Annotated in this window: 41 protein-coding genes, 1 tRNA gene and 6 pseudogenes; 21 read left to right on the top strand and 27 right to left on the bottom strand. The window is 42.4% G+C overall.

Features of this window, described 5'->3' with window-relative positions; genetic code table 11:
- Positions 1-108 precede the first annotated feature (108 nt).
- From MA_RS15015 to MA_RS27245, 4 genes and pseudogenes are all read left to right on the top strand, one after another.
- Positions 109-1587 (top strand): aldehyde dehydrogenase family protein, encoded by a 1479-nt coding sequence (locus MA_RS15015; protein WP_048065546.1) that lies wholly within the window; start codon positions 109-111, stop codon positions 1585-1587.
- Position 1588: 1 nt separating this feature from the next.
- Positions 1589-3022 carry an aminotransferase class III-fold pyridoxal phosphate-dependent enzyme gene (locus MA_RS15010; protein WP_011022811.1) on the top strand — a complete coding sequence of 478 codons (1434 nt, stop codon included), beginning with the start codon at positions 1589-1591 and terminating at the stop codon, positions 3020-3022.
- 375 nt (positions 3023-3397) lie between these two features.
- Positions 3398-4689 (top strand): annotated as a pseudogene (locus tag MA_RS15005) (IS4 family transposase).
- Positions 4690-5714: 1025 nt separating this feature from the next.
- Positions 5715-5885 (top strand): hypothetical protein, encoded by a 171-nt coding sequence (locus MA_RS27245; protein ID WP_157860265.1) that lies wholly within the window; start codon positions 5715-5717, stop codon positions 5883-5885.
- 21 nt (positions 5886-5906) lie between these two features.
- Here MA_RS27245 and MA_RS15000 read toward each other — a convergent pair whose 3' ends face one another.
- Positions 5907-6404: a hypothetical protein gene (locus MA_RS15000; protein WP_048065545.1), complete on the bottom strand. Its 498-nt coding sequence runs from the start codon at positions 6402-6404 to the stop codon at positions 5907-5909.
- Between the two features lie 677 nt (positions 6405-7081).
- On the opposite strand from MA_RS15000, the gene MA_RS14995 reads away from it, so the two are divergent.
- On the top strand, positions 7082-7270 hold the full coding sequence (locus MA_RS14995) for a DUF2795 domain-containing protein (RefSeq protein ID WP_048065544.1): 189 nt from the start codon (positions 7082-7084) through the stop codon (positions 7268-7270).
- A 428-nt stretch (positions 7271-7698) separates the two neighbouring features.
- Here the strand turns inward: MA_RS14995 and MA_RS14990 are convergent, their stop codons facing one another.
- Entirely contained in the window at positions 7699-8034 is a 336-nt protein-coding gene (locus MA_RS14990) for a hypothetical protein (protein ID WP_011022807.1), read from the bottom strand.
- A gap of 31 nt (positions 8035-8065) precedes the next feature.
- Complete coding sequence (locus MA_RS14985; RefSeq protein WP_011022806.1) at positions 8066-8626, bottom strand: toll/interleukin-1 receptor domain-containing protein; 561 nt, start codon at positions 8624-8626, stop codon at positions 8066-8068.
- 749 nt (positions 8627-9375) lie between these two features.
- Here MA_RS14985 and MA_RS14980 point away from each other — a divergent pair.
- Positions 9376-9933, top strand: a complete 558-nt coding sequence (locus tag MA_RS14980; protein WP_226990618.1) for an META domain-containing protein — start codon at positions 9376-9378, stop codon at positions 9931-9933.
- Positions 9934-10039: 106 nt separating this feature from the next.
- On the opposite strand, the gene MA_RS14975 is transcribed toward MA_RS14980, so the two are convergent.
- Positions 10040-10411, bottom strand: coding sequence for a DUF5316 family protein (locus MA_RS14975; protein WP_011022804.1), 372 nt, complete (start codon positions 10409-10411; stop codon positions 10040-10042).
- 288 nt (positions 10412-10699) lie between these two features.
- Between MA_RS14975 and MA_RS14970 the strand changes: the two genes are divergently transcribed.
- The 4 genes from MA_RS14970 to MA_RS14950 all read left to right on the top strand — a co-directional run bounded on the left by MA_RS14970 (position 10700) and on the right by MA_RS14950 (position 14307).
- Positions 10700-11482: a sulfide-dependent adenosine diphosphate thiazole synthase gene (locus tag MA_RS14970; RefSeq protein ID WP_011022803.1), complete on the top strand. Its 783-nt coding sequence runs from the start codon at positions 10700-10702 to the stop codon at positions 11480-11482.
- Positions 11483-11697: 215 nt separating this feature from the next.
- Positions 11698-11770 (top strand) — tRNA-His (locus MA_RS14960).
- A 218-nt stretch (positions 11771-11988) separates the two neighbouring features.
- Positions 11989-13719 carry a radical SAM protein gene (locus MA_RS14955; RefSeq protein WP_011022802.1) on the top strand — a complete coding sequence of 577 codons (1731 nt, stop codon included), beginning with the start codon at positions 11989-11991 and terminating at the stop codon, positions 13717-13719.
- A gap of 348 nt (positions 13720-14067) precedes the next feature.
- On the top strand, positions 14068-14307 hold the full coding sequence (locus MA_RS14950; RefSeq protein ID WP_157860264.1) for a hypothetical protein: 240 nt from the start codon (positions 14068-14070) through the stop codon (positions 14305-14307).
- Positions 14308-14400: 93 nt separating this feature from the next.
- Here the strand turns inward: MA_RS14950 and MA_RS28820 are convergent, their stop codons facing one another.
- From MA_RS28820 to MA_RS14940, 4 genes and pseudogenes are all read right to left on the bottom strand, one after another.
- Positions 14401-14997 carry a cation transporting ATPase C-terminal domain-containing protein gene (locus tag MA_RS28820; protein ID WP_052279182.1) on the bottom strand — a complete coding sequence of 199 codons (597 nt, stop codon included), beginning with the start codon at positions 14995-14997 and terminating at the stop codon, positions 14401-14403.
- Between the two features lie 56 nt (positions 14998-15053).
- Positions 15054-15437: pseudogene (locus tag MA_RS28815) on the bottom strand (hypothetical protein).
- A gap of 207 nt (positions 15438-15644) precedes the next feature.
- Complete coding sequence (locus tag MA_RS28810) at positions 15645-15821, bottom strand: cation-transporting P-type ATPase (protein WP_248698110.1); 177 nt, start codon at positions 15819-15821, stop codon at positions 15645-15647.
- Positions 15822-15934: 113 nt separating this feature from the next.
- Positions 15935-17068: a hypothetical protein gene (locus tag MA_RS14940; protein ID WP_011022800.1), complete on the bottom strand. Its 1134-nt coding sequence runs from the start codon at positions 17066-17068 to the stop codon at positions 15935-15937.
- Between the two features lie 224 nt (positions 17069-17292).
- Here MA_RS14940 and MA_RS14935 point away from each other — a divergent pair, with 224 nt between their 5' ends.
- Both MA_RS14935 and MA_RS14930 read left to right on the top strand, forming a co-directional pair.
- Entirely contained in the window at positions 17293-18507 is a 1215-nt protein-coding gene (locus MA_RS14935; RefSeq protein WP_342636673.1) for an AI-2E family transporter, read from the top strand.
- Between the two features lie 907 nt (positions 18508-19414).
- Complete coding sequence (locus tag MA_RS14930; protein ID WP_048065542.1) at positions 19415-19597, top strand: hypothetical protein; 183 nt, start codon at positions 19415-19417, stop codon at positions 19595-19597.
- 1081 nt (positions 19598-20678) lie between these two features.
- Here MA_RS14930 and MA_RS14920 read toward each other — a convergent pair.
- From MA_RS14920 to MA_RS14875, 11 genes are all read right to left on the bottom strand, one after another.
- Positions 20679-23261: a vWA domain-containing protein gene (locus tag MA_RS14920; protein WP_011022797.1), complete on the bottom strand. Its 2583-nt coding sequence runs from the start codon at positions 23259-23261 to the stop codon at positions 20679-20681.
- Positions 23258-25141: a vWA domain-containing protein gene (locus MA_RS14915; protein WP_048066418.1), complete on the bottom strand. Its 1884-nt coding sequence runs from the start codon at positions 25139-25141 to the stop codon at positions 23258-23260. The genes MA_RS14920 and MA_RS14915 overlap by 4 nt, the downstream gene beginning before the upstream one ends.
- Before the next feature lie 8 nt (positions 25142-25149).
- A complete protein-coding gene (locus tag MA_RS14910) occupies positions 25150-26031 on the bottom strand; it encodes a DUF58 domain-containing protein (RefSeq protein ID WP_048066417.1) in 882 nt (293 codons plus the stop codon).
- Positions 26032-26070: 39 nt separating this feature from the next.
- Complete coding sequence (locus tag MA_RS14905) at positions 26071-27072, bottom strand: AAA family ATPase (protein ID WP_048065541.1); 1002 nt, start codon at positions 27070-27072, stop codon at positions 26071-26073.
- A gap of 168 nt (positions 27073-27240) precedes the next feature.
- A complete protein-coding gene (locus tag MA_RS14900) occupies positions 27241-28119 on the bottom strand; it encodes a hypothetical protein (RefSeq protein ID WP_011022793.1) in 879 nt (292 codons plus the stop codon).
- 877 nt (positions 28120-28996) lie between these two features.
- Positions 28997-29731: an ABC transporter ATP-binding protein gene (locus MA_RS14895; RefSeq protein ID WP_083755943.1), complete on the bottom strand. Its 735-nt coding sequence runs from the start codon at positions 29729-29731 to the stop codon at positions 28997-28999.
- Positions 29732-29746: 15 nt separating this feature from the next.
- Positions 29747-30952: an ABC transporter permease gene (locus MA_RS14890; protein WP_011022791.1), complete on the bottom strand. Its 1206-nt coding sequence runs from the start codon at positions 30950-30952 to the stop codon at positions 29747-29749.
- Between the two features lie 53 nt (positions 30953-31005).
- Positions 31006-32280 (bottom strand): COG1361 S-layer family protein, encoded by a 1275-nt coding sequence (locus MA_RS14885; protein ID WP_048065539.1) that lies wholly within the window; start codon positions 32278-32280, stop codon positions 31006-31008.
- A gap of 205 nt (positions 32281-32485) precedes the next feature.
- Positions 32486-33895 (bottom strand): alanine/glycine:cation symporter family protein, encoded by a 1410-nt coding sequence (locus MA_RS14880; RefSeq protein ID WP_011022789.1) that lies wholly within the window; start codon positions 33893-33895, stop codon positions 32486-32488.
- Positions 33867-33989: a hypothetical protein gene (locus MA_RS29465; protein WP_282678814.1), complete on the bottom strand. Its 123-nt coding sequence runs from the start codon at positions 33987-33989 to the stop codon at positions 33867-33869. Before MA_RS29465 ends, MA_RS14880 begins: the two co-directional genes overlap by 29 nt.
- 4 nt (positions 33990-33993) lie before the next feature.
- Complete coding sequence (locus MA_RS14875; protein WP_011020628.1) at positions 33994-34911, bottom strand: IS481-like element ISMac4 family transposase; 918 nt, start codon at positions 34909-34911, stop codon at positions 33994-33996.
- 77 nt (positions 34912-34988) lie between these two features.
- On the opposite strand from MA_RS14875, the gene MA_RS14870 reads away from it, so the two are divergent.
- Positions 34989-35804, top strand: a complete 816-nt coding sequence (locus MA_RS14870) for an IS5-like element ISMac15 family transposase (RefSeq protein WP_048065538.1) — start codon at positions 34989-34991, stop codon at positions 35802-35804.
- Between the two features lie 122 nt (positions 35805-35926).
- On the opposite strand, the gene MA_RS14865 is transcribed toward MA_RS14870, so the two are convergent.
- The 6 genes and pseudogenes from MA_RS14865 to MA_RS14840 all read right to left on the bottom strand — a co-directional run.
- Positions 35927-36946: a glycosidase gene (locus tag MA_RS14865; RefSeq protein WP_048065537.1), complete on the bottom strand. Its 1020-nt coding sequence runs from the start codon at positions 36944-36946 to the stop codon at positions 35927-35929.
- A 30-nt stretch (positions 36947-36976) separates the two neighbouring features.
- Positions 36977-39409, bottom strand: a complete 2433-nt coding sequence (locus tag MA_RS14860) for a plasma-membrane proton-efflux P-type ATPase (RefSeq protein ID WP_048065536.1) — start codon at positions 39407-39409, stop codon at positions 36977-36979.
- Positions 39410-39876: 467 nt separating this feature from the next.
- Entirely contained in the window at positions 39877-40836 is a 960-nt protein-coding gene (locus MA_RS14850) for a glycosidase (protein WP_011022783.1), read from the bottom strand.
- Positions 40837-41065: 229 nt separating this feature from the next.
- Entirely contained in the window at positions 41066-41158 is a 93-nt protein-coding gene (locus MA_RS29670) for an amylo-alpha-1,6-glucosidase (protein ID WP_342636668.1), read from the bottom strand.
- Between the two features lie 6 nt (positions 41159-41164).
- Positions 41165-41497, bottom strand: a complete 333-nt coding sequence (locus tag MA_RS14845) for a glycogen debranching enzyme N-terminal domain-containing protein (RefSeq protein WP_048065534.1) — start codon at positions 41495-41497, stop codon at positions 41165-41167.
- A gap of 958 nt (positions 41498-42455) precedes the next feature.
- Positions 42456-43559, bottom strand: a pseudogene (locus MA_RS14840) (ISNCY-like element ISMac19 family transposase); the annotation flags it as partial.
- 317 nt (positions 43560-43876) lie between these two features.
- On the opposite strand from MA_RS14840, the gene MA_RS14830 reads away from it, so the two are divergent.
- Positions 43877-44773 carry a Nif3-like dinuclear metal center hexameric protein gene (locus MA_RS14830; protein WP_011022780.1) on the top strand — a complete coding sequence of 299 codons (897 nt, stop codon included), beginning with the start codon at positions 43877-43879 and terminating at the stop codon, positions 44771-44773.
- Positions 44774-45215: 442 nt separating this feature from the next.
- Here MA_RS14830 and MA_RS14820 read toward each other — a convergent pair whose 3' ends face one another.
- Positions 45216-46031: an HD domain-containing protein gene (locus MA_RS14820; RefSeq protein WP_048065531.1), complete on the bottom strand. Its 816-nt coding sequence runs from the start codon at positions 46029-46031 to the stop codon at positions 45216-45218.
- Positions 46032-46644: 613 nt separating this feature from the next.
- On the opposite strand from MA_RS14820, the gene MA_RS14815 reads away from it, so the two are divergent.
- Both MA_RS14815 and MA_RS14810 read left to right on the top strand, forming a co-directional pair.
- Positions 46645-50010, top strand: a complete 3366-nt coding sequence (locus tag MA_RS14815) for a tetratricopeptide repeat protein (protein WP_011022778.1) — start codon at positions 46645-46647, stop codon at positions 50008-50010.
- 484 nt (positions 50011-50494) lie between these two features.
- Complete coding sequence (locus MA_RS14810) at positions 50495-51238, top strand: hypothetical protein (RefSeq protein WP_011022777.1); 744 nt, start codon at positions 50495-50497, stop codon at positions 51236-51238.
- Positions 51239-51270: 32 nt separating this feature from the next.
- Here the strand turns inward: MA_RS14810 and MA_RS14805 are convergent, their stop codons facing one another.
- Positions 51271-51762 carry a hypothetical protein gene (locus tag MA_RS14805; protein WP_226990616.1) on the bottom strand — a complete coding sequence of 164 codons (492 nt, stop codon included), beginning with the start codon at positions 51760-51762 and terminating at the stop codon, positions 51271-51273.
- A 216-nt stretch (positions 51763-51978) separates the two neighbouring features.
- Here MA_RS14805 and MA_RS14800 point away from each other — a divergent pair.
- The 5 genes and pseudogenes from MA_RS14800 to MA_RS14780 all read left to right on the top strand — a co-directional run.
- Positions 51979-52794, top strand: a pseudogene (locus MA_RS14800) (IS1182-like element ISMac20 family transposase); the annotation flags it as partial.
- 281 nt (positions 52795-53075) lie between these two features.
- Positions 53076-54319 (top strand): annotated as a pseudogene (gene istA / locus MA_RS14795) (IS21-like element ISMac3 family transposase).
- The gene (istB, locus tag MA_RS14790) at positions 54316-55089 is read left to right on the top strand and encodes an IS21-like element ISMac3 family helper ATPase IstB (RefSeq protein ID WP_011020063.1); all 774 of its coding nucleotides are present in this window, start codon (positions 54316-54318) and stop codon (positions 55087-55089) included. The pseudogene istA and the gene istB overlap by 4 nt, the downstream one beginning before the upstream one ends.
- A gap of 97 nt (positions 55090-55186) precedes the next feature.
- Positions 55187-55873, top strand: a pseudogene (locus tag MA_RS14785) (transposase); the annotation flags it as partial.
- A gap of 911 nt (positions 55874-56784) precedes the next feature.
- Positions 56785-57003 (top strand): winged helix-turn-helix domain-containing protein, encoded by a 219-nt coding sequence (locus MA_RS14780; RefSeq protein WP_011022773.1) that lies wholly within the window; start codon positions 56785-56787, stop codon positions 57001-57003.
- The last annotated feature ends 668 nt before the right edge of the window (positions 57004-57671 follow it).

The following is a 57671-nucleotide window of genomic DNA, read 5'->3' as shown; positions in this document are numbered from 1 at the left end:
ATAGTCAGGCACAAATCAGTAGAACACTCTGAAAATATTTCAGTTCATCCGAAATCGTTTTTTGGATATCTATAAGTGGTATTATACTCATTGTTTCAGGGGGATTTTGTGGTTCAGGAGTATAAATTGCACATAGGTGGGGAGTCGAGAGACTCAGCAACCGGAGAAACTTTTGATAACATCAATCCGGCCACTCTTGAAAACCTTGCCACGGTACAGGTAGCCGGAAGCGAAGACGTTGACAGGGCAGTTGAGGCGGCAGAAGAGGGGTTCAGGGTATGGAGCGAAGTTCCGGCACCCAGAAGAGCTGAAGTGCTTTTCAGGACAGCTCGCATTTTACAGGAGAGAAAGGAAGATCTTGCCAGGCTCATGACGGAGGAAATGGGAAAGGTGCTGCCAGAAACAAGGGGAGATGTGCAGGAAGCGATAGATATTGCCATTTATGCCGCAGGGGAAGGCAGGCGGATGTTCGGAGAGACAACGACCTCCGAACTCAAGGATAAGTTCTGTATGACCGTGCTCAGGCCGATAGGAGTTGTGGGCATGATAACCCCCTGGAACTTTCCTCTTGCGATTCCCGGCTGGAAGATCATGCCGGCTCTTATAGCAGGAAATGCAATCGTGTTCAAGCCTGCAAGCGACACGCCCCTGCTTGCAATCAAGCTCGTTGAAATCCTGATGGAAGCGGGTTTGCCTCCGGGTGTGGTAAATCTTGTGACAGGGCCTGGCGGAAGTACCGGAAAAGCCATAGTCCAGCACCCCCGGATAAAAGCAATTTCCTTTACAGGAAGCCTTGAAACCGGAAAATGGATCATGGAAGAATGTGCAAAAACCATGAAGCGGGTTTCACTTGAGCTGGGGGGAAAAAACCCGGTAATTATCATGGATGACGCCGACCTTGAACTTGCTCTTGAAGGCGTGCTCTGGGGAGCTTTCGGGACTACAGGCCAGCGCTGCACGGCAACAAGCAGGCTGATCCTGCACGAAAAAATAAAGGATGAATTTACAGCAAGGCTGCTTGCAAAAACAAAACTTCTCAGGGTAGGAAACGGGCTTTTGCCGGAAACGGACATCGGGCCCATAATCAATAAAGCTCAGCTTGAAAAAATAGAAAGGTACGTCCGGATAGGAATGGAAGAGGGTGCAACTCTCCTGCTCGGAGGAAAAGCCATAGATCCCGGGCTTCCGGGCTATTTTTTTGAGCCGACTGTCTTTACGGATGTCAGGCCGGATATGAGGATTGCACAGGAAGAGATCTTTGGGCCTGTGCTCAGCATCATTACGGTTTCGGGGCTTGAGGAAGCAATTGAAGTTGCCAATAACACCAGATACGGGCTTTCCTCGGCAATTTACACCGAAAACGTTGGAAAAGCTTTCAGGGCGGTTAAAAAGATAGAAGCTGGAATCACATATGTCAATGCCCCTACAATAGGGGCTGAAGTCCACCTTCCTTTCGGGGGCGTAAAAGGGACCGGAAACGGTTTCAGGGAAGCAGGGACAGAAGCAATCAAAGAATTCACGGAGATAAAAGCCGTGTATATAGATTACAGCGGCAGGCTGCAAAGAGCTCAGATAGATATGGAATGAAATGTGGGAAGAGGGGGGAAGCATTCTGGATTACGGCGAGCCGGAAACTCTTGAAAAATGGAGAAATTCGGAAAAAACGGAAAAATCAGAGGACCCGATGAGGAAACAGGAAACAGAACTTGACTTTTTCGAACAGGAAATAGGATTGCTTGATGTGGTCGGCCCAAGAGCTAGGGAGATCATAGGGCAGGACTGTAAGGTAATGTCCGCATGTGTATCCCGTCCCTATCCACTTGTTGTTGACAGGGCAAAAGGTTCCGTAATAAAAGACATAGACGGAAAAGAGTACATCGATTTCATCGCAGGGATTGCGGTCATGAATTCAGGCCATTCAAACCCGGAGGTTAATGCCGCCATCTCAGCCCAGCTGGAGAAAATGGTCCACTGCGGATACGGGGACTTTTTCGCCGAGCCTCCGTTAAAGCTTGCCAAAAAACTAAGGGAGCTTTCAGGCTATTCAAAGGTCTTTTACTGCAACAGTGGAACCGAAGCTGTGGAAGCCGCAATGAAACTTGCCCTGTGGAAGACAAAACGCCCTAACTTCATCGCTTTTTACAACGCTTTTCACGGCCGAACCCTGGGAGCCCTTTCCCTGACCTGTTCCAAAGTCCGGCAAAAGGAGCATTTCCCCACCATGCGTACAGTGCACACCCATTACGCCTACTGTTATCGCTGTCCCCTGAATCTTGAATACCCTTCCTGCGGAGTCGAATGTGCAAAGCAGATTGAAAACCTGATCTTCCGAAAAGAGCTAAGCCCAGAAGATACGGCTGCCGTTTTTATCGAGCCGGTCCAGGGAGAAGGGGGCTATATCGTCCCTCCTCAGGAGTTCCATAAAGAAGTGAAAAGGATCTGCACGGATAATGATGTCCTGCTTATAGCCGATGAAGTCCAGACAGGCTGTTTCAGGACAGGCCCCTTCCTTGCCATGGAAAACTTTGAGGTAAGGGCTGATATTACCTGCCTTGCAAAAGCCCTTGGTGCAGGCCTCCCAATAGGTGCAATGCTCGCAGACAGTACTCTCATGGACTGGCCACCCGGGGTCCACTCAAACACCTTCGGGGGAAACCTCCTCTCCTCAGCTTCAGCCCTCGCTTCCCTTGAATTCCTGGAAAAGGAAAATATGGAAAACCGTGTCAGAGAAATGGGAACGCATATCCGGCAGCGTCTGAGGGAGTTACAGGAAAATTGCCCTTGCATAGGAGACGTTCGCGGTCTAGGCCTTATGATAGGGGCAGAAATCGTAAAATCCGACAAATCCATAGACCCTATCCGAAGGGACAGGATCGTCAGGGAAGCGTTTAAAGAAGGAGTCCTGCTCCTTCCCTGCGGAGACTCCGTAATCCGCTTTTCCCCTCCCCTCGTCATGACCGATGAAGAAGCCGACCTCGGGCTTGATAAATTTGAAAAAGCGTTGAGAAGAGCGGCGAAATAAAGGCAGAATCGATTTTCAGTTAGAAGTAAAAAAGTTCAATATATGGCTTTCATTTAATCCCTATCGGTGGAAAATATTCTGAAAGGAATAGACTGAGCAAGCTTGATAGACTTCTTCAGTCTTTCTGTCACCGTGATAGGAGGAGTGGCCAAAAAGAAGTGGAAAAAAGATAGGGATTAAATGTCTAAGTACAGGAGGAAACACAACTATTTCTCGTAAACCCAAAAGGTGTGATTGAAGTGTAAAATAAATGCATGCGTCATCGGTTAAGCGTTAGAGAAGCATTCCTGTACGTGTTTTTATATTAACAAAACTTGATAATAGTATGTCTATATCACCTCACCCCCAATCTCTCTCGAAGACTCTCTTCGGGAAATGTTTCCCGAAGATTGGTTAAGGCAAACTGCCAAAGAAACCGGTCTTATAAAACGTGAACGTAAAATTGATCCTGTCTTCATCTTTTGAGTTTTAACTCTTGGTTTTGGTGTATGCTTGCAGCGTACACTCGCCAGTTTGAAAAGAGAATATGAAAAAGAAGTAAATAATACCATAAGAGACAGCAGCTGGTACTATAAATTCACTCCATAACTTGTTGAGTTTCTTCATCAGTGTGTTATTCACGGCATAGAAGAGCTTGAAAAAGAATCTGGAAGAAAACTTAGCAAAAAACTCGAAAACTTTAAGGATGTTTTCATTCAGGACAGTACAATTGTTCGCCTTCACTCCTCTTTAACCGATAAGTCTCCAGCAGCAAGAGCAAGAAATGTAGCTGCAGGAGTTAAAGTGGGAGTTATGGTAAGTGCGGTTGCTAACGGACCTAAAACAGTTGCTCTGTACTCTGAAAAAACAGCCGAGATAAAAACATTGAAAATAGGTCCCTGGATCAAAGACCGTATTCTTCTTGTTGATCTTGGATTTTACAAAAATCAAATGTTTGCAAGAGTTGAGGAAAATGGAGGATATTTTGTCTCAAGAATTATGAAAAATATGGATCTCATTGTTGTTTCTGTTGAAGAGGGACTTTCTAAGACAAAAAGCAAAGAGTTTGCTGGAAAAACTGTTAGCGAATGTATTAAGCAACTCTCAGGAAAAGATCTTGATGCTGTTGTGAAAATAACATTTAAAAGAAGAACATATAAAGGCAAGCAAAAACAAGATGAGATGAACGTACGTCTTGTTGCAATATATAACAGTGAAGAGGAAAATTTTCACATATATATTACAAACATACAGAAAAATGTTTTAAATGCAAAAGACATTGCAAAATTATATGGAGCAAGATGGGATATAGAACTGCTGTTTAAGGAGTTGAAAAGCAAATACGTTCTTGACGTTCTTGAGACAAAGAATGTGCAGGTAATTGAAGCTCTACTCTGGACGGCAATGTTGACGTTAATCGTTAGCAGAAGAATCTATTCTATAGTAAAGAACAGTACAGCTTATTCTATAGTAAAGAACAGTCAGCTAAGCCTGAAAAGATGGTGCGATATACTCAAGAGAGATGGAGTATAATATTTGCCGAAAATGCTTCAAATTTATTGACAGTGATTCTTCATAGATGTGGAATTGAAAGAACTTTTGAAACTATGATGAGTGTATATGAAAGTCAAGCATTGGATCCACATGTAAATAGAGGAAGGTTTAGAGATGATGGTTGGAATAGGTAAGTAGGCAAAAAGAAAAAAATAGTGATGGATGACGTAATAAATTCCTTAACCGATGACCAATGAATACCTCTCCATTTTCCAAGCCGCTTCCCCTGTAAACGACCCTCCTCTTGGAATATCTTCCCCTGTATAGAAGCTTGTAAAGATGAAGTCAACATTCATGAAATGCTCGCATTTCCTTCACTCCATAAACCTGATGCTTTTCTCGGTAATCAGACAATTATTAATCCGTCTCTCAAATAATGAAAAACACCTCCTTAAGTAAATAGGCAAGTTTGAGGGGGACGTTTCGTTTTTTGTAGAATTCCAGATAAGGCAGATAAAAGTTATTAATCGAGTTGTATGGATTGGTTTTCTTGGAACTAATCCTCAAGTTATAATCCTGAAGGCATAACGGAAACATGAGAAAAGTAATAACAAGAAGAATGAAAAACTTGAAGTTTAGAGGAGTACCTAAAATAATTCATAAATCCGTTCACCGCAATTGCTCTCCCAAAATATAGAAATAAACAAGAATATTATAATAAATATTATAAGTAAACAGATGAATTTTGCGGTTTCATGAATGAAAATAAGGTCTTTTAGTTGCGATTCTGAAACAATCAGTTTCAGCTAACTAACAAAAGTTTTTTAAGTGTCGCCACATATTTAGTAGTATGGATTATGAGGGCAATAATCGGGTGAAGAACGATAGTTCAGCTTTGCTTATTTTTATAATTGTAATTGCAGTGGCTGTCAGCCTTTTGGGAATTATGGTAGCTATGAACTAACCCATTTTCATTGGTCATCGGTTAAGGAATTTTCTTGCCTGAAAGCTGTCGATTTTGCACCAAAAGGCTGCCTTAAATTTTGGCCTTATTACATGAAATCGATACCAATTCCAGTCCACAACACATTAACATTATTGACAACTGTTGTGAGAATAGAGGCAATTTATCACGATTCCTCACTTAACCGAAGACGCATGAACCCATTTCATGAATTAACCTGTTTTCTGCAGCAAATCTAAAAGACAGCTATTTTTCATGAGAGATAAATCGGAAATTGAGAAAGTCTCCTATCCAGTTTCAAAAGAAGAGATCAAACACTGGAGACGCACGAAAGTAGCCTTTGTCTTCGATTCCGTGTTTTTCCGAAATTACGGACTACTAAAAGAAAAGAGCAGTATTGACTGCCCCTTTAATGGAAGTTACTAACGATTTTTGTTTCCTGACCATTCACTTTTTTTCATTCGTTTCCTCTTCGGCCGGCTTGAGAGTAAGCAGCCTGCTCTCAATAAGCCCCATCGGAAGATCTGCATCCAGGGTGAGCGAGCCGACCTTATCTCCTGCAAGAGTCTTCCCCGGCAGGTCAGGAGTGATCTCAAGCCTTTTTCCTACCGACATTTCAGGTTTTTCGTTCTTGGGCCCGGAAAGAGGACCGGGAAGAATGCCGGATACAAGTCCGAGAGCAGAGTCGGAAACAAGCCTTGGGCGGGCTTCGGAGCTCAGGCGGGAATGTCCGAGGGGAGAAAGCCCCAGGTCTCGCATTGGAGAAAGCCGGTTGTTAAAGTCAGGTAAAAGCCCCCTGAACTGGTCAAGGGCGGGGCTTGAAAAAGTAGAAGATTCATAGGTAGACGTGGACTGCCGGGCGGGTTGCTTTTCACGGTTTTCACAGGCTGCGCGGTCAGAACGATGAGAAGGTAAAATGGAATCTTTGGATTTGCTGTTATTCATGGCTGTAGAATTGTCACGATGGTATATCAATTATACGAGGATTTTTATTTGAGGGCTTTTTCTGTTCTGTTCAGCCATATTTTTCAGATTCGACCACGAACTACGTAGTGATGTTAAAGTTAAACTGGAATTTGGGCTTAAATCGTATTTTAAACTTAAACCGGAGCTAATTGAAAACATTTAGAATGGAGTTTAGTCAAAAAATTTAGAATCTATAGTAATACGACCCTCCAGACCAGTAAAAAATAAAGAACTGTCCGACCAGAATAATCGTCTTCCGACAAACGTTTGAGTTGAATTCTTTTTTATAATATATATTGCATAATACTGAATGGAGGGTGGGCAACGTTAAGGATAGAAGCAATTGCTACCCAAATCCTGAACTCGAATCTTTAGAAAGGAGTACTTTGACAGAAAAAATCGAGTTAAATACTGAATTTATTTGACAGTTTACAGGATTGTTTACGAGAACAAATCCAGTAAAGGCCCAGAATGTATTCAAAGGCATCAATTGTCCTACAACAGGATTAATCCGGTTAAGGAATCCGGTTAAAACTCCAAAAACGATGCCAGCAGTGGGGTATACGTTCTGAAATAACCTTTTCTAACAAAAAGCAGAAAATGCTGTTTGTGTCAATAAAAGTTTCAAGAGATAATACACCATATGGGGGAATTTTATGCAAACGAGTCCTATCGAAGTCCAAAAAGCTTTAAAGAATATGGATTATCCTGCGAAGAAAAAACAGCTTATCGAACACGCTAAAAAGCACAAAGCTGACAGTAAGGTGATGGAGGTTCTCGAAGAACTTCCAGAGAAGGAGTACACCAACGCTGCCGATGTCAGCAAGGCGTTTTCAGGGAAATAATTTTGCTCAGAGTGAACCAGCCCTCAGGTGGGAGGCAGCTTAAATTATGAAACCGGCTGGGCTTCAGGGAGCTTTAAACTCTTCCGGAATTTCACAGAGAGGATGACCTGATAGCAATCCGAATAAGAAAAGGCCCAGATTCAAGAAATTTCCGGCATTAAGATGTTGCATGGAAGAAGCTCACAACCTCACATCTGAGGCAAGAAAAGAATAAGGAAGCTTTTAGCTCCTCTTTTTTTCAAATTGTTTTTTGAGATTTATTAAGCGGTTTTATTAGCCTTTATTATTCCACATTTATCAGATAATACGACCCGTTTTTTAGCCCATTACATTCATAGTTAGGATGCCGGTTATTTTGTTGACTCAGGCTACTGACTCAAGTTAATTAAAAAGGTTGGTAACTCAGGTTATTGACTCAAGTTACTGAATCAGGTTACGGACTCAAGTTCTCTTTCTAACTTTGTGATGTCGAACCATACCCTGAAGAGTTCGGCTTTCCCTGTATCCCTGATGTCAATTTCTACGGGTTGAACCAGGGTAGCTTTAACGGTTTCCCATTCTTCCCTGCGGACATCAACAATTTCCCATGGGCCGGTAGACCTGTCTTTTGCTCTGTCCCTGGAAAGTTGTAACAGCAAATGTTTCTTTTCAACAGGTGTAAGCTCTTCAATACCCCTGATTTCAGTCTCGCTCACGGTAGCTTCCCCCATTTTGGACTGTGCAACCATTGGTTCTCCGGGTTCGTCCTTAACACTTTGTTCCATGAATTTGCCTCCCTTTTTAGGTTAAAGATACTCAGGGTGTGGGCCTGAAGGTTCTCGGGTCAAGGTAAATATTTCTCTGGCAGTAGCTGCAGATAGTCTCAAGGTGTTTTCCTGCAAGAAGCGCTCTTTCAACTTCTTCTTCAGGAGAGATATACTGGGTCATTTCCTCCCCGCAGTAAGGGCACTTTATCTTCAGCCAGTCCAGTTTCGTAAGCTGCCTCATGTTCTGTATGAGTTTTCCAAGGGCATCCTCATAGGCTTCGGGGTAAAAATTAATCGGCGGAAGATGGCGTATAAGGATAGGCAGTTCGACTCCTGCCTCTACCAGCGGAATTATCAACTGGTCGGCTCCTACTGCCAGCCCGATCTCCTGATTCACCTCAGGAGACAGCACTCCTTCCTGGGTAATAATAGGGATAATGCAGTCTGACTGACGGATACCGAAACGTATCCTTTCAGCCAGGGAAAGAATCCGGGCTTTCCTGTACAGGGCAGAGAAGCTTTCCAGTTCCACTGTCCAAAGAGCCCTTGCAAGTTCCTGGGCGAGCGGTTCGTCCTGCTCGCAGTGCGAAATGTAAACTTTTGTTATCATGTCTGCTATATTTGTCCTGTATTATCCTATTTTTTCGGACTTATGTTCAGTCTCCGGTTCGGGTTCAGGTACCGGTTCGGGTGAAGGAACCGGTTGCGGTTCCGGAGAAGGTATTGGCTCAGGTTGAAAAGATGGTTTTCGATTTTCTTTTCTCAAAATTAACTCCCCCTCTTTCAATAATACTAGTCCATACTATTTTCAGAAAAAATTGTTTTCATGCTTACATTTTTCATACCTATCCCCAATTCGGGTTTTTTGTTAATCAATAAAGGTTGGTCTTGTGAATTAAAGAAGCATAGGAATCTGGCTTTCTGAACTTAGTTACTGAACTTTAATCTTTCATTTCCAAGCATCATGGATTGGACATCTTCATCCGTACATAGAATGCCTCACTTTGAAAAATTTCCTCCAATTGAAATAGGAAGTTTAAGAAAATATCTGATTAATATCTGATTATATTCTGCTCCTGCAACCAGAAAATTTTACCCGAAAAAAGCAGATTCTGAAATGTGAGAAAATACAGCATAGAACATATGGGCATGGTCGCAAGATCATGGTTTTAGAATTGTGAGATTACGATTTCTGACTTATAACTGTTATTTGTGGGTGAGTTATGTTTTAAATTTCTGCAAAATCGTTGAAGAACTGTTCAGATGACTGCAAATCAAACCGCAATTTAAACAAAGGATATATTTGAATGGCGCATCATTCCATATACTCAGTTTATATTGGGAATATCAATGGGGGATATGATGAAGCTGAAAATTGCATCAATTGGTTTGGTTTTGCTCCTTACTACGGGTGGGTTAGCCCTGTTCTCCTTCTCGCTCGGCTGCACTGAGCAAGAAGAGGCTCCTGCTGAACCGGCAGAGAATGCTATTGTTGAACCTACTATTGTTGAACCTGTAGAAAACACTACTCCGGAACTCGAATCAGTTTCTGTTGAGAATATGACCGGTATCGAATGGCAGTGGACCAGTTTTCAGAATTTTGACACGCCTGAGTACCAGATGATGGTACCTGATCCTGAGAACTATACGCTTGCCTTCTTCCCTGACGGCACGTATCATATCAAAGCCGACTGTAACAACGGCAGTGGGAACTACACCCTGGAAGGAAACAACTTAACCCTTGGCTCGGCTTCTATTACGCGTATGGCATGCGGGCCTTATTCTATGGACGGCGAATATATGTCGCTTTTACAGGGCGTCGGATCAGCAGCTCTGGAGGAGGAACAGCTTGTCCTTTATCCCGGAATCGAAGGTGACAAAATGTTCTTTACAAATGGAGGAGAGGCTGAGCAGTAAAGTTTGATATGAAAAATGGATTCGGTAGATTGAGGTTAGAAAAGTTGTAACGGCTTCAATGTGATTTTTTTACAATATGTTGGGGTTTTCAATTCGTGATAGCAAGTCACTGTAGTATGAATTCATAAGTAAGTACTGATATAGCGAGGTTGAATAGCCCAACAAAAAATAAATTTTTTGACAATCTGTTTTTCTCCTCGCGTTCTTCAAATTCATCCTCATAATTTGCCCTTACCCAGTCTCCACTAGCAAAAGAACCTGACAAAACTCCAGCCATAACAAAAAAAATCAAACCTGTTAAGCCTATGATGTCTATAATAAACCCGAGTTCTCCCTTCAGGAAGGCTGTAACAGCTGCAATAATAAAAATTCCCGCATCGATAAAAAGTAAACTCTTCACCCTTTCCACCGCTTCATTTATTTTGTGAGGCGGATATAATAATTTATTGGTGGGTTTTGCTCTCTCTGCGGGAAGCAAGTCATTTATTGTGAAAATAGTCGAGTATCCGGCACGCTTTCAGCAATTGCATGATCTGAATTTTTCTTTGCGAGATTCCTATATGTTGAGAAGAAACCTTTTGCGGAAGGACCTTTGAGAATTACTTTCTTTCTCCATCAGATTCCAACAACTTTAAAAGCAATGCCCGGTATCAAAATGTGAATTATTATGTTGCGGATCAGGGTTGACAATTCACTGATTGCTTTCTTAAAACGCCGGGCAGTTTTCCCCGGAATTTCAACCGTAGAAGCTTTATGAGAGATCAAAATGGAACTTGACGAAGTCATAATCACACGGGCAATATTTGATGAGTATTCCAAAACCTTCCTTGACTACACGGACATTGATGTAGCACTCGTAGGAGGGGGACCTGCAAACCTTGTGGCTGCAAAATACCTGGCCGAAGCCGGGGTAAAGGTCGCTTTGTATGAGCAGAAACTGTCCCTGGGCGGCGGCATGTGGGCAGGCGGGATGATGTTTCCCCGTATCGTCGTGCAGGAGGAAGCTACCCGCATCCTAGACGACTTCGGAATCAGGTATAAGGAGTACGAGTCCGGGTATTATGTGGCAAACTCCGTGGAATCCGTCGGGAAGCTGATCGCAGGGGCAACTTCGGCAGGGGCTGAGGTCTTTAACCTAGTGAGCTTTGAAGACATCATGATCCGGGAAAATGACAGGGTTACCGGCATAGTCATCAACTGGGGGCCTGTTACAACCCAGCGCCTGCATGTGGACCCGCTCATGATCCGCACAAAACTCGTAATCGATGGAACTGGCCATGAGGCAGTTGTCTGCAACACGATTCTCAGAAAAATCCCGAATGCAAAGATCGGGGAACTCGGACTGCTCGGAGAAAAACCGATGTGGTCTGAGGTCGGCGAGCGCCTGGCTGTGAATGCAACCCAGGAGATTTATCCCGGGCTGATTGTCGCGGGTATGGCTGCAAATGCCGCAACCCGTGCCCCGAGAATGGGTCCTGTCTTCGGAGGGATGCTCCTTTCCGGAGAAAAGGCTGCAAAACTCGCCCTTGACAGGCTTAAAACAATCTGAAACTTGCCTGAAGCCCGCAGAGACCTGCCAGAAACCTACCTCAAGCGCGCTTGAAATTAGCTGAGCTAATCTGAAGCGGGACTTTTATACTCAAACTGCCGAAAAGCAAAAAACTCCCGGCTTCCTGGAGAGTTCTCCTGCTTTTTCCGGCAAAAACTTTATATAAAAAAACTCCTTTTATAGGTTGCTTCAAACCCGAAGTATCAGACCCTGTGGCCGGGGTAGGGTAGAGGTCCATCCTGTGGCCCTGTGGAGGCTACGACCCGAGTTCGATTCTCGGTCCCGGCCCTAAATATTTTTTATCTTTTCTCTGGACTTATCTTCACTGACTTTTACTATTCTTCTGACTTTTACTATTCGTTTTGCTTGTATTCATTCCACCTGTATCCATTTTGCCTTTACGGGTTTAAATCACCTGTTTTATCAGGTTTCAATCCACCTTTAATTTAATATCCAACTGCATTCTATACTCCAATCTTCAGTTAAACAAGGAAACGAGAACTGATATGAAAGCACTCATCATAGACGGCTACGTGGATGAACCCGCCTGCCTCGGGGTTCCTCCTTATATCTCTCCCTACTCCCGGTACATAGCAGGAGCTCTGAGAGAGCGCGGGCTTTCCGAAAAAGAAATTCACTACCTCACAATCGATACCCTTCGGGAAAACCCTCCCGGAACCGGCGAGCTTATAGGAAAAGCCGCTCTTCTGGTCATTATTGCAGGCATGACCGTACCGGGAAAATACCTCCGGGCATCCCCTATCACGCTTGGTGAGATCGAGACTATTTTCCGGGTTGCGAACGGGGTAAAAATTATAGGCGGCCCTATCAGGCTCGGATTCAGCAACGAAGGAGGAAGGGCTGCAAAAGGGGCAGAAAGTGGGATCAACCTTGGAGAAGCAGTACTTGCAAAAATGGATCTCGAGGCTTTTGTTTACGATCTTTTTGAGGAAGGGGCTGGTGGGAGTGGAAGCGATAGCAGGGGGAGCCTTCCTACCGGGCTGAAAGCCCCGGAATCCGTTGACCACCGTTTCAGGACAACGGCAGAGATTGGACGCTGGGGTCCGAAGGGGGCTTTTTTGATCCGGCAGCACCCGGACTACCCATACTGCATGTGCGAGCTTGAAACCTACAGGGGTTGTGGCAGGCGTGTTCACTGCTCCTTCTGCACCGAACCATTTTATGGGGCTTCGGACTACAGGCCTGTAGAGGACGTTGTCGCCGAAGTCTCTGCACTTTATTCCAATGGAGCCCGCTATTTCAGGATAGGGAGGCAACCGGACCTTTTTTCTTACCACGGGGCCGATGCAGGAGGACCAGTCCCGAAACCCGTGCCTGAGGTTCTTGAAAGGCTTTACAAGGGAATCAGGAATTCCGCACCTGAACTTTCCGTGCTTCATATGGATAATGCAAATCCTATAACTCTTGCAACGTATCCCAAAGAGTCGGAGCAAATCCTGAAGACGATTATCAAATATCACACTTCCGGCGATGTAGCCGCCTTCGGCATGGAGACTGCCGACCCGAAGGTGTTTGCAGCAAACTCCCTCAAGGCGACTTCCGAAGAGGTTTTTGAGGCGATCAAACTGGTAAACAGGTTAGGGGCCGGGCGCGGGACAAACGGGCTACCGGAAATTCTCCCTGGTATCAATTTTGTGCACGGGCTGATGGGGGAGACTAAAAAAACCTTCCAGCTGAACTATGATTTCCTGCTTCAGGTGCTTAATTCTGGACTGTTGCTCCGCAGAATTAATATCCGGCAGGTTATGGCATTTCCCGGAACTCCGATATCCGGCAGGGATGAAGCTGCAAGGAAGCATAAGAAACTCTTTCTGGATTATAAGGAACAGGTCCGAAAGAATATTGACCTTCCAATGCTCCGAAGGGTCGTGCCGGAAGGAACGGTACTGAAGGATGTAATGTGCGAGGTGCACGGCAGGGGGATAACTTTTGGGAGACAGCTTGGTTCTTACCCTTTGCTTGTAGGAATCTCTGCCCTCATGCCTCTGCGGAAATTCACGGACATTACTGTCACAGGGCATGGAATGCGTTCGATTACCGGAATTCCCCACCCTTTGCCGGTAAACACTGCATCTCCTGCCCTTATCCGGGAGATTCCCGGGATCAGTAGAAGAGCGGCGGATTCCATAGCTTCTGGAGTTCCATATACCAGCAGGGAGGATTTTCTCAGGAGAGTAAGTGAGGGAGACAAGATCATTAGCTTTATCGAAATTTGATGCGCTAAAAGGGTCTGTGACTCTGACTCTGGATATTAGATTCTGAATCCGATGTTTTGAATCTAATATTCTAAATCCGATGCTTTAATCTAATATTTTGAATCCGACACTCTAAGTCTTCATTCTGAATCAGAATTATTCTTCTTTTTACTTCTTTTTCCGGTGTTCCATTCTTACTAATTTTTTTTATTCATCAGCTTCTGAAATCGTAAATTTTATTCAGGAATATCTATTTTCAGCCGGGTAACATTTTTAATTTCTGGAGCTTAAATCTCCAAATCTTTCAAATAAACAGCTATTTATTCAATCCCGAATCAATTATAAATGGGGTATTCAGGGAGGAGTTGCTTGATCAGAAGCGAAGAAAATATTTATAGAGTTAAACTTGCTTTTCAGTTGAGCTTTATTTTGTGGGTCATGCTTGGGATTCTCATGTTTTATGCTACTGTTGAGGCGCAGTCCCGGATGTTTGGAACATTTCTACTCCTTTGTTCGGTTATCCTTTTCACGCCTTTTCTGCCTGACGGCACCGACTATAAAGAAATCGAAAATCTGGAAGACTATAAGGAAGAGCCATTTGAAGCATGAGTTTACCCTGCAGGCAGCAAGGTTTTATTCCAGAATATTTTAAGGCTTTACTTTTTTATAAAAAATCCTCTTTGCTATTTCAGCTGTGATAATTTACAGCCCTATAATTGCTTCAATAATTAAAACGACTGAAAAGGGTAGTGGCTTGAAACTAAAGACGGCTGCTAATGGGGTTAGAGGGAACACTAAAGTAAGAGCTCCGATAAGCAGGGTAATTGTAAGCAGGTATTTTCCGGGTTTGCTCCTGAAGAACGGTTTTCTGCTTCGGATTACCATTACTATCATTGATGCTGAAATTACAGACTCAATAAACCATCCTGTTCTGAACTCTTCTGTCATTCCGGGTAGGAGAAGGAGCAGAGTGACAAAAGTGAGATAGTCGAATACCGAAAGTTTTTTGCGCACGAAATCATAAGGTATTTCGCCCAGTTTTCGGTACGCGGAAAGATCAAAACTATTTTGTGCAAGGATTACCCTGTCTATCGGGTTTTCGAAGCCTTTCTGATAATAGGCATTGAGACAGGCATAAAGGAGAACTTTTTCGCTGTGTTTTCCTTCCAGGTCCTGAAATGAATGAAGCTGCAATTCCCCTTCTGTCAGAGTGCCGGTTTTATCAGAGCGGAGCATGTTCATGCTGCCAAGATTTTCAATAGAGACGAGCCGCTTGACAATAACTTTCTTCTGTGCCATATCTCGTGCACCATGAGAGAGGTTGACACTGATAATCGCAGGCAGCAACTGAGGAGTCAATCCGACGGCAAGAGCAAGGGAAAAGAGAAAGGAGTCAGGATCGGGTGCTGGAGATATACATTAATTGTAAGAATTGCCGTCACCATCAGCATAGTAACTTCAATCCGTAAATGCCCGAACTGTGCAATCCCTTTTTCAAATTCGGTTTCCGGCGGCCTTAGTTTCAATTTTGCTGAAATCTTCCCGAATTCCGTTTCTTCCCAGGTAAAGATTGATACTGCTTTTCCACTCCCGCTGACCACACTTGTTCCCATTCAGAGAGAATTTGTATGTTTTCCGAGTGGAGTTTCTGCTTTCAGTATACCGGTTTCTTTTTCTACAGGAAAAGTCTCTCCCGTGAGAATGACTTCGCTGACAAAAAGATTCTTTGAGTCAAGAATCAGGCAGTCTGCAGGGACAGTATCTCCCGATTTAAAATGATTATAGCTCCGAGTACGATCTTTTCTACAGGGACTTCCTTTTCTTCACCATCTCTGAGCACTGCTGCTTTTATTTGCACTGTGACTAATAGCTTCTCAAAAGCATCTGAAGCCACTTTTCCTGCCAAAATCCAAGCAGGCTACTGATAAAAATGATAGTTACGATAATTATCGTATCCATCCGGTCATGCAGGAAAAAAACATTCCGGATGCAAAATGGAGAATAAGGGAAATTGGGTTTTTGAACTGGGAAAAAAGGATTTTCAGAGCACCTGACCGTTTTTTTGGCTTTAAAATATTCTCCCCATATATTTTAAGGCGTTTAATGCTTTCGGAACCTTTCAGACCTTCGGTTCCTGTCTGGAGTTCCTGTAATATCTCAGATACAGGAACAATCCAGAACGCGAGCTCTCCCTTTATATACCAAAAATAAAGCTACTTATTCCCGGTTTAGTTTTTCAGGCTTCGGAAACTCCAAGGATTCTGGCAAGCTCCGTGCCCTCGCTCCCTATGGATGAAAGTTCACCTGAAGCTTCAGACTTCGAAATGTATTTTTCGGTCCGTACGCTCCCTGGCTCCTCCATCTTAATTGTCACCTCCCCTTTGGTATACCCTCTTTCAATGCATTCCCTTACGAGCTTCCCGTATATGCCGGCTATAATCTTCAGGCAGTCAAACACGGTGTTCTCTTCAACAGCATTTTTCCCGTCCAGCAGGACCTTCTTGAGTCTTCTGAATTCGACGGATTTTGTAAAAAACTCCTTGAGCTTGCCCATAAACATATAGAGAGCTTCGTTATCTATGAGAGCGGCCAGTTTTTCGTCTCCTGTTATATCATGGTCTCCATGCATGATCAGCAGCGCCTTCTCATCTGCAGAGATTTTGAACATGTGCTCTGCATCTTTGTCTTGAAGCACTGTTCGAACATTGTTTTCCTCGTACTCGATGCTCATAATATGGAAACCGGATACATCCATTTTCTTTGCTTTCTCTTCTCTGGACAGGATGCCGCTCTTTGCCCACACGGGCAGGGTAAGTTCCCGAAAGTCCTCAACTTTCAGGGAATCATGAACAAAATGCAGTTCAAACTCGTACTGTATACCGTTAACTGAACTGACCTGTCTTCCTTTCATTTCTTTGGCTTCAACTGAAGCGTAATAGGCATTCTCAGCTCTGTAGATGCTCGTTTCAAAAAAGGGGCCGAGGGTTGTGAGTATCTGGGTTTCAAGCTGCTGCAATTCCATAAGTGCTTGTCTGTTTTGCCTGTCAATATCTTCAAGTCTTTCATTCTTTTTTAACAGAGCTGCCGTTGAAGCGGCCTCAATTGTTTTTTCTTTGATCTCAAGAATCTCCGCGGATTCGATTCCCTGCGTACGTTCTTCGATATAACTGGTAACGTCTTTCTGGAACCTGTCTATCTCCTCAAGCTTTTCCTGAGAGATTGCCGTCTCTTCCTTAGTCCCCTGCTTTATTCCTATAATTGATCTTTCTAGAGTTATGGCTTCTTTTGAAATCCTTATGAAGTCCTGCAGATCCTGGATAAAATCCCTCTGGACAGGAAGTTCTGTGGAGTCCTGAAAGGTATATCTCATTTTGAATTCCTCCCCTGTAGCATGAAGTGTCTTTTGGTAAAGTATGTTTTTCTCTTTTTAATTTTTGTTTTTAATTTTTGTTTTTCCCAACTAAATTTTAATTGGCGAATTTGATCTGCTCAAGTTTTTTCTCATTATTTCTATCAATATTTCTCTCAAATATACTCCAATAATCTCAGAATAACAAATTTAATCTTTTCATAGAGATAAGTTTATTTATATTGATGGCAAGTTATTTATCTACTCCCTCAGTATCTTATTCTATGAAAAGTTATGATCCTGTTAAGGTTCTCTATACAGTCATAATTTCACTGGTGTCTTTATATACTTTATATATTACCTCCGCTTTTTTTTATGTTCTTATTCTCAGTGCGCTTTTTGCTTACATTATTCATCCTGTGTACTTCTTTTGCATCAGGTTCGTAAAGAGCAAGCAGATCTGTGCCCTGATCCCGCTTGGTACAATCTTTCTTATTACATTGGCTTCCGGTGTTATGATAGTGAAGGCTTTGATGAATGAGATTTCAAGAATTTTGGAAATTCCCAATACCATTAACGGGTTTGCAAATATGGATCTAAGGCGGATAGTAGGGCTTTTTGAGCCTCTTATTCAGACCCATCCCGGGAAACTGACTGAAAGCATCGGCGCATACTTAAATTCCCTGGTCACGGATTACGTACCCCAAATTCAAAATAATATCTTCCAGATATCAACAGGCCTTTCTATCCTGATTATAGAGCTGATCGTAATCGTTGTCCTGACCTATTACCTGCTTGTAGAAAGCGAAACTATTGCAACCGAACTCCCAAATCTCTTTCCGGACAGGAAAGTGGGGGTCGTATTTCTCGGGGAGCTCAATTACATTTACCAGAACCTCTTCATAGTTTATTTCCTGACCTGCCTCATTACCGGCATAATCGGGGGAGTCCTTTACTGGGCCCTCGGAGTGCCCTATTCACTAATCTGGGGAATTCTAACTTTCATAATGGCTCTCCTGCCGGTTGTAGGTGCAGGCACGGTCTACGGTCTACTTGCCCTTTACTATGTCCTCATAGATGACTTTTTTACGGCAGGAGCTTTGATTTTCCTGGGAATTGTCTTCCTGAGCATTATCCCTGACTTTATCATGAGACCAAGATTTGCCAGAAACAGGGCTGCCATCCATCCGGCAATTACTCTTGTCGCCTTTGCAGCTCCGGTCTTTGTTCTCGGCCCGATAGGGATCATTATAGGCCCGCTCACCTACGGATTTTTACTTGCAGCCTTCAGAACCAGAAAAATACTCGGGACTTCCTCCGCCCAGACAGAGAGTTCAGCTGCAGGTTCACCTGAAGATTTGGTTGGGAGCCAGAGAGAAAAATCAGATGAGTCGCCGGTTGGAAGGTCCGTTGAAAGGCCGGTTAAGGCTTCCGGGGAACGTTCTCGGTCCGGAAATTAAGCTCTGGAAGGGTAAAAGAAAAAGCTGTAAGGAAGCTGGAGAGATAAATCCAATATCTTTCCAATTTTTACTAATATTCCATTTCCAGTTTTACTGACATGCCATTAATATATCAGGCTGGAAGGCATATTAAAAGCTCTCCTTTCTAAAAAAGTTCTCTGCGTGACCGTTTCAAAGTTTTCCCCGTCATCAATTTGCGCTAGATATCGTAGAAGGATATGGGATTCTCCAAATTTTCGAAATGATAAGAAGCTTGAATTATCAAAAAAGTGCCAAATAACCGGAAAACTTCTGAATAATCAAAAAGGTCTCGTTAATAAAGGTCTAAGTAATCAAAAAAGTCCTGAATTACTATTTTTGTGAAGAAAAGATTGCGTTAAGAAAAGACTGAGTTAAGAAAAATTGCGTTCTCACCTGAATCCTGGAAGTTCCGAATGTTATAAGAGATGCTATTTATTTGGGAAGATTTTTGAGGTAATTGACTCATAGGCAGTGAGTTTTATACTATTTCTTTACTTGTGGGGTAGTTTTTTCGGAGTGGATATTGAAGTAGGTTTTTTGAATAGGTGTTTGCTAGTTTGGCGTTACGGTGAGAACGCAATTTATACTATGCACCCACTGTATTTAATATTTTCAACAACTAATATAATTTTATCCGTATATCTATTAGTTTATAGGTATAACATTATATTACAAGTTTAATCACAGTACCTGTTTTAATCGTGTACAGGATCCGCTCCCCATCAGGGGTGATCTGTAGGAATATATTTATTTGGATTTTTAAAAACAATATATACTACTTTATCTAATTCTTAGCTAAGATATTAATTTTTAATGAATTTTTAGTTTTAGTATCGTTTCCGAAATCTGAGTAGGAAAAGGTATAACAAAACGTAATTTCATTTTCGTGCTTGTTGCCTGGATACTGATCACAACAAGCTGTGCTGATGTCGTGCCTGAGGGTACTGTAATAAAGGACGGCGTACTGACATATCCTGCAAGACATTACCTCACGGAAGACCTTCTTCTATTAGACCTTGAAAGTTACGGGGACAATAACAATCCAAACATCATGCACTTCTACAAATAAAATCTATTCTGAAAAGGAATTCATGTGTTTTGCTTACTATAGCGGGAATATTCTTCTCTGGATTCTTCTCTGGACCCTTCTCTGGACCCCGGATGCTTGCAAGCTCTGGATTTACCCTTCCAATATTCTTTCTATTTATTTTTGCCGTATTGTGGACATACTGCAGCTCGATTTTGCTTTTCTTTGCTGTTCTGCGGCCCCGTCTCTCAACCCGATAACTTTATCCACCTCGTTAAATGCCACTTCTCACTAACCGTTGCAACTGTTGTCTGTAAGCGGATAGTCTGGTTTTCATTCAATTCTACTCAAAATCTTTTTAGCCTTCAACAGGGATTCAAATGGGATATTAAACGAATTTCTAAAACATCTGTTCCGTATTCCTGAAGGAAATAAAAATTATGAGCATCGGACGCCGGCAAAATAGGAACGGACGCATGCACCGGGTTTTATTAGAATTAATTCTCCTGACTGATTGTAAACATTGAAATCCCTATGAAAGGAGTACGAAAAGGGATGCGAAAAGAATTTTAAAAATCAGTTTTGTTTTTAAAATGAGTTTGCGTTCCCATCTAAAAATATCTGGAAGTTCCGAACGGTACTAAGAGATTTTTTTGGGAAGAGGTTTGAGGTATTTGAGTTTTGGGTTGAGAATTTCGTATTCGTCTCTTTATTGTGGAGTAGGTTTTGAAGTAGGTGTTTGTGGGGTGTTTGATGAGAACGCAATTTATACTATGCATTTCTCATATATAATATTTTTAATACTTAATATTATTTTATTGCTCTATTCCTCAGCTCATCTTTCTAATTTTAGTTAATTGGTTTTATATTATATCATTAAACTAATATATCTTCATATCCGGCATAATTTTTCCCACATATACAGTGTCTCTAATTACTGTTTGCCGCTAATTACTATTTGTCCCTTATTTCGGTTTTTTCTTCATTGTAGTTTGTCTCTTGTCCAAGACGGTCCCGAACTGCGGGTCAATCACATCCCTTAATTTACTGCATTCTGGCCGTATTACAGTTTTATCATAATCCCTGGATTTGCCGGTTCTTATGGATCAATTTATTTTTACGGTCATTTCATCCGGGTATTGTATGTATGGTGCAGGGTATACAGCAGGTATATAAGAAAAGCAAGGGCAAGGAAATATTTTGTATAAAAGACCTTAGTCAGGATTTTTTTCTCTGTACTGGTTGAAGCGTCTTCCAGTATCTTTGAGTAGATATCTCCTTTTGTGTAGATTTTCCCGCCGTTTTCAAGTATTGCTGTCCTGAAAAGAGTGTTTTCACCGATATACGTATATTCGTCAGGGCGGTTTACGGCAGCAGGTCTCCAGGATGCATTCTCAGTTCCTGAAGCTTCGGGCAGCAATTCCTCGGTCAGGTTTGCTTCAACAGGGGTTTCGGAGATTTTGTGAAGCCCGAAGGTGTCAGCTGTGACGTACGATTCGTACATGTTATTCCCTATGGAGGTTATTTCCATTGGCTTTTTGTCAAAATAAAGTTCAGGAGTGCCTTCTTTTCCGGTTGTGATCAGGATTCTGCCCGGCTGGCCCATTTTAAGGTCCGGTATCTTTAGCTGGATCTCTTCGGACATTTCGGTATCAGCAACCGCCCAATTCAGGGTTCTTGTAATTATAAGGCTGTCATTTCCCGAATACAGGAATGCCGCCCAGGGAGCCCCGTTTCCTTCCCCATTATCGGTTGTAATTGCAGCAACACGTCCGAGCCCAAGCCTCCAGGTCGTAATTATCGGTTTTCCGAGCCGTGTTATCACCAGGCGGTTTGCTTCAGGCTTCGGGGTGACCTCATTATACCCCAGAATATCATGGTTTATGTCGGAAATGTTTTGAGTAATGAAATGTTTAGGGTCGTAAACCACGATTGACCCGCTCGAATATTCATCATCCCGGTCTTCGGATTCTTCAGGATTTTCGGAGAAGCTTACCTCGACCCTCTCGCCGGGTTTCAGCCTCTCGTAGTTTTCTGACAGGCCTATTTTATTCATAAAAAGCTCGGCATAATACTGACCTTTAGAGGTAACCTTGAGCTCGTCAATTTTCGGAGTGTATATATGGACAAAGTGGATGTCAATACCGCTACCTTCATGAAGGTTTTCCGCACACTGGACTGCTCGCTCAAACCTGAGGTCACCTTCAACCGCATTCCCAATCCCGCCGTCAGATACGATTATAATTTCAGCTTCGGCACTGCTGTTCTGTGCTTTAAGCAGGTTGTGTGCGGTTAATAGTCCTCTCTCAAGAGAAGTTGATCGCCCTGAAGGTTGAATTTCACGAATTTTGGTTTCAAGCCATAATCTATTCGATTCTTTTGACATATCCACGAATCCGTCCGTGATGTCCATTCCCCTGCTTCCGAAGGTGATCACATCGACTCTTGAATCTTTGAGGAGGTCGCTTTCAAGAAGGACGATCGCATTGGACAAAATATCATCTAAAACACGCCCTCCAATCCCGTTCGCATCCATAGCGCTTGGCGAAACATCAAGCATCAGGACAATGTTTCTGCCTCCTCTCCAGTTTGAAGGCTCTGAGGTTACAGGAAGGAGTTCCTCAAACCCGGTATTCTGGTATGTTTTTTCTTCAGGGAAATCAAATGAAGAGTCTCCTCCAACCACTACCAGGCCCCCTCCGTTAGTGACGTAATTCCTGAGGGTTCTGGTTTCTTCCTCCGAAATCGTTGATGCAGCCTGGTTATCCATTACAACGGCGTCCGTGCCGTTAAGGGAGCCGAATGATTTTGTCACTCTTACATCGTAGATCTCTTTCATCGTGTTTGCAAGAGGAGAGTCGGGTTCATTTGAAATAAGCAGAATCTTTGGCTTGGGGGTTACGTATATACTTTTCATATACTGGTTATTGTTCTCGAAATAATCCAGGTTTTTTACGCTGATACTTGCCGGGTGCAGGGTTGCCTTTACGGTGTGAGGGCCGAGCGTCTCAAATGTGTGGTTGAACTCTATGCTTTCTATTCTTCCGGTCTGGGTTATTTCCCGCTCAAGAACCTTCCGGTGGTCAACGGTAATCCTTACCTGGTAACTCATTTTTTCTTCAGTTGCCTTTCGGACATTAACTTTATAATAAGCCTCATTATCGATTACAGCCTCATTATCACCCTCAATCTCCACGCTGAGGTCCTCTTTTTCGGTTTTGGGGATAAGGGCTGCTACCGGAAAATTATTTTTGTAACAATAAGACAGGGCTTCTTCAACCGGAGTCCCTGAATTGCTCTGCCCGTCCGAGACCGCAAGCACGTAGGTTTCGGGGGAAGCCTGCTGAATGATGGCGTCACCAAGAGAAGTATGTATCCCTGAAACCGTTGTTACTGTTACCGGGACGCTGGTTCCGAGTTTTTCTGAAATTTCCCCGGCGACCCCTTTCTGTAGCAGGTCCATGCTTACGGTCTCATCGGAAATTATGGTTATCCCGGTCTGGTTGGTTTTAGGAGTGCCTATTTCTGCAGAGTAAGGGGCTGCAAGAGCCAGGATCAGGAGGAAGACAACAAGGGCATGGACGAACAGGTGTTTTTTATCGACCTTTTTCCAGAGTCCTAATAGCACAAAAACGGCCAGAGGGACAAAGAGCAGCAATTCGCTGCCGTGTAAAAAATCAAAATTAAAAGGGAGATTGAAGGTCATATGATCCTCCTCCTGAACATGACTGCGTTTTCAATTATGAGGAGCAGCAGTAAAGCGTAGATAAGGTACTTCCGGAGTTTGTCAGGAAACTTTGTACGGAGTTCCAGCTTCTTGATTTCTCCGTTTTCACCTGTCAGGTTCAGTCTTTTTTCCGTAAAGGTATTCGATTCCATGGAATCGTAGAGGTTAGCAGCAACGGTCTTCTGGTTCAGGCTGTACAGCCCGCACTCGTCATAATAGACGAAACTGCTGCTGATCGTCTCGGTCGGAGTTTTTATCAGGACATCCTGGTCAAATGCCTGGTACCGGCCCGTATTCACGTTTGTTTCACTGATGTCTCCGACTCCCCACATATATCTGAGCAGTTTTACCCAGAACACAGGGTAGGTCGGGGTAGTGGCAAAATTGTTCCAGGCATCTTTTCCTGTAGTATCACTGAACCCTACATAGGTCACGGTCCCGTTTTTTATACTCTGCATGCTGACCAGAGGCCCTGTTCCCTTTACCTCTGCAAGGACCGAAGCCCCTTCTTTCGGGGTGGTGACGAGGAACCGGCGCAGGTATACCTCACCGAACGTAACGTCTTCAAAAATATTTTTTCCGCTCCCCACGGTCTCGATGGTGTGGCTACCTTCATCTTCTACTGAAATTATGTTTACCGGCAGGACGGAATAAAGCCCGTGCATAGGTAAGGAATCGTACAGGCACTCATTTCCTATTACTATCAGGTCCTTTCCGCTTTTTGCATAAGCTACGATTTCCAGGACATCGAGGGCCGGGAGAGATTTCTCTTTAGAGTTTACGATAATGGTATCATATTCCGTAACATTATCAGGCAGGGACTGCCGGACCTCAAGGTGAATGTCGGGCAGGAGGGATATCGCTGTTATCAGGGGAGATTTCCCGGCATTTTCCTCAGGGTCTGTCAAGACCAGAACTTTTTTGGGTTTGACTTCAGGAATTGAAATGTAAGCAATATTGTCGCAGGGTATTGCATCCTCATTGAGGATTCTCACAGTTGATGCGCCCTGGGGAATATTTGAAAACTTTATCTGTTGCGCTCCGAGCCCTTCAAGCTGTACCGAACTGCTCACCTCTGTGCCGGAGGAGTCAGTCCCACTCTCCAGTTGAACTTCAAGGTCTGCACTTTCATTGTTGAAATTTTTGACAGTACAGGTATATTCATATGTCCCGTCGTTTCTGTCTTTTAAGTAACCGTCCACAATTGCGTAATTGGCAGTTTTATCGCCAACCTGTCTGAACTCAAGCTCCATGTTTTTCGTGTTTGCAATCCGGATGTAGGTTTCAGGTGTCCTTCCTGCCCAATTTTCAAAATCGGATATAACCACGACTTTTCCGTTTTCGTTCTCTTTCTCGTTTACAACGGTTAAAATCGCTTTGGGAATGTCTGCCGGAGTGTTTCTCATCTCCAGGCTGTCGATCACTCCTTTTGCATCATCCGCATCCAGCGCTTTTGCAAGCACCACAGGAATACTTTCAGCTGTGATAATCGTATTTTCTTCGGCAAGGCTGTCTATTGCAATCGCCTTTGCGGCATCAACCCTATCCCGGGCTGTCATGCTTGCAGACGAGTCTATAATAATTATTACCTTTTCAGAATCTGCTTTTACTTCTTCGAGGAGGGGCCCTGCAATTGCTGTCGAGAGAAGAATAAGGGCCAGCAACTGTATGAAAAAAAGAGGGTCTGTTATTTTCGTACTGATGGTGCGCCGCGAATCAAGCACATTCTGGCTTATCCTCCGGACAAACATCAGGGAAGGCAGAATAACATTTTTTGGGCGGGGCTTGAGCAGGTATATTATCGTAAGGGGAATTATGCCTGCAAGTGCAGCCAGCCCCTGAGAAAATTCAAAGTCCATGGGCAGGATCACCCTTCACCTATAATTCTTAGAACGGTATCAAACGGCTGGTTTTCTATGCTGACACGGAAGTAAGGGATTTTAAAATCGTAGGCAATTTTTTCCAGTTCGGCTACATGCTTTGCGTATTCGGCAGCGTATTCTTCTTTGAAGTTGGGGCCCACCGTAAAACTGATTTCTTCGTTTGTCTCGCTGTCAATAAATTTTACTGATCCATCCACGGTTTCAGGCAGGTTCATTTCGGTCTCATCATAAACATGTACAAGCACAAGCTCGTGTCTGGACAGCCTGTTAACGGCATTCCGGACCGATTCGATGCTATCCAGAAAGTCTGAAATTATAAGCACCATTGATTTCGTTTTTATCCTTGGATATATGGAGTCGGCGCAATCTGCAAGCTTTGTGTCTCCACTGACCGAAATCCGGGTCAGGGAGTCTATTGTCCGCAGGAAGTCGTCCCTTCCTTTATGAGCTTTTGTGTACTCCACGCCGTCTGCAAACGTTGCAACCGTATACACATCGTTATGTTTCATTACGATGTAAGAAACACCTGCAGCTATTGTCGACGCATACTCGAACTTGTTCGGCGTGCTTTCAGGAAAGAGCATGCTGCCACTGGCATCAAGCAGGATGACCATGTTGAGGTTTTTGTCTTCTTCGAACCTGCGGATATAGAGCTTTTCCGTACGGGCATAGAGGTTCCAGTCTATTTTTTTTAACGAGTCTCCAGGATTGTATTTTCTGTGATCTATGAGTTCAAGCCCTGCCCCCATCCTGGTAGACTGGTGACTGCCCGTGTGAATTGCGGAAACTCTCCTGCTGAGGGGGATCTCATATCTATCGAGCTGGGTCAGGAATGATGTATCGATTCTGTGTTTTGCGCCAGTCATTATGATCATCGCCTCCAGCCTTTTTTTCCGCAGGCCGGGTCAGATAATTGTTTTTCTGCTTTCCAGGATTTTTTCTATGATTTTATCGCTCGTGATGTTACTCCTTGCAGCATCAAAAGATAGAATTATCCTGTGGCGGAGGACCGGAAGGGCCATGGAGTCAATGTCCTCTTTATCGACGTATCCCCTGCCGTCGAGAAACGCGTTTGCCTTTGCGCAGAGAATCAGGGCAATTGAAGCCCTTGGGGATGCCCCTGCTTCTATCATCTCAGGCATATTCCGGGTCTGGTTCACGATATCGATTGCATATTTCTTGAGTTTGTTTGAGATAGGGATTCTGCGGGTAATCTGTTGCAGTTCAAGAAAAGTATTTTTTTCTATACATCTCCGCACCGAAGGCCTGAGTGCCTCAGCGTAACGGTTTACAATCTCAAACTCTTCTTCGGAATCCGGGTAACCCAGACGGATCTTCATTAAAAACCTGTCAAGCTGGGCTTCGGGAAGGGTATAAGTACCTTCCATTTCTATAGGGTTCTGGGTTGCAAGGATAAAGAAAGGCCTGTCCAGTGGATATGTCGTGCTTGCAATTGTCACCTGTTTTTCCTGCATGGCTTCAAGCAGGGCGGACTGGGTCTTCGGGGAAGCGCGGTTGATTTCATCTGCGAGCACGATATTTGCAAAAACAGGACCTTGCTTGAACCTGAAACGTTTTGAGCCTCTTTCGTCTTCTTCGATAATGTCGGTCCCGGTGATATCCGCAGGCATAAGGTCAGGTGTACACTGTATCCTGCTGAACTTCATGCTCATGATCTGGGAAATTGTGGAAATCGTAAGGGTCTTGCCAAGCCCGGGATTGCTTTCAACGAGGACATGCCCTTCACACAGCATGGCTATTATGATCTGGCGAACCATTTCTTTCTGGCCGACGATAGCATTGCCGATTTCTCTGAAAATAACCTCGAAAATCTTGGGGGCTTTTTCATAGGTAGGCTTTAAGTTAAGTTCAGAATCTTCAAGCTGGATTTCCTGTAGCTCTATCATATTGAAACTCCGTTGTTTTTTCATAAATCTGGCATTTGCTGCAAATTCGGGCACTTCTGCTGCTTTACGGGCTTTTTGCTTTCTCTTATCTTCTGATTTCTATAATTTCTTCGCTGTAATTTTTTCATTGAAAATAATTGATTCAGGGGAAGATTCGGGGGGACAGATTCAGGATGAAAGTGCTTCAAAATATTGTTTGATCAAAGGCTCATATTCTTCCGGCAGGTTTTCCGAGTAGGTTTGACTCTGCCTGAATTCATCTTCCAGGTTGTCTACACTCTCGTTGAAATTCTTATCAGTATCCGCATCGACCTGGCTTGTGAACCCGAGGCCCAGGCTCGGGTTGATTTTCATTTCAACCTTATCTCCATTTTTTATGATGACAGCTTCTACCCTGTACCTGGAATCCGGGGCAACCTCCTCTTTTTCCTCGTAAGCTGCTCTGGCATTCAGGTCAGACATGTTGTCCAGGAGATCATCGATTAGCTGGCTGGGGGATACATCAAAGCTGAAGCCCTCATGGATGCAGAAGGTGACAGCTCCAGCTGCCAGCAAAAATATTACAAACGACCTGAAAATCTGGTTTTTCGGAATTATTTTTTTTATTTTGATCCCGCTGAGCTGGATGTGCACATCCTCAAGCAGTTTCTTTGTAACTATGTTGATATTCTGGCTGTTATCATATGCCGTTGCAAGCCTTGTTTTCAGTTCCGGAAAGCCGGTTTCAATGAGAGTTATCAAGTTAAACTTATTTCTTCTGTCAAGTAACCTGTGAATCAAACCGAAAAGAAGAGTCAACACCAGTGCCCCTGCCGCCATTAACCCGAGGTTAAACCAGTAAGTGTTCATGTATGTCTGGATCTTACTCAATTTCTCCACTTCGGGAATATAATAAGCCAGCTCGTACAGGTTAAACAGGATCATTAATAAAAACAAAATAGAAAATTTTCCGGCTGTTTGGAAAAAACCGAGGGTACGATACGACCACATCAGATATTTTTTATATTTTTCCAGAAGAGGCACTACAAGCATATAATCGCAAACCACAGTTGTAATTTATAGTAATTATATTGTAAATGTTACTAATAAAACTTTTCTAATATTTTAATAAACAATCGGACAAATCTTGCCCTAATAAAGTGACCATCACCCGCCTAATACAAAGGTAACTATTTCGGATAACATCCCAGCAAATCCCCCTTTGAATTCCTATTATATCCTATATACCCAAAAAACTATATAATTCTATGAGAAGCATATTTTTTATGCCGTCTTTTGTATTACATCTTCAGGAAATAATCCCTGATAAAGAAAATAATATCTGATTTCTGTGCCGCAACTTCCGGAAGCAACTTCCGGGAAATACTTTCTCTTATTTCTTCTCAAGCCCTGAAAAATACTTTTAAGATCATACAATGTTCCCTGCCAGCCTTTCTGGCAGCCTGTCGAAATATGAAATAAGCAGTGGTAGAAAGAAAAAAGCCCTGAGTAGGAAAATTTTGAAATTTAAAAAAGAGTATTTTTTAAATCGAATTTAACTTTCCTTGTTTACACCTTGCCTGTTTTTCGGTTCCATTCACTTGTTTTTCTTGCTATTTTCCTGTTTTTTTCCGTTTATTTCTTATTCGCTTCTTCGTAAATTTCACTTCTGGATTTTACTTCTGGTCTGTTTTTCTTCTTTTTTGTCTTCTTGAGGAAGACCACTCTCCTGTGTCTATTTACTTTATCATGCTTTTAAGTTAGTCCTCTTGAGTGTAGATCCACTTATTAACCCATAAATAGTCTGCTTGAGCGGAGCGAAACAGACTGCGTACTCCCGAGGCGCAATTCGGGCGGCCCAGCTATGTTGGTGAAATCGGGTGAGCAGTTAAAGTCAACAGCGGTTTAAGTAAAACAGTGGTTTAAGTTCAATAGCATTTTAAGTTTAAGCTCGCTTTTCCACGACCCCGTCTTTTAACCTGATCACCCTGTCAGCGTATGCAGCGTGCCATTCTTCATGCGTGACCATTACGATCGTCTGGCCTTTTTCCGTATTGAACTTCTTGAAAAGGTCGAGCACTTCTCTTGAGGTTTGAGAGTCCAGGTTCGCGCAGGGTTCGTCTGCGAACAGAACTCTTGGGGAATGGGCAAGGGCGCGGGCAATAGAGACTCGCTGCTGCTGGCCGCCACTCATTTTTGAGGGAAGCTGATGCAGGCGGTCTCCAAGGCCGACGGCTTTGAGGATTTCTGCTGCTGCTGATTCGCATTCTTCTTTTGTTTTGCCCTGCATCATGAGGGAAATATAGACATTTTCGGAGGCATCAAGTTCTGGCAGGAGGGCATAGTCCTGAAAAACATAGCCCAGGTTATGGAGGCGGAATTTGCCTTTTTCTTTGTCGGACATGCTGGAAGTGTCGGTTTCGTCTATAACGACTTTTCCTGAGGTAGGGGTATCGAGAAGTCCCAGCTGGTTTAAGAGAGTGGTTTTTCCGGAACCGCTGGGACCCATGATTGCAACGAACTCTCCTCTCCTGATTTTTACATTTACTCCCCGGAGCGCCCTTACCTGTACCTCTCCCATTTTGAAGGTCCGGACTATTTCTATTCCTTCAATAATTATGTCGCCATTCTTTTCGGGAGCTGTTTCCATTTCAAGTTCAGGCTTCCTTTCATTTTCCATTTTTGTCACCTCCTCTCACTTCCCCCAGATAAGGTCGAGAAGATCTTTCTGGGCCAGTTTATACGCAGGGATTACAGAGCCTATTATGGAGGCAAGGAAAAGGAGGATTGCCCGGTCTATGGCTTCGGCATCGTCAAGTTTCAGACTCATAGCGCCCAGGGGGACCTGGAGAGGGTGAGAAACCGTGTAAGGAACAAGTCCGAAACGCATAAAAGCATAGCCGAGTATGATCCCTGTGCCGGCGTAGAGCATTGCCTGAAGCACGAAAGAAGCAACGATCACATTCTGTTCTATCCCGATTGCTTTCTGGACACCGATCTGCCGTTTCTTATTCACTATATTAACATAAATTACCACAAAGATAATCACAAACGCTATCAAAAGGCCTATTGCGTTCATAATGTTCCTGACAAGGCCCAGGGTGTTTTCAATGAGGCGGAGGATGCCTGCAAACTCATGCCAGGTGCGGATATTTTCCTTTATACCGAGGGACAGGAGGGCTGTGCGGGTCTCATATTCATCCGTGCCTGGGGTGGTCTTGACAGCTATTTCCTGAGCATAATCCTCGTTTTCCACGCCCAGCATCTCTTCCATGTCGGCGCGGCTGATGTAGGCTCCTGCGTCGGCCATGAAGAAAAGAGTGGAATAGATCCCTTTGACTCTGAACTCCTTGGTTTTTCCGCTGATGGTAAGTTCTATGGTGTCGCCAACCTCCACACCGCCAAGAGACCTTGACTCCATCAAGGCTCCATAACCTCCCGAGACCTCCCTGCCCAGAATAATTTCGCCCCTGTCGGGCCTGCTGAGAAACTCCCCGCTTATTACGGCTCCCTCAAGCCCGGTTACAAAGGCTTCATCCGCAGGATCAATCCCGTAAACCGTACCTCCTATCTCTTTTTCTTTGTAGCGGAAAGTTCCTGTGGTCTTCAGGCGGGCCGAGGTCCCTACAACTTGGGGGAGACTTTCGATCTTCTTCTGCAGGGCTGATGCATCTTCTATATAATGTTCCTCTTCTTTTGGCTCAATCACCACGTTCCCTGTCTGGTAGTCCACCATCAGCTCATTGAATTTGAGCGTAACTCCTGCCAGAATACTTGAGAAAAGCACAAGCTGAATAAATATCAGGGTCAGTACGAAGACCGTAAAGATTGTAATCCCTTTGTTGCCTCGAGTAATTGAACGGCTGGCAAGAAAAAAGGAGACTTTAGCCTTTTCAAGCATAATAGGGCATCCTTTAAGGTTATTTGAAACGTTCCTCTTTTCGTTTCCCCAGCTTAGATTTTGCCTTTCTTTTTCAGGTAAAAGCCTGCGGCTGCAAGTACAATGACTGCTCCCAGGACAATTGGGACAATACTGGTTTTTGTCCTGATCACATCGAACGTCAGGTTTTCACTGAGCTGGTGGGCTCCGAAATCGTCCTCGTACTCCACAAGCAGGGTTACCTCCTGTTCTCCTGCCTTTTCAGGAATGAAGATAAAGACTGCAGGAGCATCATCATCTTTTTTTAGCTTTCCAATAAAAGCATATGTGTTGCCGTCGCCATCAAGCCCTTCGAGCCTGGCTTTCACAAAACGAGCTTCTCCGTCCCCCACATTTTCAAGCCTCAGGATCATGGAAGCCTGCTGGCCTTTCTCAGGCATTTCAGGGTCGAATTTAAGGCTTGCAATATTTATTTTCGCCCGGTTCAGCACATTCACTCCAATTTCCTGGGACTTGTCGATCTGAAGGGTTTCGGCTTCGTTTGAGGCGGTTATCCGGAGAGGAATCTTGTAGGGCTGCACGCCCGCATTGCTGCCTAAAAGGAGCTTGAAAGATAGGTTTTCGGAACTTCCGGCACTCAGGTTTTCAAAGAAACGGACGTTATCCTGCAGGGAAATAACAGGGGAAGAGCCGTTCAGATCGAGAATAACACGGACATTTTTCGCATCTCCGTTCCCTGCATTTTTGACTGTAGTCCTGAGGTAAAATTCTTCCCCGGGGACAAGGGCTCCGGAAGAGGAATTTTCCGCATTTACCGGAAAGACCCCGGTGTCTGTAAGTACGAGATCAGGGTTTCCTTCCACTCGAATAGGAATCCTTTTTGAAAAGCTTGTTCCGCCGTCATCTTTGATAGTAAATTCAAGCTGGTAATCTCCCGATTTTGCTTCGGGGCTGACCCTGAAATGGAAGTCTACCTGGACCTTCGAACGCTGCCTTATCTGTTCGATTAGAAAAGTGCGTTCGGTATTGGTCCCGGAACCGTACACATCTGAGGTGCTGTACTTAAAGATAAAAGGGTAAAGTTCTTCGATCCCTATTTTCACGTTCTCTGCAGGCTCGTCACCGGTATTTTCTATATTGACTGTTATAAGCAGGTCTTCTCCGGGTCTTGCAGGGTTAGGGGTTATTTCCGAGACTTCAACCTGAAGGTGTGTATCTCCCGAAACGATAACTGCAGATGCAGGAGAAGTCAGAAGAACGGCTATTAGCAGTATCGCAGTTACAAAATTCAGTCCTCTGTTTTCCTTCTTCATAGCCTCCGGGGCTTTTCCTGAAAAGGTAAGTTTCATGGGTAACAATCCCTGTCTGGTTTTGTGAACTTTATAATTAACAATCTTTAAGTCTTGCTTATAACCGTTACACTTTGTTTGCAACCTGCATCAGGTTGTATTTTCATGTTTTCGAACTTCTTCCCTAATTCAATTTTCAACTTTTACTTCCTTTAAAGCTCTTATTCCTCTCAAAACTCTTATACTTCTTCCCTAATTCAATTTTTCAGCTCTTATTTTTTTCCCCATGGCTTTTATTCCTCTCAAAGTCCTTATTCCTCTTAAAATACCATCCAGTTTCGGATTCAACAACCTTTCTCAGCGCCAGGAGGGCTATCAGATTCGGAATCGCCATAAGCCCGTTCACGATATCTGCCAGGACCCAGATGACATCAAGGGTCAGGAAGGCGCCTGAGGCAACGATGAGGATATATAGTACTTTATAGGGAAGGATTCCTTTAACCCCGAAGAGGAACTCCGTGCAGCGCTCCCCGTAATAGTTCCACCCAAGAATGGTTGTAAAGGCAAAGAATATGAGCCCGACCGTTACGATATAACTCCCGATTTCTGCAAGTACGGTGGAAAAGGCATAGCTTGTCATGTAAGCCCCTGCAAGATCTCCGGTCCAGGAATCCGTCATGATGAGCACTGTTCCTGTCATCAGGCAGACAATAATGGTATCGAAAAAGGTCCCGGTCATTGAGATCAGACCCTGCTTTGCCGGCTCTTTGACCCTTGCAGCCGCGGCTGCTATGGGGGAGCTTCCAAGCCCGGCTTCGTTTGAGAAAATCCCCCTGGCAACTCCCATCCGAATTGCAAGCATCACCCCAGCCCCAAGGAACCCTCCCTTTGCTGCTGTTTCGGAAAAGGCGGACCTGAGGATCAGAGCAAACGTTTCCGGGAGCTTTTCAAGGTTCAGCCCGATAATCACAAGGCAGCCCAGCACATAAGCCACTGCCATAAAAGGTACCATGAACTGGGCAACAGCCGCAATCCTCCTGATCCCTCCTAGTGTCACAAAAGCCACAAGCAGGCTCAACACGGCTGCAGTCAGGACTTCGGGGATGTCAAAAGCAATCCTTGCCGAGTCCACGATAGCGTTTACCTGAGGAAAAGTTCCTATTCCGAAGAGTGCCACATTTACCCCAAAGATGGCAAAAAGGGGGGCAAGGACCTTGCTGTACTTCTTATGAGCAAGTCCGTTTTTAATGTAATACATTGGGCCCCCTGACATCTGCCCGTTTGCGTCAACTGTTCTGTATTTGACTGCCAGCAGGGCTTCGGAATACATGGTTGCCATCCCGAAAAAGGCGGCAAGGAGCATCCAGAAAAGAGCCCCTGGACCCCCGGTCTTGACTGCCGTTGCAACTCCTACAATGTTTCCTGTTCCGATTGTTGCAGAAAGTGCGGTGCTGAGTGCCGCAAAGCTCGAAATGTCGCCAAGGACTCCTTCTTCATATTTCTTTGAATTCAGGACATATTTGAGAGCAAGAGGCAGCCTGAAAACCTGAATCAGCCCAAGGCGCAAAGTCAGGAAAATTCCTGTCCCAACAAGCAAAATAAGAAGGGGTGGTCCCCAGATAAACTGGTCTATCCCTGTCAAAACTTCAAGTATGTTCACACCCAGCAGTTCCATTCAAGCCAGCCCCGGTTAAATAATAAAGAAAAAATTCTTCGCTCTGTTTTGTCCTGAAATAATTTCGCTTTGAAACTTTTTTCCTCTTGTCCATGTTTTCACCACCCAAACAATCTCACTCCTATTCTGAACTTTGCCTCAACTGGTAATCTATTCCAGAATGCTTCCTGTGGCGATTCTAACTGTTCAAGTTTCAAAGCTCCATGTGGCCTCTTGTTATACCACTGTACGAATTCTTCAAATGATTCAAACTCTCCTCTAAACCTTTGATATGTATCGAACCATTTCTCTATTTTTCCGTTTGTCTGAGGATGTCTTACCCTTGCAAGTATTGGTTTGATTCCAAGTTCTTCAATGCATCTTTTAAAGTCACTATCCCATGAACCATCCTTATTAATCCTGTGAGCCCCGAATTCACTTCCATGATCCATAATGAGCTCTCTTAAAGGGTATATGTCCCAGTACTCTTTGACAAGTTCATCAATCACTTTAATGGTGTTCTCCGTGTTGCAATGAACGTACTCTCCACCTGCAATTATCATTCTTGATGAATCATCAAGAATGGCACAGACTTGCAGTCCTAACAGGGGATTCTCATGCCAATCGATGTGTGCAGCAGACATGCTGTGTTCGCGTTCGTATCTACACCATTTTCTTCTCTGTTTCTTTTTTCGGTTTTCCTTGGCAAGGTCCATGCTAAGTAGGTAGTTATGGATTCTGTTATGAGATATCTTACGATTATATTTGCCTTCGATGAGAATCTCAAGGTAACAGGCTCCAAACTTATAATCAGAGTAAGTTTGGTCAATCAATTCCTGATCAGAGGAGGATAAGGGGTTCTTTGGTCTTCCAAGATTAATGCCAACTTGAGGAAGCTGACCAGTTTCAACGTATTCTTTGTAGATCTGCTGAACTCGACGGGCTGAGATCCCCTGGATCTCAGCTATCGTCGAGGTAGATTCACCTTTCGATTTTTGAGCAATGATCCAACGTATCTTTTTTCCATTAAGTTTCACAAAAGATAAGGGATTACAACCGACATATTTAGCGCGAAATAATTTCGGGATAAAACATGTCCCAAGATTGTTCGTCAATGTCAGAACAGACTGAAAGACTTCCTTATCCTAGCGATTTATCTGATAAAGAATGGAAACTAATCGAGCCTCATATCCCAAATCCCCCAACTAATCGAGGCAAAAAACGTGTTCACCCCTATCGTGAAATATTGAATGGCATATTCTATTTGCTACGTTCTGGTTGTGCATGGCGAATGTTACCACACGAATTTCCACCATGGCAAACTGTCTACCACTATTTCCGTCTTTGGCGTCTTTATGGAATTTGGGAACGCATAAATGCTGCGCTAAGAACTGAACTGAGAATTGAAAATGGCAGAGAACCAGAACCGAGTGCAGCGATTTTGGATAGTCAATCAGTCAAAACCACAGAAACACGTGGAGTACGCGGCTATGATGCTGGTAAGAAAGTCAAAGGACGAAAGCGCCATATTCTGGTGGATACAACAGGGCTACTATTAATAGTTGTAGTTCATGCAGCGAATATTCAGGATCGAGATGGAGCTAAACTTGTTCTGGAACAAATTAAGGGGACATTCTCTCGATTGCAGCTTATTTGGGCTGATGCTGCTTATGCTGGTCAACTGATTGATTGGGTCAAGATAACCTGTGGTTGGGTTTTGGAAATAGTAAGGCGTAAAGATGATGTCAAAGGTTTTCAAGTACTTCCTCGCAGATGGGTAGTAGAGCGTACATTTGGATGGTTGGGTCGTTATCGGCGTTTGAGCAAAGATTATGAAGGATTAACAGAGTCCAGTCAAGCCTTCATTTATGCGGCTATGATCCATATAATGAGCAGACGACTGGCTAAAATAGAACCTTTATCCAGATGAAAAATGAATATTCAGACAGCCTCTTAAATTTCAAAGCCAGACCTTTTGCTGAGTCCGGCGCACGAGTCCTTTACCCAGAGCCTGAAACTTTAGTAAGATAATGCCAACCCCATATTCTATATTTAGCCTCTTTTCAGGTCAGTAACCCTCCTCCTGTTCCCCTCAAAAAATCTGCAGTACTCTTCAGGACACTGTTCTTCAGGGCATTCACGGACATATTCCAGGATCTCGCTCATTTTTGCGCTGGCCATTGAGATAGATGTATCCGCACTTCCGTAATAAATACGAAGTTCATCCTTCACCACAACCCATCCGCAGGGGAAAACAACATAGTTGACATCTCCGCTGCGTTCGTAGAGTTCGAGAGGCCCGAAAACCCAGCCTTCAGACCTGCGGAGGACTTTTCTCGGGTCTTCAGGGTCAAGGAGAGCAAGCCCAAGCCGATAACTTATTGTTGGCATTGTCGGGCGCACTCCATGATACATAATTAACCAGCCGTCGGGTATACGTATCGGCTGCGGGCATAATCCTATCTTATAGGCATCCCACCATCCCCCTTCCCGGGCATAGAGAAGGACCTGATGCCCGCCCCAGGCTTCCATTTCTGTAGAAAAGGAGATCCACATATTCGCTTTCATACCGTGAATAGCAGGCACAGGCCTGTGTATCATTGCCCATTTGCCGTTAAATCTTACGGGAAAGAGGGCAGCGTCTTTATTTTCAGGGGGCAGGGCGGGGCCTATTCTCTCAAAATTGCGGAAATCCTCCGTAAAGGCAAGAGCCGGCAAGGGGCCGGAGTCCGAAAAAGCTGTATACGCTACAACCCACTTCCCCAGCTCATCAATGTAGGTTATGCGTGGGTCTTCAATGCCGTATATCTCCTCAGGATAATTGACAGGATCCGGGACAAAGGTCGGTTCGGGGTCGATCTCCCAGCCGTCGATTCCATTATTACTCCTGGCTACTGTAAGATGAGAAATGCCTCTGTGATCTTCGACACGCACCAGCAATAGTATTTTGCCGTCAACTATGGCAGCTGCAGGGTTAAAAACCGAATTAGCATGATACGGCCAGTCTTCAACTGTAAGTATGGGATTTTTCTTATGCCTTACAAACAATTCTCCTCGGTCTCTCCAGGTAATATTATCCCCCCTTTCATTCCAGATAGAAAATCATCCTCTGCTGTCCATTAGCTTATAAAAGCCTACCTTCAAATAATCGGTTATAACAAAAGCTGTAAGTGCGTAGATCCAGATAAAGCCTGCCAGTTTCCATCCGATAGGAGATATATAGATCCCGTACACTGCGATAAAGGTTGCCAGCAGTTTTGTGACCACTGCAGACCAAAAAAGGAGCTTTCCCGGAGGAGGAGACCAGAAATGTCCCCTGGTGCGGGCAACAAATATGGTCAGGTGCCCGGCTACGGCAAGTTTCAGGAAGATAAAAGACTGCAGTACACCCGGACTGAGGTAAAGAACCCTGGCTCCGATATAGTATATCAGGAATGAAGCAATCACTCCCAGAATTCCCAGAAATGTGGAAACTCTCACGACCTCGCGCATGTTCCATTCTTCCGGTTTCAGGGAATATTTCACATTGTCATATGCAATAGTCATTATAGGGGCATCGTTGAGAATAGCAAGCAAAACGATCATTATGGCGGTTATGGGATAGAAATTAAACACGATTATCGAAGTGGCAATAAAAAAAAGCACCCGGACGGTTTCGGCAATTCTGTAGATGGAGTAGCTCTTCATCCTCTGGAATATCTTGCGGCTTTCTTTTATCGCGTTAATAATGATCGAGAGGCCTGATATTGTAAACACGATGTCTGCAGCGGATTTTGCGGCATCCGTGGCTCCTGCAACAGCAATTCCCGCATCAGCCATTTTCAGAGCAGGGACGTCGTTGACGCCGTCTCCTGTCATGCCAACAATATGTTCTTCTTTTTGAAGGAGGTCGACGATCCTGTATTTGTGCTCGGGAAAGACCTGGGCAAACCCGTCTGCCTTTTCTACAAGTTCCTGAGCTTCGGAATCGGATTTTTCTACGAAATCATCAGCCGTAATTATGTTCGTGCCCAGGCCTACCTGGCTTGCTATCTCCTTAGCAATGGCGATATGGTCCCCGGTTACCATTTTCACGTTCACGTTGAGGGAGTTTGCTGTCTTTATGGTCTCAGCAGAGTCCTCATGCGGGGGGTCATAAAGTCCCAGAAGCCCTGCAAACCTGTATTTCCCTTCTTCCCCCACACATACTCCCAGGGCACGATACCCCTTTGAAGCCAGAGAATCTACTTTTTCTTCCACTTTCTGCCTTACTTCTTCTTTATCATCTGACATGTCCAGAATAACCTGGGGCGCACCTTTGGCAATTTTTAATTTCCCTTCAGGCCCTTCAATCGTAGCCTCGGTGTGCTTTATAACGGGATCAAACGGCGTGAACTCTTTGACTTCATAAGAATCGATTTTTTCTTGAACTGATCCTTCATCTTTTGCCTTCAGAAGGATTGCATTATCAATCGGGTCGTTGTCCTCTTCCCTTGAGGCCAGCGAGCCGTAAAGCAGGAGATCGTTTTCTTTAAAGTTTCCGAAAGGTGATATTTCTGACAATTTTAGCTTATTCTGGGTGATCGTACCGGTTTTGTCCGAACACAGGATATCCATCCCGGCCATTTCTTCTATGGAGACCAGCTTGCTGACAATGGCTCCTTTGTTTGCGAGCTCGGTGGCTCCAACGGCCATTGAAACGGACATTACGGCAGGAAGAGCTGCCGGAATTGCGGCTACGATCAACACAAGAGCAAACTGGAGGGTTTCCAGAAAAGGAGTATGCCTGAAAAAAAACTCTATAACTAAAACAATCGCAACAATGCAGGCTGCAAGGACGATCAGGTAGTCTCCGATTTTTAGGACCGCTTTTTGGAAGTGGCTCCTGGTCCGAATCTCGGCCACCAGTTTGGTTGTCTCTCCAAAATAGGTATTCATACCCGTAGCCACAACAAGGGCGTTCATCTCCCCTTTCTGGATAACGGACCCCGAATAGGCAATATCATCGGATTTTTTTTCTACAGGCAGGGATTCCCCGGTGAGAGCTGATTCATCTACCTGCAGATAGTCTCCTTCAAAGAGCTTAAGGTCTGCAGGCACAACATCTCCTGAACGTACGCGAACCACATCTCCGGGGACCAGTTCCCGTGCAGGTATCTGGCTCCATTCCCCTCCTCTGAGCACTTTGGCATTAAGGGCCATTTTCTGCTTAAGGAGTTCAATGGCATTGTCAGCCTTATTTTCCTGCCAGAACCCCACGACTCCGTTTAAGAGAAGGAGCAAGGAAATTATCACGAAGTCTTCCCATCGATGGATAAAAGCTGAAATTACAGCTGCAATTTCAATCATCCAGGGAATGGGACCCCAGAAATAACCGAAAAATTTTCTAAGCGGGCTGACCTTCTTTTCGAAAATTTCATTATAGCCATACTGCTCAATCCGGCTCTCAGCTTCCGAAGAAGAAAGTCCTTTGTCACTCGAATCAAGTTTTTTAATGATTTCGCTTGCAGGAGAATCCTTTATTTCATCAACTTTGAGTTGCACATTTTCTTTCATAAATACCCCCAAACCTTGATTGTTCACTCAATCAAAAATACCTAAAATGTTTACAATGCCGAAATATACCGAATTATATCGATTATTGAATTTACTTCACATTGACTAAGAAATCCCGGAGCTTACGTATAATGGAAAATCCTTGACAACGAACCTTAAGTCAGTCTTGTTCCCTTTCCCCACAATAGTATTCATAAAAAATTCATAGAAAATGAAAGAGAGAAAGGAGTTCAGCATTCTCTCCAACACAGGAAATTCCTTTGCCATTGAATTTTCTTGAAAGGAAATATTTTTCCAAAGTGTGACCTGATAAAATCTGTTTAAATGGAGAGTTCTCTCCATTTGACCGGGTTTGAATTTGCTGGATTTGAATTTGAGGATCAAATTTCTATCTGAGAATTCCATTAACTGCCCACGCAATCTAATTTTAAATTATCCTTTTTTGTATCAATAGACCTTTCAATACTTCATCCGAACCAGCTATAATATTCATCGGCATATTGTTCCTCAGGGCATCCGCGGATATATTCCAGAATGTCGTTTATTTTTGCACTGGCCATGGAGACAGATACTTCCGCACTTCCATAATAAATTCTGATCTCATCCTCCACTAAAACCCAGCCGCAGGGCAAAATGACATCGTTGACGTCTCCACTGCGTTCGTAGAGTTCACGGGGCCCGAAAACCCAGCCTTCAGACCTGCGGAGGACTTTTCTCGGGTCTTCAGGGTCAAGGAGAGCAAGCCCAAGCCGATAACTTGTTTTACCTGTTGTCTGGCGTGCACCATAGTACATAATCAGCCACCCTTCAGGCACACGCATCGGATGCGGAGATAAACCTATCTTACGGGCATCCCACCATCCTCCTTCCCGGGCATACAGGAGGACCTGATGCCCGCCCCAGTGTTTCATGTCCGGGGAAAAAGAGATCCAGATGTTTGTTTTTGTACCTGTCATGCCGGATACTGGTCTGTGTAACAGAGCCCACTTGCCGTTAAATCTGACAGGAAAAAGAGCAGCATCTTTATTTTCGGGCGGCATTATAGCCCCTATTCTCTCAAAATTGCGGAAATCCTCCGTGAAGGCAAGAGAAGCTAAAGGACCCGAATCCGAAAAAGCCGTATATGCTACAGCCCACTTCCCCATCTCCTCTATGTAAGTTATACGTGGGTCTTCAATGCCGTATATTTCCTCGGGATAGTGTGCGGGATCCGGGACCAAGGTCGGTTCGGGATCGATCTCCCAGCCATCGATTCCATTATTACTCCTGGCTATTGTAAGGTGAGAAAAACCTCTGTGGTCTTCAACCCGTACCATCAATAGTGTTTCACCGTCAACTATGGCAGCTGCGGGGTTAAAAACCGCATTAGCATGATACGGCCAGTCTTCAATCGTAAGTATAGGATTTTTCTTATGCCTTACAAACAACTCCCCATGATTTACCCAGGTCGTATTACCCCCTCCTTCCTTTCCAGCTCATGCTATTTCTTCACTAAAGGTGGTATGCACAATTCTTTTTTCAAGACCTGATCCCACGTACTTTCCTTACGTATGCCCTTAACATTTTTGCAACACTCTCCACCCGGGCAATCGCACCACCGGAAGAGTGGGGAGAAGTCCACATCAAAAACTTTGGAAATTGTGCCTGTGTTTAATTTTACAGGCCGGGCAGAGAAATCATGGCATTCCTTCTCCAGCCCGAGTACCAGTGATATCCTGCAATAACCGTGTTTTCACCCTGTGAACTGATTTTTCACTACAAAAGCATCAGTTGTCTTGAGAAGCTGAAGAGCAAAAGGCTTAGTAAGCCCGAATCGAAAGCGAGAAAATTCTGCCGATTTGCTTCCCTTGCATGGAGTTTATCAACCTTCTCAAGAGTTAGGAAAGAAATATCTCCTGTTGAAACAGCAAAAGCCTTCCGGGAGAATTCTCCGAAACTGTTACAGCAGCCGTGGCAAGGCCTTGTTCCTGCCTCGATGGCTGTAGAAGAAGCATATCCTCCAAGCCCGTTGTCTATATCCCATCCTCTTTTTCTTCTCTCTTCATACGTTGAAAGAAAATCTGTCCCACGCCTGATCCCCTCATGCATATTTAATTAGGGTTAAATTATTAAATAGATGTACGTTTGGAAAAAAATGGGTGGGTAAGCAACTATTGACTCATTTTCATATACTATTTAAGCATTAATATTTCCGGGAAATGCAAACAATCAAAATTAAAAATTATTTTCAATTTTTTCTTTCTCTTTGTTCTCTGCATCTTTATTCTTAGCTTTAAAATCCCTTTTATGGAGCAAAAATTTATCAACAGCCGGGAAAAACTATTTCCATTAATAAATTTCATAGGATTTTCCGATAAACTTTATTGTACACAGATTTAGACACAATTCCATAATTTAGTGATTTCTCATTTTTTTCCATCCTTTAAACTTCAATTTCTCTGCTAACTTCCTAAATAAACTGTAATATAACCCTTGAGAAACAATTTTTTTGGCATTTCTGCCAAAGAATTCTTTTACTTCTGTAATTTTTCACTGAACCTATTGACTAAAATCGACACGCTCCGCTATGTCATTCTGAACTACTCTCTCAAAAATAGATATTACTAAAGCTTAAATGGAGAAAATAATCTGAACAATTCCATAAATGACTTTTGTGGTTTCTTAAGTAAATTTAATCTTCTCATCTGAGTAAGTTTAATCCGATTTTCAATTCCTTTGTCAGTTCTAAACTTCTTCTTGTTATCCGTTTTTAGACTTTTTGAATAATAGCTTTCGATAGGGTTATTTGTCGCTGGCGCTCCTGGAAGATAATCCTACTTTCGGCAGGTAACTTGATTTTTTCCAAGTATTTTTACTGATAGCGTTTTTGTGGGAAAACACATTTTCTTCCACATTAAACATTACTGCAAAAATGGTTCGTTACTTATATAGGGCGTAAGATTTGAGTCGTATGTTAACCAGCTTCAAGTATATTACAAATTTGCAGAATGTTTAAAAAACAATATCAGCAAAAATATTTAATTCATAATGTCGACCTGCCGAATATAAGATAATGGAACAAAGTAAGATTTAACCAGTGTTTATTGATCATCCACAATCGTTTTTGAACCTTTTCATCATATATTCTTATATTTTCCATTAATTTATCAAAGTTATATTTTGCTTTTTCAAGACTATTACGTGGAAGATTTTCCTTTTTTCTTCTGATTTCAAGCTTTAATTTATGTCTATACTGGCAAAATTCCTTTTTTGCTTTTTTAATCCATTCTTGATGCTTTTCTTTGTTATTAATTACGTTGAGTTCTTCAGATTGAAGTTTTTGCAGAAATTTAATCTCATTCTCTCTATTATAAAATATACTTAATAACCTGTACTTCAAAAGTTCCTGTTCTATCGTTGTGTTCTTTGGAAAATCATTAACAATAAGCTTATTTAAATGCATCAAACAATATTGATGGACTAACTTATCCCTAAAAATTTCCTTTAATATATCAGGGTATCTCTTATCAAAATCCGTAACGATAAACACTGGCTCTGATGCATCAAGATTTTTCTTTAGAAATTCCTTGATGGTTTCTGGACTCTTATCTTTGAAAAGTTCATCTGCTATCGTTCTTTGAGCTTTTGCATCCAGTAAAGTTAAACGGTATTTCTGACATCTTCCTTCTTTTGGATGTTGTTCGTCATAATGCACCATATGTATATTTTCTGAATATGGAATAGTTTCCTGTTCCATTTCTTTGTAGAATGCTCTAAAAATCGTGCTTCTTGATCTTGGATATATGAAATCCATTAGATCAGAAATTCCATCATATGAAACGTTATGGTATCTGAGTAACTGGAAAAAATCATTGAATGTATCAAAAAGTAAAGTCTTCATATCTTCCCAAAAACTATAATCTTCTTCGTGTGTACTACCACAGTTTGAGCATTTATACCGACCAATGTTGATTTCCCCAAGACCGTCTTTGGTATGGGGATTATAGCCATTATGAACCATTGGAGTATTACAAATTGAACAGACGGGAGGAATTTTTCTACGAAAAATTCCTCGTGTAGTATATTCATAATCGTTTCCAAAACAACCAAAAACGTCTAAGAGAGCATGGAGCTCAGAAAAGTTATTAAGTGTAAGATTTATAGTCACCATTGCTTCTGCCGTAACATCATTACATAATTATAGGATTATAATTTTGTGTAGTGATGTTACACTTACTTTTATCACTAGATTTTGGGACTGAGTCATGATCTGGCTAATTTTATTGAAATGGACAAGCTCCTTGAGAATGAAACCTTTGTTCTGTTGAAAAGTTTTAATTACGGAATGAAATTCTAACTCAGGGCTGGGATTAAATGCCATAAACACTTAAGTTGAATCCTGACAACTTGAAGTTTGATTCTGACAACCTGAATTCTGACTGGTAAAAGCCAGCGATTTCAAATTTTCCGGTTTCCGGAGGTTTTTCAATGGAACTTAAAAAAATTGTGCAGATCCTTGAGGAAATAGCTCCACCCGAGCTTGCTGATGATTTTGATAAAGGTCGAATTGGTTTGATCCTTGGGCTTGAAAGCGACGTGAAGAAGATAGCAATTGCCCTGGATGCAAACTTTTACGTACTTAAAAAAGCCGCGAAAATGAAAGCAGACATGCTGATTACTCATCATACTCTCATCTTTCATCCTGTGAACATTATTTCAAAGTCTCTGGCGGATTCCCTCAGGGTCGCCCTTGAAAACGGGATATCCCTCTACAGCATGCACACCAATTACGATAGAGCTGAAGAAGGAATTAACGACATCCTTGCAGCCCGCCTGGGGCTCAAAAATATAAGGAGCCCGGAAATTGGCAGGATAGGAGAAATCGAACCCTGCTCCTCAACTGAACTGGCAACCTACGTTTCGGATTGCCTGCAGACCCCTGTTATATACGCCGGAGAAAAGGAAGAAATCCGTAAGGTAATGGTTATAGGGGGCAGCGGCTTTCGAAACGAATATCTCGAACTCGCAAGAGAAAACAGGGTTGATGCATTTATATCATCCGAACTTAAGCATGACATTCTCCGGGCATACGAAGATCTCTGCTTGATTGACGCAAGCCATTATGCAACGGAAAATCCGGGTATGGAAGCCCTATGCCCCAGGCTTCGGAGCCTTACCGGAATCGAGGTTGAGTTCATCGACCAGCCTTCCGGCCTCAGGACAGTTAACTGCAGACCGAAAAACGAAGAAAAAGAGCCCTGTAACCAGGAAGAAACCGGAAAAGATTCCCTTGAGTTAATGCTAGAGAAACAGTCAAGAAACCAGATACGTTCGGATTACCGGCGCAGCCTTGGTAATGAATATGGTAGAAGATACCTTGAGTAATCTGCTCCAACAGGTGCTGTTTAAACCGATATCTCATGAAAAATTATTTGATTCCGAGATATTTTAAATTCATGGGCATTTTGGTGCTTCCTGATTACTCAGTTGATTTATTCCGGCGCCCTGGGATAGAAGCTTTCAGTTTTTCTTTCCCTGACCCGCGTTTGGCCTTGGAGGGCCGCCAGCCAGATGAAAAGTGCCCGACAAAACGATACCAAAATTAAGAAAAACAATACATTGGAGAAATACCCAGGGGCTGAAAAAATATTTTCTAAGCTCACAGAAGCCGCATTTTAATTCACAGTAAGTATGTTTCAAGAATAATTTCAGTAGGGTATCATTAAGAGCTTTCGTCCACAAGGCAATATATTTCAAACATATTTTTAAGTAGCCTGCCCGTTTAAGCCTTAATAACCTCAGACGGCTATGGAATAAATTTCCTGATTTAGAGCTCATTGTTGCCTTCTCTAACTCCTGATTCCATTGCATCCAGATATTTTTCGCAATGCCTTTTCAAAACTTCCGTTTCTTTTGATTCAGGCAGGGAGGAGATAATTGACTCCAGATAACCGTACTTTTTAAGGAGGGAAAAAGTTGCAGGAAAATTGAGGTCAAAAATCCAGCTCAGGCGTAGAAGTTTAATGTCGTTTCTGTTTTTCATATCCCCAATTTTCGCCATTCGGTTATTCAGGATCTCTGATACCATGGGTTCCGAATACCCTTTGGTATCAGGCAAATATAGTTCAAGTGCCGGGTTCCGACATTTTTCCTCTGCTGCATACCCTTCACTGGCAAACCTCAGGATATCAATCTTATCCGCATCCCTTATCAGCCGGCAGAAAAAATGAAGTTTGCTGGAGGGGTTCACATTTCCCGGAATTTCCATCAGATTGTGATATTCTACAGCTTTCAGGACGAGCCTTATTTCCTCTTCGGGAAGACGGGCCAGAATTCCTTCTTTATTTAGAATTTTCACACCCAGAACCGCATGATTTTCCGATTCGGAATCGCTAAACGTCTTATATTTAGTAAACTGCTCAAAACGACCAAGGTCATGGAACAGAGCTATTGTTTCGGCAAGCATGCATTCCTTTTCGCTTATTTTCTCAGATTTTGCAATTAAAAGGATATTTTCACACACCCTGCGAGTGTGTTCAATTTTTAGCTCAATATTTTCCCGGATGAAATAGTCTGAGGAAAAGAATCTGTTAACATACTCGAAAAACCATTCCCGAAAATAATCCAGATCTTCTTTCTGCATGCTTCTGCAATATGAAATGTTGAGGTATATACTTTATGCATATCTTGCAAATTTTGTACTGAAAAGGTTTTTGCGTTTTAAATAATAATATTTATTACTCCAGACAATTGTAAGAGAATTTAATCCCCTGTAAGATATAAACCTTGCAATTTACCGGAACCTAACACTCTCTGTAAACACCATGACTATCCGCTATAAATTCAACATTTTCCTGTGAATTTAACAGTTGACTGGGAATTAAACATCCAAAAAAAACGGAAATTAGATAGGTTTATCAGCCCTAAAAAATAGTGAAAAACTAATAAATCTCACATTTAACCTGACATTTCCTTTTTAAACTGCATAAATTATATAAGGAAGGTACTCCTAAAATTAGATAAGTATCTACTGAGAAATTATAGGGATGAGAACCTGTTTGAACTCAATACAAAGAGACAAAATATCTTAGGGAAGAGAAAAAAGAATTCATATAGTTAATTCATATAGTTACATTTATCTCTGAATGTTCTTATTTACGCCATTCAGGGAACTACAAGAGTAACCATAAAGGATACTGATAGACTGCTTATGAAAATTCACCACAGGAACTCATTAGAATAAATCGGGGTATTTAATGAGCTCAATTAAAAAAACTTACTTGATTGTTTGTTCCTTCATTCTTCTGGCCTGTAGTTTATCTGCTAGTGCAGGTTTTTTACATATAGCAGGAGCAGCGGAGGATCAGAAGAATGCTGTAGGAGATGACGGGGCTACCGTTCCTCCCTCGCTTGAAGAGGTACTTGCGCAGCGCCCTGTTTCTGTAGAAGGCCTGTTAAATAAAGGCAATAATCTCTATTCTCTTAAAGAATACGAGCTTTCCATAGAATGCTTTGACGACGCACTTGAAATGGATTCGAACTCTTCAATGGCATGGTATGGAAAGGGTTGTGCTCTGACATCGCTGGAAAGATACGAAGAAGCTATTGACTGCTATGATAGAGCTCTTGAAAGCTTCCCGGCTTCTTCCTGGAGCTGGTATCAAAAAGGAAATGGATATCTTCAGACACAAAATTATGTAGAGGCTATCAGCTGCTACGAGAAAAGCCTCGCTACGGATAGCTATCTTTCCAGAGTCTGGTTCCAGAAAGCCCTTGCTTCTGAGAAACTTGGCCTGGAACAGGAGGCGTTAGCCTCTTATGATAGTTCAATTGACCTGGGCTCCAACGTGTCCAAAACTCTGCAAATGCAGGGAAAAGCTTATACCGGGCTTGAAAACTACGACGAAGCTATGAAGTGTTTTGACGGAGCACTTAACATTACTCCTGACGATTCTGAACTCTGGACTCAGAAAGGAATAATGTATGATATGTCCGGGGATTACGAAGCTGCAATACAGTGCTACGACGAGGCAATTTCCCTCAATCCTGACCTTACGGAGGCCTGGTACAATAAAGGTGTAGACCTTGAGGGGATGGAGATGTATCAGGATGCCCTGACCTGCTACGAATTTGTCCTCCTTTCAGAGCCTGAAAACCTCAGTGCCCTGCAGAAAAAAGGTTTCTGTCTCGAGCAGCTTGGTAGAAATGAAGAGGCCCTGCAGTGCTACGAAGAGATTCTCATTTACAATCCTGATAACGCTGATGCATGGTACAGTAAAGGTTCCGTGCTTAATGCTATGGGAGATTACGACGCTGCAATAGCCTGCTATGATAGAGCCCTTAATCCAGATGCAGGAATTGAGGTGGAAGAGGTTGGAGATGCTCTTCTCGAAGAGTTTAATGCTTATGATTCTTCACTTCCCATTTATTCTGAAGTGCCCGAGTTTAAATCTTCTGCAGTAAAAATCTGGTACGACAAAGGGCTGGCTTTTGATAAACTTGAGAACTACGAGTCTGCTCTTGAGTGTTATGATAGTGTACTTGAGACCGAATCAGGACACGCAATGGTCTGGTACAGGAAAGGTCAGGACCTTGACAGACTTAACAGGTATGAAGAAGCTGCTGACTGCTATGATAAAGCCCTGAAACTGGACTCCGGATATGCGAAAGTCTGGCATAGGAAAGGATACGATTCTTCAAAACTTGGGCAGTACAAAGATGCCGCAAAAAGTTTTGATAAAGCTGTAAACCTTGATGAAAACTATACACTTGCATGGTACGGCAAAGCTTTTGCCCTGTCAAAAACAGGAGACTATGAAGAGGCTCTTGCCTGCTACGAAAAAGTTCTTGCCGCTGCCCCTGATAGTGCTGAAATCTGGTACAACAAGGGTCTTCTCCTTGATCAGCTAGAAAGATACCAGGAAGCTTCAGACTGCTACAGTCAGGCTCTCCAGATAAATCCCGGGTATTCTATTGCCCGTTTCAGATTGAACAAGGATATGGAGTTGTATGGGGATTCAACTCCCAATTCGTCTGAAGGGAAAGACCCAGAGGTCAGCCCTAAAAAGGCAATTTCAGGAGGCTTCTGGTCTTATCTTCTGGGTTACAAATATGCAAGTTCTGAAGAGAACTCGGACCTTTCAGAGAACTTTGATGACCTGAGCCCAGAATTCAGTTACGATTCAGCCTGGTACGGCAAAGCTTCAACATACAGCAAACTTGAGATGTATGAAGATGCCCTGTATGCTTACGATACGGCTCTATCGATTAACCCCTTACGCACCGAAGCCTGGTATGAGAAAGGTTCTGCCCTTGACAAACTCGGAAGAAGTGAGGAAGCTCTGGAGTGTTACAAAAAAGCTCTCGATCTTGACCCGCAGTCGAGCAATGCCTGGTATGGGATGGCTTCTACCTCGAACACTCTCGGGAGATCGGAAGAAGCGGTTGCTTACTATGACCAGTTACTTGCTGCCAATGCCAGTGATCCTGAAGCCCTTCAGGGAAAATCAGAGGCCCTTATAAATCTTGGCAGGTACGAAGAAGCAATTGCCTGTTTCAACCCTCTTCTCGAACTTGAGCCGGAAAACATAGAGGCTCTGGATGGCCGAGCTCTTGCCCTGGCAAGGTCCGAAAGGAGGGAAGAGGCCCTGGAGGACTACAACAGAATCCTGCAGCTTGATCCTTCCAATACAAAGGCACTGGCTGAGAAAGCCTCTTTGTTTGAAGAACTCGGCAGGTATGAAGAAGCTGCTTCAACCTATGGAGAGATCCTCCTGATTACGCCTGAGAACAGAGAGATAATGTACCGGCAGGGCAAGGCTCTGGAAGCGAAGGGAGATTTCGAAGCCGCAATCGCCTGTTATGACCAGATTCTTACTCTTGACCCGAAAAATATTGATGCGATAAATAACAAGGGTTTTGCTTACGCTAAAATGGAGAGATATCAGGAAGCAATTGCCAGCTATGACAAAGCCATTGAGTATGCTCCAAACAATGCTGCAGCCTGGTACTTCAAAGGATGCGCTAATTTCGCAATAAGCAGCAACATTGCTGCCGTTGAATGCTTTGATAAAGTAGTGCAATTAAAACCAGACTGCATAACGGCATGGTACAATAAAGGGTATCTGTACAATGTAATGGGAGAGGTTAATGAGTCGATCAATTCTTATGATGGTGCTCTTGCAATCAACCCCAATGAACCGTCTATCCTTTATAACAAGCGTTTTGCACATTACCGCATAAAGGAATACGAGGATGCTTCGGCATGTAAGACAAAGCTTGATGCTATCGACCCTGGCTTTGTTGCAGCTCTTCAGGACAGGGGAACCCGCATCTTTATCCCCGAAACATACAGAAGTGACCTTGACTATTCTCTGCCTGTAAGATGGTACGGAGAAAACTATTCTGAATATTCTGAAAATGCCAGCAAGAACATAACTGAAGCTTCTCAGCAGTTAAACGACTCCTCCGGAGAGTTAAACGACTCCTCCGGAGAGGGATATGGGAACACTGACGAAACTTATGAAGACACAGGAGACTGGTATATTCCTGAACCTGACGACGAGCAGGGAAATGAATCTGACGCTGAAAACTGGTATGTTCCTGAGCCCGATGAGGTTTAAGAGAGCTGAAATGAACTAAAAAGAAGGATGAGGCTGGTATGCGTATTAAAGTTTCAAGCATGCCGGCAAATTTTTTCTAAGGAAAACAGATAGAAGCTCTTTCTGCACGATTTTTCTTTACTGTTCTTTTTTCTGTATTCTTATTCTTTTTTAATCACGAACAATGACCCTCTATATTTTAGAAAATACTGGCAAAACAAAGCTTGGCAAATTATTTGAAACAGATAGCTATCACCGATTAAAATCGCAATTTTTTTAACAATTGAGAGAGTACACTAAAATAGTACATTAAAATAGTACATTAAAATAGTACATTAAAATAGTACATTAAAATAGTACACTAAAATAGTACATTAAAATAGTACATTAAAATAGTACAGAAAAATAGTACAGAAAAATAGTACAGAAAAATAGTACAGAAAAATAGTACAGAAAAATAGTACAGAAAAAAGTAATACTAAAGAAGAATAGAGGCGCTTTTGAATTGTACCATCAATCTGAGTTTGGCAACCTCGAGAATTATCTGTCGGAAAAGAAACACCTTAAAAATAATAGCTGCGAGCAAGCCCTCAATGTACATATATTTACCGGCACAGTTGAGTTTAAGAAACACAGGTTCAAAAGTATTTCTCTTTTTTTAATAAACGTTTTTGATGGAAAAGCCCTTGAAATAATGAGCAAAATTTTCATCCTTCTCTGTATAACTATAGCTCTGGGCACGACAATAAACCTCCTGGAAACTGAAACCTCAGACTGGTTTTATATTCTGGGCATAACGGCATCCATGGTTCCACTCATATTCTCTTTATTCATACAGCATGTACTGGAATACCACCGGGATACTTTTTGCAGAAAGTGTGGCAAGAAGCTTGCCTGCGAAGAAATAGGCGAGCCGGTTTTGAAGGAAACAAGCGATCATGGGGACTACACCCTGACGGTCACAAGATACTGGAAGTGCAGGTACTGCGGGAATATTGATACAAGAGAAGGACCTGAGGGCATCTATATAAAAAAAGGGGAAATGCGGCCCATAATTCATCTAAAAAGTTTTGAGTGTAAAAAATGCGGCGGAATAGGAACGGTTAAAGAATTCAAAAGACCCGATATAAAAGAAATTGGAAATAAGCGAATAATCAGAAGATATTATAAGTGTACTCTGTGCGGGCATGAGGACATTATTGAAAGTGAAGAAACAATTAATCGTAGTATTCACGCCCGCGGATCATGAAGAATATGTTTATTTCAGATTTCGTACAATAATCAGGCCGTAATGAAAGAGACTCTATAATAATCTTTCTCTACTTTTATCTCATAAGCTCCTTTTTCTTCAAGGAAATCAATCGTCTGTTCCCATTCTTCAGGATCTGCACTAAAGTATACTCCGGGAGACTCGATAGCTTTCTTTAGCACTGGATATTCATTAAGTTCTTCTTCTGTCACTATAACAAATTCATCAGGTATAAATTCCAGTTTTTCGGCTTCTATAGATTTGGAATACTCGTGGCTGAGAGCTCCAAGGGCAAAGAAAGATGCAGAGATCAGCAAAAGAGGTACAAGAGACACGGCAAATGCCTTTAGGATAAAAACTGAAGACCGTTCCCTTGAAATTAACAGCCCGCTTGCAAAGAGAACTCCATAAATCATGAACATAAGGTATATCGATGTGGGTGGGTGAATTCCAGTCAGAGCGTACCCACTCAGGAAAAAAGTAAATATTCCTATGAAAAAGAAAAGCAGATATTTAGAATTCATACTTTCAGAATAAGTCATAAATATTCCTATAGAGTAGGAACAAACAAAACTATTTAATGGTTCTTATATCCTGAAAAGATTGAATAAGAAAAAAGAATCAAAGTTGCGCTGGCGCACCCCGCTGCAAGGAGGCTGTCCGACAATTACTTTAGGTAATCGAGGTCTCCGCTTTTAATATATTAATTATTATATACTATTCTACTAATTTTTTGGTTTATGGTTTTTATTAAATCTTTAAAGAATCAAGTTTGGACTTTACCTCCAGATATCCGAGATCTTATTCCTTCAGATCATATCTGCTATTTGGTTGAGTCTTTTGTGGATGAGATGGATTTTAGTGAATTTGAAACCAGGTATGACGGTTCTGGACACCCTGCTTATCATCCTTGCATAATGTGTAAGATTTTGATTCAATCTATGCTTGATAGAGTTCGTTCATCGCGAGCGATAGCTCGCAATGTTCGAGAAAATATAGTTTACATGTATTTAGCTGAAAACCTACAACCTGATTTTAGAACAATCAGTGATTTCAGAAAAGAGAATGAAGAACTGATTACTGCAATGTTCAAAAACACAGTTAAGGCAGCCAAAGATCTAGGAGTAATAGGTCTTGAACAATTAAGCGTTGATGGATCCAAAGTAAAAGCCTCTGCGTCAAGAAAAAGTGCGGTTATGAAAAATGTCTTGGAAGTAATTGAAGAATATGTCAAAAATGAATTAAAAAAAGGTATTGAAATAGACAAAGTTGAGGATGAGCATTTTGGAAAGTGCCGTGGTTATGATCAGTTGAATGAAAGTGAAAAACATAAAGTAAGAGCTGTAGCCGTGAAGTACATAAAGCAAGTAAATAAGGATGAATCTAGCGATAGAAATGGGAAGATTGAAAATACGATTAAGAAGGCACTTAATGAATTTGAAAAAGACAGTATTGATAATGTGAGCTTAACTGATCAAGAATCTCGGATTATGATTAACAAAAAAGGAACGATTGAACTGGCATATAATACTCAAATAACAGTTGATCATAAACTAGTACCATGAAAACTTAATTATGGATCATCAATTTAGATAAAAACAATATCAACTGATGGTAGTCACTAAAATGTATGTTCAACATTTGGGTTTTCACGGTACTAGTACATCGATTCCAAATTATGGGAAGAATTGGACTTTGAAATCAGCACTGGTCAATGTTTTTTCTATGAGAAAACCACAAGCGGACAAGTGTCAAGGGCGGTTAAGAATCTTCCAATTACGGCGGTTTAAAAACTTCCAATTCTCAATCCTTGTGAAAAGTTCGAGGATTGTAGATAATGCTGAAAACGGAGGAATGGCTATTGATACGAGATTTGTATTCACAAGGCTTCAGCATCAGTGAGATCTCTAGAAGAACAGGTTATGCTAGGGAAACTGTGAGGAAATATCTTAAAAAGAAAACTGCCCCAGAACCTCAGAAACGTCCGCCAAAACCGAGTAAACTTGATCCTTTCAAACCTTACATACAAGAAAAACTCAAAGAAGGTCCTTATACTGCTGTTCGCCTTTATAGGGAAATCAAAGAAATGGGTTTTGATGGAGGAAAAACCATAGTCAAGGACTTCGTAAGAGAAGTCCGACCTAAACAGGGAGTCCCTGCTGTACTCCGCTATGAAACAAAACCAGGTGTACAGGCTCAGGTTGACTGGGCAGAGATGGGAACAGTTGAGGTTGATGGAAAGGTAAAGAAACTCTTTTGTTTCAACATGATTCTTGGATATTCCAGAATGAGATATGTTGAATTTACACTGAGCATAGACACTCCCACTCTTATTCAGTGTCATCTGAACGCTTTTGAGTACTTTGGAGGATTTACACAGGAGATCCTCTATGATAACATGAAACAGGTTGTTATCAAAAGAGCCTTAAAATCATCAGATTCCGAATGGAACCCACAGTTTGAGGATTTCTTCAAATGCTTTGGTTTTATTCCACGGTTATGCAGGCCTTACAGGCCTCAGACAAAAGGGAAAATTGAAAATACAGTCGGTTTCGTCAAGAGGGATTTCTTCCTTGGAAGAAGGTTTACCTCTCTCGAAGACCTGAACGCCCAAGTTCACAGGTGGTTGGAAAGGGTAAATTCAACTGTCCACGGAACAACCTATCAAATCCCTCTTGAACGCTTTAAGGAGGAGAAACTGAGCCCTCTGGATCAGGTTCCTCCTTACAAAGTTGTCCATAAGGAGACCAGAAAGGTCTCCAGAGACTGTTATATTTCGTTCCTTGGAATAAGTATTCTGTTCCTTACAGGTTTGCAGGGAGAACTGCAGAGCTTCAGATCCTTGAAGGAATATTCGAGGTCTATGTTGATTATGAGAAAGTCTGTGAACATGAAATCCTTCCTGGAAACTGCAGAGTTTCAAGGAAAAAGGAACATTTCCAGGGTCTCCTGAGTGAGATTCTTAAAGAGAACTCAAAATGCAAAAAAGATTCACAGATCCCGTTGAAGTTCTCAGATCCCGAAGTTGAAAAAAGGTCTCTTGATGTCTATGAAATATTTAGTGAAGGTGGTTTTGAATGAACAACTTCACCTATGAGAGACTTCACAATAACCTGCAATACCTGAAACTTAATTCTATCGAAGAGCTTCTGGATAACTACCTTGAAATTGCTGCAAGGGACAACAAGACAACAATGGAAGTCCTTGATTACTTGTTTGAACAGGAAAAGAAACACAGAGAAGCTGTTGCAATTGAGAGAAGGATGAAAAGTGCAGTTTTTCCCGTTAAAAAGACTCTTGAGGAATTCGATTTTGAATTTCAGAAATCCATTGATAAAAAAGCAATCGAAGACCTTGCAACCTTGAGATTTGTTCATAATTCAGAGAATGTCGTTTTCCTTGGTCCTCCCGGAGTTGGAAAGTCTCATCTTGCAATCGCTCTTGGGATTGAAGTAGCAAAAGCAGGGATTTCGGTTTACTTTACCAATACAGGAAACCTTATCGAGAAGTTGAAAATAGCAAATCGAGAAGGAATGCTTGAAAAGAAACTAAGGGACTTGATGAAATATAAAGTGCTGATAATTGACGAAATAGGGTATCTCCCATTTGACGAAGAAGGAGCTCACTGCCTATTTCAGCTGATCTCAAGACGGTATGAAAAGAGTTCAACGATCTTGACATCAAATAAATCATATGGAGAATGGGGAGAGATATTCAAGGACCATGTAATAGCGGCTGCTGTACTTGATAGGATTCTCCACCATTCAACTACGATTAACATCAAAGGGGAAAGTTACAGGCTGAAAGAAAGGAAGAAACAGGGAATAAAAACAGGAAATATATGCCAGTAATTTCTAAAAGTTTATGAAAAATTGAGTAAAATTTATATTAAAAGGTTGGCAAATTCTAAACCGCCCAAAATGGAAAAAAGTTAACCGCCCTTGACAATTAAAAGTAGGCACTAAAATATGTGCAGACACTGGATACTATAGCGGAAACAACATACATTATTTGAATGATAAAAAATTGGATCCATATATTCCAGAGCAAGAAGTAACTAAAACAATAACAGAAAACGTCGAAGATCTAAGGTTCGATATTAGTAAGTTTGAATATGATGAAGAAAATGATGAGTTTATATGCCCTGAAAAACAAAGCTTGAAGTTTTTGTATGAGGGTTATGAGAAAGAAAGGAAGAGAAAATACAGACTTTATAAGGGAACTGAATGTAAAAAGTGTAAATTCAGCAAAAATTGTACAAAAAGAAAGGATGGAATTAGGCATTTAAAAATAGCAGAGTTTTCAAAAGAAAGAAAGCAATTAGCCGAAAAAATGAAAACTGAAGAAGCAAAAGAAATATACAGACAAAGGCAGCAGGTAGTAGAACCTGCAATTGGAAACTATAAAGAGAATCTTGGGTTTAGAGAATTTCTCACAAGGGGAATTAAATCAGTCAGAAATGAATTTAATTTGGTATGTACAGCAGTTAACTTAAAGAAAATATGGATTTACTCAAATAAAAACGAGATCATTAGAAAGAGAAATGGAATAAATGGAACTTTTCACTTTAAGAAAAAAATAGTGGATAGAATCAAATTTAATAGAGCTAAAAAGTTCCAGTTTCACAACCGATGACTGCTAATTTATTACCACCAGTAATTGTCGGACAGCCTCCTTGCAGCGGGGTGCGCCACCGCAACTTTGATTAAGTGCCTATCCGAAAAGTCGGTAATGCGATCGAAAAGTTACAGCAGGTCTATAATAGCAGGGCATCCTCTTCGGTTTTGCATATTGCTAATGGTAAGTTACAATAGGTCACAACACTTTTCGGATAGGCTCTAAATACAAAATTAGTATTTGTTTACCCAAAAACATTATTCAGAGAGCTTTTTCTCTTACTTCTCTCATGGCTTAATAAGGTAAATTTGTTCTACTTTTGTTTATAATATGTAATGTAACCGTTAGGCATATATACCATGCTTATGTTCTTCCTGCATTCAGGCATACTTTGTTTTAGTCTTTATCATCAGGAACTGTTTTTTGATCAAATTCCCTGCACCGGTTATAATAAGATTAATGTAACTTAATCCTGTATGACAGGCTTTTTTACGAAAATTTTATAGTATTCCAGTGTAACATATATGTTATCAACATATTGCTTAAGAATAACTTGTCCTATTACCCTTGGAAATGTCTGTTCATTTTGGGAAAAACGTAATGATGCAACAGTATTATTTAGGGTTGTTTGATTAAAGGTTGTTTGATTAAGGGTTGTTTGATTAAGGGTTGTTTGATTAAGGGTTGTTTATAACGAAGAGAAGATTTTTTTTCTCTGATTGGTAGGGAATCTGGCTTGAGACTTATGAAATGTTCCAAAGTTAAAGTTCCTTGGATTTATTCATAGCGTTCCCATAAGTCGCAGATTTAGATAACCAGTTCAAACTTCTAAAAACCAACCTGAGTTAATCTCAGAAACAATTAACATCTCTCAAAAGCGGTGCAAATTTAACAGAAATAACAATTGTAATAAAATAATAGGTGATAACATGACAGAGTATATGAATTTCAAGATAGGGGAAGCCGCAGGAGCGCTATATCACAGGCTGGAAGAAGGAGAGTGCAGCCTGAACCAGATAAAGAATTATTTGAGCTCAAACGGCTTTGACTCTCAGATGGCTCTGATGGCCATTGGCTGGCTTGCCAGGGAAGACAAGATTGTCCTCAACAGGGGATCTAACCGCTGGTCTGTCCGGTTGAATGAATAAGTTCAGGCAGGCTGAGTGAATAAGTACAGGTAATTTCGAATGAAAGTATCAACCGGGTAATTTTTTCCAAAAGGACCTCATGTCATTGTAAGGCCCATTTTCTTCCGAAAAAAACCGAATCCTAAGAAAGTTTCTGGCTGCAGGTTTGCCAGTTAACAGGAAGTGTTTTACGAATTTTAAAAAGGCACTGAAAGTCTTGAATAAAAGGATTTCATTGGTCCTCGGTTAAGGAATTTTCTTGCCTGAAGGATATCGATTTTGCACCAAAAGTCGCCTTAAATTTTGTCCTTTTTACATGAAATCGATACCCAGTTCCAACTCTCAATGGGATACAGTTTTTGAGAACTGTTACGAAAATGGAGGCAATTTATCATGATTCCTCACTTAACCGAAGACGCATGAAAAGGATTTTAATCTTGAATAAAAAGATTTTAAGCCTGAACAGCTCCTGGTAAGTACCGGACCTTGAGGGATAGAAGAGATGCATATTTTTTCTTTTCCAGTTTTTATTTTTCTGTTTCTCAGTGCTTTAAGGACTTCCGGGTTTTTACATTAATTGATTTCATAGGTTCCCTTGAGAAGTATCTGCCACTTTGAAAATAACATTCAGCTACTGGTTGTGTGTCTTCAAAAGAAACTTCCTTAAAATATCCGTTACTCGCATAAAC

The sequence above is a fragment of the Methanosarcina acetivorans C2A genome, from assembly GCF_000007345.1.
GTDB lineage: Archaea > Halobacteriota > Methanosarcinia > Methanosarcinales > Methanosarcinaceae > Methanosarcina > Methanosarcina acetivorans.
This window is presented reverse-complemented; position numbering and strand designations above follow the sequence as displayed.

What these genes read in the sequence shown, in the direction of transcription:
- MA_RS14970 (WP_011022803.1), top strand. Translation starts at nt 10,700, where the DNA reads ATGGAACTTGACGAAGTCATAATCACACGGGCAATATTTGATGAGTAT.
- MA_RS14860 (WP_048065536.1), bottom strand. Translation starts at nt 39,409, where the DNA reads ATGAAAGAAAATGTGCAACTCAAAGTTGATGAAATAAAGGATTCTCCT.
- MA_RS14880 (WP_011022789.1), bottom strand. Translation starts at nt 33,895, where the DNA reads ATGGAACTGCTGGGTGTGAACATACTTGAAGTTTTGACAGGGATAGAC.
- MA_RS14885 (WP_048065539.1), bottom strand. Translation starts at nt 32,280, where the DNA reads ATGAAACTTACCTTTTCAGGAAAAGCCCCGGAGGCTATGAAGAAGGAA.
- MA_RS14935 (WP_342636673.1), top strand. Translation starts at nt 17,293, where the DNA reads ATGGCAAGTTATTTATCTACTCCCTCAGTATCTTATTCTATGAAAAGT.
- MA_RS14980 (WP_226990618.1), top strand. Translation starts at nt 9,376, where the DNA reads ATGATGAAGCTGAAAATTGCATCAATTGGTTTGGTTTTGCTCCTTACT.
- MA_RS29465 (WP_282678814.1), bottom strand. Translation starts at nt 33,989, where the DNA reads ATGGACAAGAGGAAAAAAGTTTCAAAGCGAAATTATTTCAGGACAAAA.
- MA_RS14895 (WP_083755943.1), bottom strand. Translation starts at nt 29,731, where the DNA reads ATGGAAAATGAAAGGAAGCCTGAACTTGAAATGGAAACAGCTCCCGAA.
- MA_RS14910 (WP_048066417.1), bottom strand. Translation starts at nt 26,031, where the DNA reads ATGACTGGCGCAAAACACAGAATCGATACATCATTCCTGACCCAGCTC.
- MA_RS14805 (WP_226990616.1), bottom strand. Translation starts at nt 51,762, where the DNA reads ATGAATTCTAAATATCTGCTTTTCTTTTTCATAGGAATATTTACTTTT.
- MA_RS14995 (WP_048065544.1), top strand. Translation starts at nt 7,082, where the DNA reads ATGCAAACGAGTCCTATCGAAGTCCAAAAAGCTTTAAAGAATATGGAT.
- MA_RS15010 (WP_011022811.1), top strand. Translation starts at nt 1,589, where the DNA reads ATGTGGGAAGAGGGGGGAAGCATTCTGGATTACGGCGAGCCGGAAACT.
- MA_RS14915 (WP_048066418.1), bottom strand. Translation starts at nt 25,141, where the DNA reads ATGGACTTTGAATTTTCTCAGGGGCTGGCTGCACTTGCAGGCATAATT.
- MA_RS14905 (WP_048065541.1), bottom strand. Translation starts at nt 27,072, where the DNA reads ATGATAGAGCTACAGGAAATCCAGCTTGAAGATTCTGAACTTAACTTA.
- MA_RS14985 (WP_011022806.1), bottom strand. Translation starts at nt 8,626, where the DNA reads ATGATAACAAAAGTTTACATTTCGCACTGCGAGCAGGACGAACCGCTC.
- MA_RS14870 (WP_048065538.1), top strand. Translation starts at nt 34,989, where the DNA reads ATGTCAGAACAGACTGAAAGACTTCCTTATCCTAGCGATTTATCTGAT.
- MA_RS15000 (WP_048065545.1), bottom strand. Translation starts at nt 6,404, where the DNA reads ATGAATAACAGCAAATCCAAAGATTCCATTTTACCTTCTCATCGTTCT.
- MA_RS14845 (WP_048065534.1), bottom strand. Translation starts at nt 41,497, where the DNA reads ATGCATGAGGGGATCAGGCGTGGGACAGATTTTCTTTCAACGTATGAA.
- MA_RS14780 (WP_011022773.1), top strand. Translation starts at nt 56,785, where the DNA reads ATGACAGAGTATATGAATTTCAAGATAGGGGAAGCCGCAGGAGCGCTA.
- MA_RS14940 (WP_011022800.1), bottom strand. Translation starts at nt 17,068, where the DNA reads ATGAGATATACCTTTCAGGACTCCACAGAACTTCCTGTCCAGAGGGAT.
- MA_RS27245 (WP_157860265.1), top strand. Translation starts at nt 5,715, where the DNA reads ATGAGAGATAAATCGGAAATTGAGAAAGTCTCCTATCCAGTTTCAAAA.
- MA_RS14955 (WP_011022802.1), top strand. Translation starts at nt 11,989, where the DNA reads ATGAAAGCACTCATCATAGACGGCTACGTGGATGAACCCGCCTGCCTC.
- MA_RS14890 (WP_011022791.1), bottom strand. Translation starts at nt 30,952, where the DNA reads ATGCTTGAAAAGGCTAAAGTCTCCTTTTTTCTTGCCAGCCGTTCAATT.
- istB (WP_011020063.1), top strand. Translation starts at nt 54,316, where the DNA reads ATGAACAACTTCACCTATGAGAGACTTCACAATAACCTGCAATACCTG.
- MA_RS14920 (WP_011022797.1), bottom strand. Translation starts at nt 23,261, where the DNA reads ATGACCTTCAATCTCCCTTTTAATTTTGATTTTTTACACGGCAGCGAA.
- MA_RS28820 (WP_052279182.1), bottom strand. Translation starts at nt 14,997, where the DNA reads ATGGCACAGAAGAAAGTTATTGTCAAGCGGCTCGTCTCTATTGAAAAT.
- MA_RS14990 (WP_011022807.1), bottom strand. Translation starts at nt 8,034, where the DNA reads ATGGAACAAAGTGTTAAGGACGAACCCGGAGAACCAATGGTTGCACAG.
- MA_RS14830 (WP_011022780.1), top strand. Translation starts at nt 43,877, where the DNA reads ATGGAACTTAAAAAAATTGTGCAGATCCTTGAGGAAATAGCTCCACCC.
- MA_RS14815 (WP_011022778.1), top strand. Translation starts at nt 46,645, where the DNA reads ATGAGCTCAATTAAAAAAACTTACTTGATTGTTTGTTCCTTCATTCTT.
- MA_RS14820 (WP_048065531.1), bottom strand. Translation starts at nt 46,031, where the DNA reads ATGCAGAAAGAAGATCTGGATTATTTTCGGGAATGGTTTTTCGAGTAT.